The sequence below is a fragment of the Streptomyces sp. NPDC054770 genome, assembly GCF_053611985.1.
The window spans coordinates 57,672-115,342 of record NZ_JBSHBL010000033.1 but is presented as its reverse complement, the minus strand read 5'-3'; the positions used below and the strand labels follow the sequence as shown (position 1 = coordinate 115,342).

Here is a 57,671-nt window from a genome sequence, read left to right as displayed (position 1 = left end):
CCTCCTTGAGGGCGAAGCGGTCATGCACTACCGCGAGACCCTCGACGAGCCCACCCAGCGCATACCGATGACGGCCGGGACGCTTGTCCATGTGCAGGCCGGCAGCGTGCACCGGATCGAGGCGGTCACGGACATCATCCTCGTCGAGGTCTCCACTGCCGACGACGGGTCCGACACCGTCCGGCTGGGGGACGACTACCAGCGCCGTGACGGCCGGGTCGAGGCGGAGCACTGACGGTCCAGGTGTCCAGACCACCGCGTGTGCTGCCGGACACCACAGGGCGCCGCAGAATCGTCGTCGCGTCCGCCGTGGACACCCTTGGTGTCGGGCTCTTCCTGCCGCTGTCCCTGTACTACTTCACGGTCTCGACGCAGCTCTCCCTCACCGGGATAGGCACGACGACGAGCGCGGCGACGCTTGCCGCGCTGTTCACCGCGCCGTACGCGGGGGCGCTGACCGACCGGTTGGGTCCGCGGAACATGGCCGCGCTGAGCAACATCGTCGTGGCGGTCGGATACATGAGCTATCTCGTGGTGCACGACTACGTCGAGTTGTTCGCCGCGGTGTTCGTCGTCATGGCGGGCGATCGCCTGTATTTCGCGGCATGGCCGACCCTGATAGCCGACATCTCCGACGACGACCAGCGTGACGCCTGGTACGCGCTGATCCAGACGGTCGGCGCGGGCAGTCTGGGCACGGGGGCGCTGCTGAGCGGAATCCTGCTGGCCGGCGAGCACGCGCAGCAGATCGACCTGCTGATCGTCTTCAACGCGCTGACCTCCGTCGTGGCCGCGCTGCTCACCCTGTCGCTGCGGGTGCCCCGCCGGCCGGCGGCAGGCGGTCGTGCCGGCGGGAAGAACTACGCGGTGGTCCTGCGGGACCGGACCTTCGTCCGCCTCCTGGTGGGGCAGGCCCTGATGGCGGCCGCATGGATCCTTCCCGGCACCTTCCTCCCGCTCTACCTCGTGCGTTCGCTGGGCCTTCCCGCCTGGTACGCCATGGTGGTATTCAGCTTCAACTACTTCCTGGTCTTCTTGTTCCAGCTCCTGGTGACGAACCTGTTCCACGGCTTCAGAAGGACCCGGACCATAGCGCTCGGCGCGTGCTGCTTCGTCGTGACCACCGCGGTCATGGCGGCTGCCCCGCTGGCCGGCCGTACGGGGGCGTTCGCTCTCCTGCTGGCCGCCATCGCCGTCTACACCGTCGGCGAGATGCTCTGCGTGCCCGCCGGAAATGCCGCCGTCGCCGCACACGCCCCCGCAGAGATGCGCGGAATGTACATGGCCACCTTCCAGCTCACCGGTGCGATCGCGTTCGGAGCCGGGCCGGGGCTTGTCGGCGTGCTGTTCGCGAGGGATCCCGCTTGGGTGCTGGCCGCCGTGGCCCTCGCCGTCACGCTGGGCGGTGTCGCGGTCGTGTCGAGCGACCGTGCGCTGGTGCGCACCTGCGGAGAAACGGCGGGTGGGAGCCATGACGTCTGAGAATGCGGGGCGGCTCGCCTCCGAACTGGCCTCCGCTGCTCTGCTCGTCGTGGACGAGGCGTCTCAGCACGTGTCCCACAAGATGTGGGAGTGGTGCCGGGCACCGTACGAGGACATGCATCGATCACTGCTGGCGAACGGCAGCCCGCGGATCGGCGAACTGGTCGACGTCCTCGGTACCCGTCCGGAGGATCTCGGCGCCTACCGCGCCGTCGCCGACGAGATCGCGCGGGAGCTGCGGCAACGCCCGGACTTCCACGACATCATGGCTGAGCGGGCACGGCTCGTGCGTACGACGGCACGCATCGCCGTGTACGTGGGCGACGCGGTCCCGGACGAGCCGGCGCACCGCGATCCCGCTCTCCCCGACATCCTCGACGCGGTGGACCGCGCCGGGCCCCGCCCTGGCCCGGAAGGCACCCGGGCGACGATCGTCATCCCGTTCCGCGCCGCGGACGCGCTCAGCGGCCGCCCCCGGAACCTCGCGGCGTGCCTGGCGGCGCTGGCGGACCAGACCCACCCGCGGTCCGGCTACCGGATCGTGCTCGTGGAGAGTGACGGCAGACCACGGTGGCAGCACCTGTTCGACGGCCTGGTCGACACCTACCTGTTCGCCCGCAAGACCGGACGCTTCAACAAGTCATGGGCCGTCAACTGCGGTGTCGTACACGGCGGTGGCGCGGACGAACTGGTCTGCATCCTCGACGCCGACATCCTGGTCGACTCGGGTTTCGTCGCCAGGAACATCGCCAGATTCGACGAGGACACCCTGCAGGGGTTCTGGCCGTACCGCAGCGTCCTGTTCGCCGGCGAGGAGGCGAGCCGGTACGCCGTCGCGTCCCGCTGCCTTCACCGGCATCCGGACGTCCGCCATGAGCTGCTGAGGGGAACGTACCTGCGCCGGCCTCCGGGCGGATGCGTGTGGCTGCGCAGGAGCCTTTTCGACCGCATCGCGGGCATGGACGAGCGCTTCGAAGGCTGGGGCGGCGAGGACAACGACTTCGGGTGGCGTGCCGAGGCCTACGGCGGTATGGAGCGGTTCGGCGACCATCTGCTGCACCTGCACCACCGGCGGGGCGACCACGACTTCCATGACGCCGCTCCCTCTTCCGAGGCAGTGCCGTGGTGCACCTGGCCGGCCGACTCGGCCATCGGTGATCTCCGCAAATACACATGAGAAAAGAGGGAGAACGCATGGAGGTCGGTCTTCCGTTCCTGGGAGTGGGACCGGTATCGCGGAACGTGCTCGACGCCGCGCTCACCGCTGCCTATCGCTGGAACACCAAGATCATGCTGATTCCGAGCCGTTCCCAAGTAGACGCCCCGGAGTACGGCAGGGGCTACACGGGCTGGACCACGGAGCAGTTCGCAGAATACGTACGCGCCCGCGACCCGCGGCGTCTGGCGCTGCTGTGCCGCGACCACGGCGGTCCCTGGCAGCATCCGGACGAAGGACTGCTGCCGGACGAGAAGGCGGTGATGGCGTCGTGCGCCGCCTCGTTCGACCACGACATCGCGGCAGGCTTCGACATCCTCCACCTCGACACATCCGTCGAGCCCACCGGCGAGGCCCCTTTCCCCGCGGCGCTGGGGCGGCTGACCGCGTTGTACGCGCACTGCTCGGCGACGGCCGAGGCGACCGGACGGCCGTTGCGCTTCGAGATCGGCTTCGAGGTACAGGGCACCGACGTCAATGATCCCGGACTGTTCGAGGCGCAGCTCGACGAGGTGTGCGACGAAATCACCGGTCGGGGACTCCCCCTCCCGTCCTTTGCCGTCGCGCAGACGGGCACCAAGGTGCAGGAGCTGTCGAACCGCGGTGCTTTCCCCCGGCCGGCCAGCCGGGAACACGTCACCCGGCAGATCACGGCTGTCGCGAGGATCTGCCGGGCCCGCAACCTCAAGCTCAAGGCCCACAACTGCGACTACCTCACGCCATCGGACGTGGCGGCTCTCACCGCAGCAGGCGTCGACGCCGTCAACGTCGCCCCCGAGTTCGGCACGTACGAGACGCGCATCCTGCTGCGTCTGCTCAACGAGATCCAGCTGCCGAAACTGGCGGACCGGTTCCTCGCGCTGTCGTTCGAGTCCGGGAAGTGGTCCAAGTGGATGGCACCCGACACCATGGCAACCGACTACGAGAAGGCGGTCATAGCGGGCCACTACGTGTTCGGTTCGCCGGAGTTCGCCGACATCCGCGCAGAGTTGGAGGAGCAGCTGGCACGCCGTTCGGCCGTGCCGCTGAACGAGGTGCTCCAGTCCGAGATCGCACTCCTGATCGAGCGCTATCTGCTCGCCGGCACCTCCTTGTGGCGTCCTGCCCCGCAGTCGCACCTAGTGGCGAGGTGAGGGAATGTCACACGCCGACCTGCTGACGCGTCATCTCGCGGTCATGCCGTCATGGATGACGCCGTACTACGAGCACCCCATCCAGATCGTGCGGGGTTTCGACCGGCGTCTGGTGGACGGTGAAGGAAAAACCTACCTGGACTTCTTCGGCGGGATCGCGGTCAACTCCCTCGGCTACAGCGTCCCCGAAGTCCGGGACTCGGTGCGGCGCCAGCTGGCCCGAGGTGTGCACCACACCTCCACCTGCTATCTGATCGAGCAGCAGGTCGAGCTGGCCGAACGGATCGCCCGGCTGTCCGAGATCCCCGACGCCAAGGTCTTCTTCGTCAATTCAGGCACCGAGGCCATGGAGGCGGCGCTGCTCTTCGCCACCACCGCTCGCCGAAGCAGTCATGTGCTCACCCTGCGCAACGGATACCACGGCAGGTCGTTCGGCTCCAACGCGGCGACCAGCGTACTGGGGTGGAACGCCTCCCGGCTGTCGCCGCTCCAGGTGTCCCACGTGCACAACGGCCACCAGTTCCGCGGCAGTCTGGCCCAGGTGCCCCAGGACCAGGTCAACGCAGTGTGCCTCGAGGAACTCCGTGAGCTGATCGCGACGATCGGGGGCGCCGATATCGCCGCCTTCGTCGCCGAACCCATGCAGGGCGTGGGCGGGCTCACGATCCCGCCGGACGGGCTGCTCCGCGCCTACCAGGACGAGCTGCGAGAACACGGGATTCCCGTGATTGTCGACGAGGTACAGACCGGGTGGGGCCGACTCGGCTCGCACTTCTGGGGCAGCGGGATGCACGGGATCACGCCGGATGTGATGACCTTTGCCAAGGGCCTGGGCAGCGGATTCACCATCGGCGGCGTGGTGGGCCGCCCCGAGATCATCGACTCGGTGACGGCGAAATCGATGTCCACCTTCGGAGGCAACCCCATCGCCATGGCCGCGGGCCTGGCGACGGTCAACGTCCTGCTCAGCCAGGATCTCCAGGCGAACGCCGAGAAAGTCGGGGAGATCATCCGCTCCGGGCTGGACGAGCTCTCGGCCGGCCATCCGCAGATCGGCGAAGTACGTGGCCGCGGCCTGCTGCTGGCGATCGAGATCGTGGTACCCGGCACCACGGACCCCGACCCCGCGGCGGCGCTGAGGCTGCATGAGCGGGCCAGGGAGCTCGGGCTCCTCGTCGGCCGCGGCGGCCCCTACGGCAACGTCATCCGTATCAGCCCGGCGCTGAACCTGTCCGTCGCCGAGGCACAGGAAGGGCTGCACATCATCGCGGAAGCAGTGCGATCCGACCGGCCGTCCCAGCTGGACGGGGGCGTCCGCCGGTGAACGACGACAAGCGCGCGTACAGGATTCCCAAGTACAACTATGCCGACCAGTTCCCGGACCTGGACGGTGCCACCCTGCCCGCGATCCGGGAGCTGTTGCTGTCCGGCGAGTACATCCTGGGCCCGGAGGTGACGCGGTTCGAGAACGACTTCGCCCGGTTCCTGGACGTCGAACACGCGATCGGCGTCAACTCCGGAACCGACGCGTTGATCCTGGCTCTCGACGCCCTCGGTATCGGCCCGGGCGACGAGGTCGTCACCGTCGCGAACAGCTTCCACGCCACCGCCCAGGCGATCGCGCGGCGCGGCGCCAGACCAGTGCTGGTCGACTGCGGCGACGACGACTTCCTCATCAGCCTCGACCAGGTGGCAGCGGCCGTGAGCAGCCGCACCCGGGCCGTCGTCATCGTCCATCTCTTCGGCCGGGCGGCCGACGTCGAGTCCGCCGCGGCGCTCTGCGGCCAGAAGGGCCTCTTCCTGATCGAGGACTGTGCCCAGGCCGCCGGAGCGCGTTCGCGTGGAAGGCGAATCGGAACGACCTCACACGCCGGATGCTGGAGCTTCGCCCCGGCCAAGAACCTCGCGGCCGCCGGTGACGGCGGCGCCGTCACCACGGCGCACGGGGACACCGCTCGCCAGGTGCGCCTCCTGCGCCACTTCGGCCAGCCGGTCCAGAACCGGCACGACCTCGTCGGCTACAACTCCCGTCTCGATTCCCTCCAGGCCCTCCTGCTGGCGCAGAAGCTGAAACGTCTCGACGCCTGGAACACCGCACGGGCGCGCGTGGCGGACGGCTACCGCCGGCGCCTGTCGGAACTGCCGCTCTCCTTCCAGGAAGTGGGCGGCCCCGGCGAGCACGTCTATCACCTCTTCCAGGCACGCGCGGAGTCCGAGGAGGTACGCGACGCTCTCGTCAACTGCCTGCAGGACGCCGGAGTGGACGCCGTCGTGCGCTACCCCGTTCCGCTCCACCTCCAGGGCGCGTTCTCCTTCCTCGGTCACCGCCGGGGGGCGTTCCCGGTCGCCGAGGCCCTGGCACAGCAGACGCTGTGCCTGCCGATCAGGCCCGACCTCTCGGAGGGAGACCTCGACTACGTCTGTGCCGTGATCGCACAGTTCTTCGGCAACTCATAGAGAACGGTGGGGCAGCACATGAGCACATACGACATTCGGCCGCTGGTCGACGAGCAGCAGATGGAAGCCCTCCTGCCGCACATGACGCGTGCCTTCGGCAAGGCTCCGTACGAGCCGCAGACCCTGCTGCGGGAAGGCTACGGCGCGGTCGCCACCCGCGGTGCGGAGGTCGTGGGCGGAGGCTTCGCGATCTCCTTCGACCAGTACTTCGGCGGGCGGCCCGTGCCCTCCGGGGGGACAGCCTGGCTGACGGTCGTTCCCTGGGCCAGGGGCGGCCGGCTCGGCCGCAGGATCATGCAGAACAAACTGGCGTGGCTGGAGCGTGAGCGGGGCGCGGCCATCGCGTGCATGTGGAGCCCGGCCACCGGCATGTACCGCAACTGGGGCTGGGAGGTGGGTGCCATCGGGTCGAGCTTCTCCCTGCGCCCCACTGATGCGCCGGCCGGCGACAGGTCCTACGAGGCCTTCCTGCCGGAGCGCGAGGAGTGCAACGTCCTTCAGCGGAAACTCGCCCAGCGCTGGGACGGCCCCCTGCTGCGCCCCGCGTGGTGGGACGCGTGGAAACAAAAGTGCACGCCGGCCCTGCACCACCTCGGGGTACGGCGCGACGGTGAGCTCGTCGGTTATGCCTCCTTCGTCGAAGAGCCGGTCACGCCCTGGGGCTTCCGGGTGGTTGTGCACGACTTCTGGACCAGCCGCGCGGACGCGATTCCCGCCGTCCTCGACATGCTCACCACGCGTTCCCTTCAGGCCCGCGAAATCCTCTTCAAGAGATCCGTGCTGCCGCGGGCCCACTACGCCTTGTGGGAACTGCCCAACTACGTGATGACCGAGCAGGGTTGGTATCCCTGGATGGTCAAGCTCATCGACGTCAAGCGGGCCATGGAAGCCCGGGGCTGGTCGAGCGCCGTCGAGGCGTCGGTGTGCGTCGAGGTCAAGTTCGCCGACGACGAGATCGCCAGCTACACCTTCGTGTTCTCGCAGGGCAGCGTCGAGGTCAAGCCCGGAGGAGACGCCACCGTGTGGTGCACGGAGGGCACGCTGGCCTCGTGGTTCACCGGTGCGCTGACCTTTCGGCGAGCCCGTGATTTCGGCCGGGCGTGGGGAGACGACCTGGACATCGACGTCCTGGACGCAGCCCTGGCCGCGCGCGAGCCGTGGGTTCCCGAAAGCTACTGACGCACACCTGGAGGCGTGATGGCTGAGGCAAGACGATGGTGCGCACAGGCGGTGCTCTTCGACCTCGACGGAGTCCTCGTCGATTCCATGCCCGTGATCGTCCGGCTGCTCACCCGCTGGGCCGACCTCCACGGTCTCGACCGCGCTGTGACGCTCAGCAGCGCGCACGGCCGGCGGGAAGCCGATCTGGTCGCGGAGCTGGCGCCCTGGGCCGACACCGCGGAAGAGGTCGCGCGCATGCAGAAGTGGCAGGCCACCGAATTCGACGGGTGCGTGCCGTGCCCGGGTACGCAGCGGCTGCTGACCGCGCTGGGCGACTGCCGCTGGGCGGTGGTCACCTCGGGGTCGCGGTCCGTCGCCCTCGGACGGCTGCGGGCTGCCGGGCTTCCCGTGCCCGCAACCCTGGTGTCGGCCGACGACGTCGTCCACGGCAAGCCCCACCCGGAGCCGTACCTCAAGGCCGCCGCCGCATTGGGGGTGCGCCCCACCGAGTGCGTCGTGGTGGAAGACGCTCCCTCCGGCGTGGCGTCCGGTCTCGGCGCGGGCATGCGGGTGATCGCGGTCGCACCCGGCCCGGAGGAGTTGCGCGGCGCCCACGCGCAGGTGGCCTCGCTCGCGGACATCGACGGGTTCCAGGACGCCGAGCGAGAGATACGGCTGACGCTCGGCGGTGCCCGGGACAGCACAGCCTCCCACCTACTGCCGGAAGGGTGACCACCGTGCACGACGTTGCGGCCTCATCGACTTCACTCGCACCGGAGCGGTTCACGGCTTCCGGCAACCGCACGGCAAGTGAGCTGCGGACGCTGGGCGAGATCGAGCGGCGACTGCTGTGGCTCTCCACCATGACCGTGCACCACTGCAACCATGTTCGTCTCAACGAGAGCGGTATGAAGGTCGGCGGGCACCAGGCCTCGACCGCCTCGCTCGTCACGGTCATGACGGCGCTCTGGTTCGACGCGCTCCAATCCGGCGACCGTGTGTCGGTCAAGCCGACGGCGGCGCCGGCTCTGTACTCCATCGCCTACCTGCTCGGCGCGCTGGAGAAGCACGACATGGAATCGCTGCGTGCCTTCGGCGGCCTCCAGGCCTATCCCAGCCGGACGAAGAACGGCCCGTACATCGACTACTCGACCGGTTCGATGGGCCTGGGCGCCAACGCATCCGTGTGGGATGCGATGACCAGACGCTATCTGGCGGACCACTTCGGGCAGAGCCCCGCAGGACGGCACTACGCGCTGCTCGGTGACGCCGAACTGGACGAGGGCGCCGTATGGGAAGCAGTCCTCGATCCGATGGTCGGACAGCTGGGAGCAGTCACCTGGGTGGTGGATGTCAACCGGCAGGCTCTGGACCGGCCGGTGACCAGGTCCACGACCCGGCGCATACGCAACCTGTTCGACGCGGCCGGATGGCAGGTCATCGATCTCGAATACGGGCAGTTGCTGGAGAGCCTGTTCCACGAACCGGGCGGTGAGGAGTTCCGCCAGCTCCTGAACGCCATGACCAACAGGGAGTTCCACCGCCTCCTGCGTGGTTCGGCGCAGGAGGTGCGGTCCGCGCTGACCACGGGGCGGGCGCCGTGGTCAGCGCTGTCGAAACTCGTCGACTCGCTGGACAGCAGGCATCTGCTTGCGGCGATCCGCAATGTGGGCGGCCATGACCTGCCGACGCTGCTGGATGCCTTCGCCCGCATAGACGACAGCCGCCCGACCGTCATTCTGGCCCATACCGTCAAGGGCTACGGGCTCCCGATCGAGGCACACGCGGACAATCACTCCGCGCTGCTGGGCGTCGAGCAGATCAGGAAACTGGCGGATCTGTCGGGCGTGGACATCGACCAGCCCTGGGAGCGCTTCGACGACCGGTCGCCAGAAGGCCTCCGGTGCAAAGAGGCCGCCCTGCGGCTACGGCGCTGCGAGGACGCGAGCCTGACACCGCCGAGCCCACCCGCGGATCTGCGCCGGACCCCCAAGGGCAGAGCCTCGACGCAACAGGCCTTCGGCAGCCTGCTCCTGGACCTCAAGAGGAGTGCGCCGGACGTCGCGGCGCGGCTGGTCACGGTGAGCCCGGACGTCTCCTCGACCACGAATCTCGGCGGCTGGATCAACAGGGCCGGCGTGTGGGAGCCCGACCCGGGCACGGACCAGGACGGCGACCACGGGCTGCTGAAATGGGACGCGACGGCCAAGGGCCAGCACATCGAACTCGGCATCGCGGAAACCAATCTCGTCGGCCTGCTCACCGAGCTCGGTTCCAGCTGGAGCCGGTGGGGACAACCGCTGTTCCCGGTCGGAACGGTCTACGACGCGTTCGTCACCCGTGCGCTGGAGCCTTGGTCCTTCGGCCTGTACAGCGGCGGTCAGTCGATTCTGGTGGGCACACCCGCCGGTACCGCGCTCGGGCCGGAGGGCGGTGCACACCAGTCGGTGATCACTCCGTCCATCGGCCTGGAACAACCCGGGTGCGTGGCCTACGAGCCGGCCTTCGCCCTGGACTTCGAGTGGTGTTTCCTCGCGGCCCTGGGAAACCTCGGCAAACCGGGCGGCGAGTCCGCGTACTTCCGTCTCTCCACCCGGACCGTCGACCAGACACTCGCGGCAGTACCGCACGATTCCGTCCAGCGGGAGACGCGGCGCAGGCAGGCGGTCGCCGGAGGTTACGTCCTTCACAAGGCCGAGGTCCCTGCCGTGACCATCGTAGCGATGGGCGCTGTACTTCCCGAAGCGCTGACCGCGGTCGAGGAGTTGCAGCGGAACGGATTCGGAGCCGACCTGGTGTGCGTCACCAGCGCCGACCTGCTGTACCGGGCGGCCCGGGCGCGATCCGGACTGGGCGACGCCCCCGAGTGGATCCTGCGCGACCTCTTCCCGGGCCAGCGCGCCCTGCCCATGGTCACCGTTCTCGACGGGCATCCGCACACCCTGGCGTTTCTCGCCGCCCTTCACCAGGTCGAGGTCACGAGTCTCGGGGTGACGGAGTTCGGCCAGTCAGGAGACATCGCAGACGTCTTCCGCCATCACGGTATCGACGCGGCCGGCATCGTCACGGCCGCACTGGACCTCATCGAGTGACGGGAGCCGGCCTTTTCCCTCAGGCCTGTGCTCCCCGTGCCGTCACCGCCCGTGCGTCATCGCCCAAGTCGCGTCACCAACGATCCCAGCAGGGGAGACCATGTCACAGGAAGACCGAGCCGCGATCGGCTTCGAAGAGGGCCGGACCACCACGGCCGCGTGGTTCGACGAACTCACCCGCAGACGCGTCACGGGCCCGGTGTCGACACAGCATCGTGTCCTCGATCGCTCCCTGGCCGCAGAAACGCTGGCCGTGCACGCGGGTACGTACGAAGACCCCGTCACCGGAAGCGTCGGCACACCGATCTTCCAGACGACGACGTTCCTCCTCGACGACGCGAGCTACGGGGCCTTCTCCGACGGATCGCTTCGTGATGTACCGATCTACACCCGCTACGGGAACCCGTCGCAATGGTCGGTCCAGGAGAAGATCGCCGCCCTGGAGGGGGCGGAGAGCGCCGTGGTGACGTCCTCGGGGATGAGCGCCATCGCCAGCACCGTCTACGCCCTCACCAACCGTGGGAGCCATATCGTCTCCGCCTACGACGTGTACGGCGGAACCTACAACCTGCTCCGCGACGACATGCCTTCCGCTGGGCGGGAAGTGACGTTCGTCGACGCCGACGATCCGCAGGCCGTCAAGGCCGCGATCCGTCCGGAAACCCAGCTTCTCCTCTTCGAGACGCTGACCAATCCGCTCCTGAAGGCACCCGCGTTGGGCGCGATCTCGAAGATCGCCCGTGAGGCCGGCGCGCTCCTGGTCGTGGACAACACCTTCCTCACCCCGGTCAACATGCGCCCCTTGGCCATCGGAGCCGACATCGTGGTGCACAGTGCCACGAAGTACCTTGCCGGCCACAGTGACGTGACCGCGGGCGCGGTCGTGGGACGCCGCAAGTTCCTGGACCGCGTCTGGGCGCAGACCCTGCGGTTCGGCGGATCCCTGGACCCGCTGTCGTGCTTCCTGCTGGAGCGCGGGATGAAGACCCTCCCGCTGCGCGTCAAGGCACAGAACGACAACGCACGGCGGATCGCCGAGTACCTGATGACTCATGATGCCGTCACGGCCGTGTACCACCCGGATCTGGGCGGGGCCCGCTATGCGGACCTCGAGAGCGAGAACTACCGCGGGTTCGGAGGAATGGTCAGTTTCGAAGTGAAGGGCGGAGACGCCGCCGCACTCGCCTTCATGAAAAGACTCACGCTCCCTTATGCGGCGACGAGCCTGGGCGGCGTGGAATCTCTCGTCAGCATGCCCGGCAACACCTCCCACAGTTCACTGACGGAGGGGCAGAAGGCCCTGATCGGCATCAACCCGGGACTCGTCCGATTCTCAGCCGGAATTGAGGACGTCGGCGATCTCATCGATGATCTGCGGAACGCACTGCCGTCGCGCGGTGAGGAGAGTGACTGGTGAGGAACAGTTTCAACACAGCCGGATTCAGCGAAGTGGTGCACGAGACCCGCGACGACCCTGCCGAGGCATGGTTCAGCTACATGAGCCGGGCCTCCCACTCCCCCCACCGAGGGCTGTCGGTCCAGAACGGCCCGGCCATGATCGGCAGGGTCAAGTCCGTGCGGGACTTCGCGTTCGCCGTCGCCGAGCAGCCCGCAGCGGACGCCGGCCGCGCAGGGACCGCGCCGCAGACCACACCTCCTGACGAGCCGACACCGATCGACCTGGCGCTCACCGGGGTGGCCGCCTGCTCCCTGGCGACACTGATCGCCGGAGGCAGCGCGACCGGCGTTCTGTTCGACACCGTCGAGATGCTGATCCAGCATGGCGCCATTCCCCCGGAGCGGGAGAACGCGGTCGACTGCCGGTTCGAGATCAGCCGCGGCGAAGACGGCCCGCTGCCGGCCACGCTGCTCGACCGCGCTGTGAGTCTCAGCCCGAACCACCGCACCTTGATCGAGCACATTCCGCTGAACGTCAGCTATGTCCCCTGTCCGGGCCGCGAGGATCACCAGAAGATCACCGAAACGGACATGCGGGTGCCGGCCTGGCCGGCCGCCGAGCGCCGGCTGAGATGGATCAGCGGACCGCAGTTCCTGTCGGTGCCCGCGCAGACCGGGACGGGCCAGGAGCTGAGGGTGGATCAGCCGAAGCAGATAACAGGTGTCGACTGGGGACCCAATCCGCAGGAGTACCTCCTGATGGGACTCTCCTCGGACATCGCCTCGACGCTGGCGCGGCTCTCGGTCGAACAACTGGACAGGCGGATGGCCTGGAACGTCGTGACCCGGGCACGTATCGACATACGCGGCCTGCTGCACGCCGACCCCTCCTCGCTGATCCAACTGCAGGATGTCAGCTGCACTGTCTCCGCACCCGGCACGGACGACGCCGCATCCGGTCTGGCCGAGTTCGTCACCTCCGCCGTGACCCAGTCACGCGTGGCGGACCTGATCTGCCGGCGCCAGGCCGTCGATGTCTGGCTGACTCCGTCCGCACCCACGCTGCTCGCTCCGCAGGGACCGCAGACCCCGCTCTGAGCGAGCGGAGCCACCCACCGCTCCTAGCCGCCCGTACAGCGCGTCTGCGCCACTCCGCTCCAAGGGGGATTTCCTGCCGTGGAATACAAAGGCCCCGTGCGGGTTCTCGGCATCGGCGCCGGGCCGGCCAATCTCAGCCTGGCCGCGCTGGCGGAACCGATCCCCGAGCTGCCCGTGACCGTCCTGGAATCGCGGAACTCCGTGTCGTGGCACCCGGGCCTGCTGTGGTCCGATTCCCGACTACAGGTCAGCGGCGTCAAAGACCTGGTCACACCGGCCGATCCACGAAGCCGCTTCAGTTTTCTCAACTTCCTGCACGAGCACGGACGTCTCTACCGCCACTTGATCGCGAACGCGGATCACGTGTCCCGGAAAGAATTCGATCAGTATTTCACCTGGGCGGCGAAAATGCTGGACGTGCGCCTGGAGGAAACGGTGCAAGAGGTCGATCACGACGGTCGGCGATTCGTCGTGCAGACCACTGCCGGGACATGGAGCGCCGACAACCTGGTGCTGGGCGTCGGGCAGGCACCCTGTATTCCGGATTTCGCCCGCCCCTTCCTCGGCCCGCACCTGTGGCACGCCGCGAACCATCTGGACCACGGGCGTTCCTTCACGGACAAGGACGTGCTTCTCGTCGGCGGCGGACAGAGCGGGGCCGAGATCGCCATGGACCTGATCTCCGGAAGAGCGGGCCTCCCTCGTCAACTCACCTGGGTCACCGGCCAACGGGGATTCACGCCACTCGACGAATCCCCCTTCTCGGGCGAGTGGTTCAACCCGCAGTTCGTCGAATACTTCCACGAGAAGTCCCGGACGCAGCGGTCCATGCTGCTCGCCCAGCAGAGCCCCGCCCACCACGGAACATCCCAGCAACTACTCCAGAAAATATACAAACGTCTGTACGAGATAGACTACTTGACGCCTCACGCGTTCCGGCACTGCCTCATGGGCGGGGTCGAGCTGGCAGACCTCTCACGCCTCCGCGACGGATTCAGCTGCTCCCTGCAGAACGTCGTGACGAGCGAGAAATGGGACACCACAGCAGAGATCGTGGTGCTCGCCACAGGATTTCACCGACAACTGCCCCGCTTCATGGAGCCGCTGCGAGACCGGCTGCCCCTCGCCGGTGACGAGTACATCGTGGAGCGCGACTACCGGATCGCATGGGACGGCCCGGACACCAGCAGGATCTTCGTGCAGAACGCGGCCCGCGGCAGTCACGGCGTGGCGGACCCCAATCTGAGTCTGGCGGCATGGCGAAGCGCCGTCATCATCAACAGCCTTCTCGGCCGCGACCACTACGCGCTCAGACGGCAGGACATCACTTTGAACCTGAGCCGGAACGAGCAGCCCCGCCTTCCCTAGCGGCCGATGCCCCCGCCTCGGCCGGGTGGAGAGTCCCCGGGGCTGCCCTCCCCCTCCGAGGAAACCCTCCCCTTCGAACAGGAGATCTCCATGTCATCAGCCGCTGTAGGCACGGACGTCGGCACCGAGCCCTGGCTCTGTCTGGGAGAGCGTGCCCTGCGCTCCCGGCTGATCCTGGGGATCGAGCAGTACACCGACCCGAAGCTGGTCGCCGACGTCCTGCGCGTCGCGGCATGCGACGTCTTCATCACCACATTCGACCTGGAGCAGACCCGGCCCAGCCTGCTGATGTCCGACCTGGACCAGGCCGTCGGGCTCGACGACTATGTGTGGATCGGGACCACGTCCTTCGCGCGTTCCCGGCGGGACGCACTGCTCACCGCCCGCAGGCTGAGGCAGTCGTACGGCATCGACATCATGAAACTGGATGTCCGCCCCTCGGACAACCTCCCGGACAACGCCCAGACCGTCACGGCCGCCGCGGAGTTGATCGCCGAAGGCTTCGAGGTCCTCCCCTTCATCCTCCCCGACCCGCAGACCGCGGCCGTACTGGAACAGGCCGGCTGCGCGGCGCTGCGCATCATGGCATCACCGGTGGGCAGTGCCCGGGGCATCATCGACGAGCAGGCCGTCCGCGACACCATGGCCGCCGTCTCCGTTCCGGTGATCCTCGAGGGCGGCCTGGGCACACCCGCCCAGGTGGTACGCGCGATGGAGCTCGGCGCGGACGCCGTCCTCGTCAACACCGCGGTGGCGCGGGCCCCGCATCCCACCGTGCTCGCCGAGTCGATGCGCCATGCGGTGTACGCCGGGCGCCTCGCGGCCGGCCAGGGTCTTCCCGCCCCCCTTGCCGGCTGAACGCGCAGGTACTGCCGTGGAACTGACCGCCGTACTCTTCGACATGGACGGCGTCCTGATCGACACGGACCAGGCCATCGCCGACCTGTGGAACGCACTGGCCGCCCAGTCCGGGCTGACGATCACCGCAGCCGACTTCGCTGCCCACATCTACGGGTGCTCGCCCGAGCACACCGTCGAGACGGTGTTCGCGTCCCTCGCCCCGCACGACCGCGTGCAGGTCCTGCGCCGGGTCCGCGAGGCCGAACCCGGCCTCGCCTTCTCACCGGTACCGTACGCCGCCGACCTCGTGCGCCAACTCGCCGCAGCAGGCGTGCCGTTGGCTCTCGTCACGGGCGCGTCGGCGGACCGGGCCGGCCACGCGCTGCACACACTCGGTCTGACCGGCTTGTTCACCACCGCCGTCACCTGGGGCGAGTCCGCACGCGGCAAACCCGCGCCGGACTGCTACCTCCTGGCGGCCGACCGGCTCGGCGTCACACCGCAGACGTGCCTGGTCTTCGAGGACACCACCGCAGGTGTCAGCGCGGCCGTGGCTGCCGAAGCTGCCTGCGTCGCCGTGAGCCGGCTCGACCCACAGCCACTGCGCACGGCCGGGGCACGCCACGTCGTGCCGGACTTCGCCGCGGTAGGACTGCGCCGGGACAAGACCCTGACGTTGCTCGACATAGCCGACCAGGAGACCTTCAAGCTCCGCCCCGCCGTACGGCGATGTCCGGCGCTGTCGGCCACCGGAGAGCAATCGCAGGCGGGTTACGCGTCTGACACGCACCAGCCGGATCTCCGGCCGTCCCCCGCACCGCTGCTGGAGCCGGAGTGGGGCACCCTGCCGGCCTCGCCGCCCGGCCCGCTCGGTCAGCAGACGTGACAGCGCCCCGAGCACGGCTACACCTTCGGCGTGCGGACGCTGCCGACGTCCTGAGCGATCTTCGATACGGTCTCGGCCGGCGTCGGCATGGCCGCCATCTCCGCCTGCACCTGCCGTGCCGACGCGGCGAGCCGCTCGTCGTCGAGCAGTCGGCGCAACACCTCGGCCGCCGGCCGGTCCAACGACGAGGTGACGCCCACCCCACGGCGGATCAGGACGTCGGTGTTGTCGAACTGGTCGGCCCCCTGCGGCAGTACGAGTTGCGGCAGGCCGGCGTCGAGCGAGGCCATGATGCTGCCGGCGCCGCCGTGGTGCACGACGGCGGTACAGGTTCGCACCAGCGCGTCGAGCGGCAACCACGCGACGGCTCGCACATTCGCGGGCAGTGGACCGAGACCGGCTGGATCGGCGCCGCCGAGCGCAAACACGAACTCGGCGTCGACCTGCCCCGCCGAGTCCAGAATCCATTGCAGCGGATGGGTTCCGGTGAAGCGGGGGGCGACCGTTCCCAGTGTCACCGCGATCCGTGGCCGCCGAAGGCGCTGGAACAGCCAGTCCGGGAGTGCCCCGCCGCCGCTGTAGGGGATGTACCGCATCGGCCGGCCGAACGGCTCCACCGCGCTCATGCTCGGCGGCGAGACATTGACGGCGAAGTCGCAGATTCCCCGCCGGCGCGCCGACTTCGCACGCAGCCATGGCGACACCATGTCCGGGTGATGAAGGAATCCGATCCCGTGGAACAGCGTCGGTACACCGAGGTGCCGCGCTACGAGCGCCTGCGAGGTGTGCACGACGAGGTCGGGACGCCACCGCGCGACGAGTTCCCTGCTGCCCGCCAGCATCAGGTCTGCGAACGTCTCGAAGAAGTGCGGCGCCCCGGACCTCTCGGACACGGCATCGGGACGATTGGACGCGAATGCGTGCCGCTCCCGCGGAAGGAGTGCCGCGAAATCACCGTCCGGGGCGACATCCACGACGTTCAGGCCCGCCTGCGCCAGCAGCGGCACGGCCGTCGAGCAGGTGCCGAACAGGACGTCGTGGCCGGCGGCGACCGCGGCTTGCGCGAGGGGCACCATGCCGAACACGGCACCCAGATTCGGTGGTGACATGAACAACATGCGCGTCATCTGTTCACGACCTTCTGCAGTTCCTGTTCGGTCAGCCGGATCCCGAACACATCACGCAACAAGGCCGGCAGCTCCTCGGGATCGAGTTGCCTGCTGACCACGTCACCTGCCGCGGTGGACCGGGTGTAGCGATCGTCGAACAGCACATGCCGCTCCGCGGGGCCGATCTTGTGCGCCACCAGGATGTTCGCGAAGGGGATGCCGGGATACGTCACCGAGTAGTAGTGGGCGACCAGGTAGTCGACGTAGTGCTGCGGCTGGTCGTTGAACGAGTACAGGTCGAACCAGCCGTCACCGTGTTCGACCTGGAGCAGGCTGTCACCGTCCGGCAGCGGAAGCGCCCGCCACCGCCAGGGCCGCGTCCCGACGATGTCGCCGCCGTGCATCGGAACCGGTTCGGTCGGCCCCTCGCCGCCGAGCCCCACGTCCACCAGCCACGGCAGTCCGTCGATCTCCACCAGCAGCGCCATGTGCGTCAGCGGCCTGACGATGTCGGTGCCGTTCCTGATGCGGCCGGAGATCCTCCGCACCGTGAATCCCAGCAGTTCCAGCGCCGCGGCGAGCATCATGTTGTGCTCGGCGCAGGTGCCGCCGCTGTTCGGGGCCAGCAGTTTGCGCTGCACGTCGACGAGTTCGAGACTGATCGGCCGGCTGAGCAGCACATCGATGTTGTGGAAACCTATGGCGGCCATCTGTCGCGCTTGCAGCGTCCGCAGTGTGGCCGGCGTCGGCCCCAGTCCCTGCCGGTCGACGCCGATCCGCCGGAGGTAGCCGTCGAGGTCGAACCGCTCGACCTGCCATTCGCTGGGTGCGGCGTCCGGGGCCACGGCTCGGACGGCGGGGAGGTCCAGCGGAGTGCCGGCCAGTTCGGACCAGATGTGGGCGGCCAGGGCCGCCGGTGTCGGGTGGTCGAACGCGACCGTGGGCGCCAGTCGCACACCGGTCCGGCCGCTGAGCCGGTTCCGCAGCTCGATCGCGATCAGCGAGTCGAACCCGAGGTCGCGGAAACTGCTGTGCTCACCGACCAGGTCCGGCGCGTCGAGTCCCAGCACGGAGGCGCTGTCCCGGCTGACCATGTCGACCAGCAACCGGTGCTGGTCGTGCTTGGCGAGACCGGCCAACTTGCTCGTCAGATCCTGGGCGGCGGGCACTTCACGCGGTATGCGCCGGCCCGGGTCGTAAGCGACGACGGTGGGAAGTCCACTGGCCAGGGCCGCGTCGAACAGTCGCAGACCCTCCTTCGTGGAGAGCTTCGGCGTTCCGATCCGCGCCATGTCGCCGTCGGTCAGCCGCGCGGTCATCCCGGTCGGGCTGTCCCACGGCCCCCAGGCGATCGAGGTCGCAACCAGACCCATGGCGTGGCGGTGTCTGGCGAGTCCGTCGAGAAAACCGTTGGCCGCCGCGTAGTTGGCCTGGCCCGCGTTGCCGAGCGTGGCAGCCGCCGAGGAGAACAGCACGAACATGGACAGGTCGCGGTCCTTGGTCAGCTCGTGCAGGTTCCATGCGCCGGTGGCCTTGGGCGCCAGCACATGGTCGAACCGTTCCCGCGTCAGCCCGGAGAAGACGGAGTCGTCGAGCACGCCGGCGGCGTGCACGACCCCGCCGAGCGGCACCGACTCGATCGCTTCGGCCAGGGCCTCCCGATCGGCGACATCGCAGGCGGCCGTCGTGACATCGGCACCGAGTTCCCGCAGTTGCCCGATCAGCTCGGCGGCACCGGGCGAGGCGTCCCCTCGGCGCCCGACCAGGAGCAGGTCACGTACCGCATGCCGGGTCACCAGGTGCCGGGCGACCGCGGATCCGAGGGCGCCGAAGGCACCCGTCACCAGAACGGTCCCGGTTGCCTGCCGGGTTTCGCCACCGGGAGGCACGCGGACCACGCGTGGTGAAAGGAGCTTCCCGTCACGGATGGCCACCTGAGGCTGACCGGTGCCCACGGCCTCCGCCAGCAGGCTCCCTTCCTGATCGGTGTCGACGAGCACCAGCCGGCCCGGGTGTTCTGCCTGCACCGATCTGATCATCGACCAGACCGACGCCTGCCTCCAGTCCTCGGCCTGGCGGGTGACCACGACCAGCCGCGACCGCTCACCGGCCAGGAATTCCTGGATCTGCGGTACCAGGTGCGGCAGTTCCCCGCTGACAACGGTGATGTCCCGTTCCGGCGGGCCGGCCGGTATCGGCGTCCAGTCCAGGGTGAACAGTGCTGCTCCGCCGGTCTCGCGGAGTGTCACCCGGTCGATCCGGAGCACCGGCCTGCCTTCGGTGTCGGCCACGAGCACCCTGACACCGCCGTCGACCGGACTGAGCTGGAACCGGATGGCGCCGCCGGCCGGCCGGAACATCCGAATCCCGGTGAAGGAGAAGGGGACACCGGGCGGCATGAGAAGCCGGGCGCCGTGCAGCACGGCATCCAGCAGCGCCGGGTGTATGCCGTAGCCGCGCGGGTCGGTGCCGTCCGGCAGACACGCCTCGCCGAAGACGGCGGTACCGCCGCGCCGCAACGCCGTCAGTCCACGCAACGCCGGCCCATAGGCGAACCCTTCCTGGCCCAGGCTTTCGTAGTAGCCGTCGAGTCGGACCTCGCACGCATCCGCGGGCGGCCAGGCTGCCAGGTCGAACCCGGCCGTGCTGTCGGTACCGGCAGCGGTGACGGTACCGAACGTGCCGACGGCGTTGACGGTCCACGGTGCGTCGCGTGAGGCGGCGAACGGTCGCGAACTGATCGTCAGCGACCGGCCGTCGACGACGATCCGCAAGTGCGCCCCGTCTTCCAGGGCGAGCGGCGCGACCATGGTCAGTTCGTCGACCGACCTGTCGATCCAGGTGGCCAGTTCGACGAACGCGGTACCGGGAACCACCGTCGTCCCGTCGATGACGTGGTCGGCGAGCCAGGGCTGCGTCGTGGCACTGGCCTCCCCCTCGAACACCGTGCTGCCGCCGTCGGCGCCCCTGAGCAACGGATGGTCACGCGGTGCCGCGGCGGCATGTCGCGCCAGCCAGTAGCTCCTGCGCTGGAAGGGATACGTCGGCAGATCGACGTGGTGGCGCCCGAGGATCCGTGACCAGTCCACCTTCGCGCCGAGCACGTGTGCCCTGCCGACCGCCGCCACCAGATGGTCCAGGTCCAGCGCACCCGTGATGACTGTCCCGCGCACTTCGGCGACCTGGAGCGCACCGGACGGCCCGACCTCAAGAAACACCCCAACGCCCTTGCCCAGCAGCGACTTCAGGCCGTCGTGGAACCGGACGGCATCGCGTGCCTGCCGTACCCAGTAGTCCGGCGAACACAGTTCGTCCGGGTCGGCGACCGCACCTGTCAGGTTGCTGACGATCGGGATTGTCGGCGGCCGGAGTCCGACCCCGGCCAGCAGGTCACGGTAGCGGTCCAGCATCGGTTCCACACGGTGTGAGTGGAACGCGTGGCTGACCTTGAGTTCCGTCGCGTCGACGCCCAGTTCCGCGATGGCGTCGGCGTCACCGGAGACCACCGTCGACTGTGGGCCGTTCACGGCGGCGATCGACAACCGGCCGCCGAACGGGGCCAGGAGGCCGGCGACCGCGCGCTCCTCCATACCGAGCACGATCATGGCACCGCCGGCCGGCAGATCCTGCATCAGCCGGGCCCGAACGGCGACCACCTCTGCCGCGTCCGCCAGTGACATCACCCCGGCCACGTGGGCGGCGGCCAGTTCGCCGAGCGAGTGCCCGATCAGGAAGTCCGGCCGGACCCCCCAGGACTCCAGCAGCCGGTACATCGCGACTTCGACCGCGAACAGTGCCGGCTGGGCGAACTCCGTCCGGTCGAGTGGGCCGGACATCACCTCGCGCAGCGGCCTGCGCAGATGCCGGTCGAGTTCGGCGCACAACGCGTCGAACGCGGCCGCGTAGACCGGACTCGTGCGATACAGCTCCTCTCCCATACCGGTTCGCTGTGTTCCCTGGCCCGGGAACACGAACGCCGTGGCGCCCCCGGTCACCGGCTCCGAGTCGTCGGCACTGTTGGCGAGCCGGTCCAGGCCGGCGACCAGGTCGGCACGGTCCCGCGCAGTGATCACGGCTCGGCGTGCGAAGTGCGAGCGTGTCGTGGCCAGCGCCGAACCCAGTGCCGTCAAGGCGGTGTCGGGACTCCGTTCGACGTGCTCCCGCAGTTGCCGTGCCTGCTCGCGCAGTGCGCGAGCGGTCCGGGCGGACAGCAGACACGGCACCGGTCCCACGCCGGTGACGGCCTCGGCGGGCTCCTCGGCCCGCTCCACGATCACATGGGCGTTCGTGCCGCTGATCCCGAACGAGGAGATACCGATGTGTGTGGCAGACAGTCGCAAGGGCTCGCGCACCAGTGCCAGACCAGAGTTCTGCCAGTCCACGTGGGGTGTCGGTCGTTCGGCGTGCAGAGTCTTCGGGAGCAGCCCGTGACGGAGCGACATCACCGTCTTGATCAAGCCCGCGACACCCGAGGCGGCCTGGGTGTGTCCGATGTTGGACTTGACCGAACCGAGCCACAGCGGGTTGTCCGGCGACCGACCGCCGCCGTAGACGTCGGCGAGTGCGGACGCCTCGATGGGGTCGCCGAGTTCGGTACCCGTGCCGTGCGCCTCCACCGCGTCCACATCGGACGGTGACAGGCCCGCGCTGTTCAGAGCCGCGCGGATCACCCGCTGCTGCGAAGGCCCGTTCGGGGCGGTCAGGCCGTTGCTGGCACCATCCTGGTTGACCGCGCTGCCCCTGATCAACGCCAGTGGGCGGCGGGCATCGGACGCGCGCTGCAGCACCACGAGTCCTGCGCCCTCGGCCATCGCCATCCCGTTCGCCTCGGCGGAGAACGCCTTGCACCGGCCGTCCACCGACAGCGCCCGCTGCCTGGAGAACTCGATGAGGGGTCCCGGCATCGCCATCACCGTGGCGCCACCCACGATGGCCAGGTCGCACTCGCCTGCCCGCAGTGCCTGCACGGCCAGGTGCAGTGCGACCAAGGACGTCGAGCACGCCGTGTCCACGGTGACGGCAGGGCCCTCCAGCCCCAGCGCATAGGAAATCCGCCCGGAGGCGACGCTGGGCACCACACCGGTCACGAGGTGGCCGGTGACCTCGGCGGGCGCCCGCCACAACGGCGCCCCGTACTCCTGATGGTTCACACCGACGAAGACCGCCGTCCTGCTCTCCCGCAGTGACAACGGGTCGATTCCGGCGCGCTCCACAGCCTCCCAGGCGCACTCCAGCAGCAGGCGCTGTTGCGGGTCCATGGCCAGCGCCTCGCGTGCCGAGATCCCGAAGAACTCCGCGTCGAACTCGGCCGCGCCGTCGAGGAACCCGCCCTGCCGGACCTCTGTCGTCCGGTAGAGCGTGTCCAGGTCCCATCCCCGGTCGGCCGGGAAGTCGCCGATGGCGTCCCGGCCCTGCGCCACCAGTGACCAGAGGTCCTCGGCCGACCTCACGCCGCCCGGGAACCGGCAGGCCATCCCGATGACGGCCACCGGTTCACTGGACTGCTGCCTGAGTTGGCGCAGCTCGGTGGTCGCCTTGCGCAGGTAGGCACGCAGTCGCTGTTCGTCAGCCATCGGCCCGCCCCTCCAAGCCGCTGTCAATCAAATCGAACATGTCCTCGTCGCTGATGTGGTCATCGGGCCCGGGTTCGCCGGCGCGCAGCAGCTGACGCAGCCTCGCCGCGACGTGCCGGGGAAGCTCCCTGCCCGCCAGCAGTTTTTCCAGTCCGTCGAGTTGACTGTCCAGTTCCCGGCCCATCAGGTGGTCGGCCAGCGCGGCGGGCGTGGGGTGGTCGAACACCACTGTCGTCGGCAGATCGACCCCGGTCCGCTCGCTGAGCCTGTTGCGCAGCTGGACCGAGAGCAACGAGTCGAATCCGGCGGACACGAACGGCTTGTGCGGGTCGACGTCCGCCGCCGACCGGTGTCCGAGCAGGGCGGCCGCCTGGGCGAGGATCGTCTCCAACAGATCAGTGCGGCTCTCCGTCGTGGTGGGCACCAACTCGTCGAACAGCGCTCGCCGACGGCTCGCGGAGAACACCGGGGCATAGCGGTCCCAGTCCACGTCCGCCACCACGGCGACCGGGTCGTCACCGGCCAGCACGGCCGCCAACTCGGCCAACGCGGCCTTGGGGGACAGCAGTCCCATGCCCTGCTCCAGGGACTTCGCGACGTCCGGTAGCTCCGCCACGGCGCCCACGTCCCACACTCCCCAAGCGATGGAGACAGCCCGCCGACCGGACCTGCGCAGTCGCTGTGCGAAGGCGTCCAGGTAGGCGTTGGCGGCGGCGTAGGCGGCGTGGTTGACCGCACCCCAGACGCCGGCGATGGACGAGAAGAAGACCAGCTCGGCGTCGAGCAACTCGGCGAGGTTGACGGCACCGGTGACCTTCGCCGCGGTGATCTCGGCGAAGAGTTCGGGAGTGGTGTCCGCGATCGGGGCCAGGTCCATCGCCGCCGCCGCGTGAATCACGGTATCGATCTCGTACCCGGCCAGCGCCCGGCCCAGTGCCGCCCGGTCGGTGACGTCGCAGTCCACGGCGTCGTCGGCCACGGCGCCGGCGTTGCGCCCGAGCAGCACCACCCGCTCGGCACCGTTGTCCGACAGCCACTGGGCGAGGTGGCGGCCGACGGCTCCGGTTCCTCCCGTGACCAGGATCGTTCCGCTGGGCGACCAGGACCCGTCCGTGGCCGCCTGGACAGGGACGATCCGCCTGCCCAGCAGCCCCGATCCCCGAATCGCCACCTGGTCCTCGGCCGTGGAACCGGCGAGCACGCGGGCGAGCAGCTCGCCCGTCGTCGCATCGGGTCGCGCCGGCAGATCGATCAGGCCGCCCCACCGCCCGGGATACTCCAGCGCCGCGACACGCCCCAGGCCCCAGGTCATGGCTCCCACGGGATCCGGGTCCTCGGTGTCGTCGACGGCCACCGCGCCGGCGGTCACCAGCCAGATCGGGGCGTCGATTCCGGCCTGCAACACGGTCAGGGGGTCCTGCACGCAGATGATCCCGTCGAAATCCCGCCGTTCGGGGATGGCACCACCGGCTTCCACCACGGCGCCGGCGTTCTCCAGCGCCGTCACGCAGAAATCGGTGACATGGTCGTCCGGTGCGCCAAGTACCAGCCACTTCCCCGGCAGCCGACCCGGACGGTCCGCGATGGGCCGCCAGACGACGCCGTACCGCTGGTTCCGGGCCGGTTGCCGCGGGCCGTCCGGCAGCAGCCAGTACCGCTGCCACTGGAACGGGTAGGTCGGCAGCAGCACATGCCGTCCGCTCAGGAACGAACGCCAGTCGACCCGGACGCCGTGGACATGGGCCTGCGCAAGCGCCTGCAGGAACCGGTCCCAGCCGCCGTCGTTCCGGCGGAGGGTCGCTACGGTCGTCGCGTCCGCCATGGCCGGAACCAGTACGGCGTGCGGACTGACCTCGATGAAGGCGCCGTCGACACGGCTTGCCGCGTCATGGAACCGCACGGTGCCGCGAAGATTGCGGTACCAGTACCCGGCGTCGAGTTCGGCGGTATCGACCAGGTCACCGGTGACGGTCGAGCAGAACGGGATCGACCCGGTACGCGGCCTGATGTCGGCGAGTGCCCGCACCAGCTCCGACTCGAGCACCTCGACCTGCGCGGAGTGCGAGGCGTAGTCGACCGGAATCCTGGTGGTGCGGATCCCCTTGCCGTCGCAGTACGCGATCAACTCGTCCAACTCCTGCGGGGTTCCCGAGACCACGGTCGAGGAGGGCCCGTTGACCGCGGCCACTGTCCAGTCCGCCAGCTCGTCCGCCGGGGCCGACACCGCCACCATTCCGCCCCGGCCGGACAGCTTGGCCAGCGCCTTGCTGCGCAGCGCGACGATCCGCGCCGCGTCGGCGAGCGTCAGACCGCCCGCCACGAACGCCGCTGCGATCTCCCCCTGGGAGTGTCCGATCACGGCGACGGGTTCCACGCCACACGAACGCCACAGTCCGGCCAGCGACACCATCACCGCGAACAGCACGGGCTGGACGACGTCGACCCGGTCCAAGGGGCCGCCGAGCTCGTCGAGCAGCACCCAGTCGACATGCGGCGCCAGCGCCTCACCGCACCTGGTCATCCACTCGGCGAACACCCTTGACGACTCGACGAGTTCCAGCGCCATGCCGGTCCACTGGGCGCCTTGCCCGGGAAACACGAACACCGCACCGTCCGATCGGGCACCGGCTCGGACGACACCGGCCGCCGGTCGGTCCGCGGCGATGGCGTCCAGCGCGGCGATCAGCTGCGTACGGTCGCCGACCGCAGCGGCACGACGTTCGAACATCTGCCGACCGGCGAGCGTGAACGCGACATCGGCCGGCGACGTGCCGGATTCGCGCAGATGATCACGCAACCGAGCCGCCTGCGCTCTCAGCGCGGCGTCGTCGACAGCCGACAAGAGCAGGGGGACCGTGTCCGACGACGGGCCGGCGTCCGCCTTGTCGGGCGCCATGTGCTCCAGAATGACGTGGGCGTTGGTGCCGCTGATACCGAACGACGACACGCCGGCCCGGCGCGGACCGTCCCAGGTCCGGTGTTCGGTCAGCAGTTCCACGCTGCCGGCCGTCCAGTCGACATGCGGTGACGGCTCCTGCGCGTGCAGCGTCTTCGGCAGCACGCCGTGCCCCATAGCCATGATCATCTTGATGACGCCCGCGATCCCCGCCGCCGCCTGGGTGTGCCCGATGTTGGACTTGATCGACCCCAGCCACAGGGGGCGGTCCCGCCGGCCGTACACGGCAATCAGCGCGTCGGCCTCGATCGGATCACCGAGCACGGTCCCGGTGCCGTGTGCTTCGACAGCCTCGACATCCGTCGCGGACAGCTGGGCATCGGCGAGCGCCTGCCTGATCACCCGCTGCTGCGCAAGGCCGTTGGGGGCGGTCAGACCATTGCTGGCGCCGTCGTGGTTCACAGCACTGCCCTTGACGAGCGCGAGCACGGGATGCCCGTTGCGGCGGGCGTCGGACAGCCGTTCCAGCAGCAGCATTCCCGCCCCTTCGGCCCATCCGGTTCCGTCGGCCGACGCGGCGAAGGCACGGCATCTGCCGTCGGGTGACAGGCCGCGCTGCCGGCCGAACTCGATGAACGCCGTGGGCGTGGCCATCACGGTCGCGCCGCCGACGAGCGCGAGGCCGCATTCGCCATCGCGCAGTGCCCGAGCCGCCATGTGCAAGGCGACCAGCGAGGACGAGCACGCGGTGTCCACGGTGATCGAAGGACCTTCCAGGCCGAATGTGTAGGAGATCCGGCCGGAGGCGACGCTCGGGTGGCTGCCGGTGAGCATGAAGCCCTCGAACCCGTCCGGCGCCGGCCCGAGCCGTGAACCGTAGTCGTCGTACATGACGCCGACGAACACTCCGGTGTCGCTGCCCCGCAAGGTGCTCGGATCGATCCCTGCCCGCTCGAACACCTCCCACCCCGTCTCCAGCAGCAGTCGCTGTTGCGGGTCGGTCGCCAGCGCCTCACGTGGACTCATGCCGAAGAAGTCCGGGTCGAACCGGTCGGCACCGGCGAGGAAGCCGCCGTGGCGGGTGTAGGTGTGGCCGGCCCGGTCCGGGTCGCGATCGTAGAGCGCATGCAGATCCCAGCCCCTGTCGGCGGGGAACTCCGAGATCGCGTCCACACCGTCGGCGACGATCCGCCACAGGTCGTCCGGTGAACCGATGTCGCCGGGGTAGCGGCACGCCATGGCGACGACGGCAACCGGATCATCGACTGCGGAACGCTGCACGGGTGCCGTGGTGACAACGTCGCCGACGAGGTGCTTGGCGAGCCCGCGCACCGTGGGATGGTCGAAGACGATCGTGGCCGGCAGGCGCCTGCCGGCCACGGCCGACAGGCGATTGCGCAGTTCAAGTGCGGTGACGGAGTCGAAGCCCAGTTCACGCAGCGCCCGGTCGGGGTCGACGGCTTCCGGTTCCGCATGCCCCAGGACGGCCGCGGCCGCGGCACGTACGAGATCCAGCATCGCCGGCGGTCCGCCGTGCTGCGCGGCCGGTGCGGTCTCGGCCCGGCGTGCCGCCAGCAGGTGCGGCCGCTCGCTGGTCAGTGCCTTGTCCAGCAGGGCGAGTGCCTGTTCGGTCGGCAGTGGCTCGAGACCGGTGCGGTTGAGACCACCGTCGTACATGCGGCTGGTCATGCCGCTGGGTTCGGCCCAGAGTCCCCAGCCGATGGAGGTCGCCGGCAGACCCTGGCGGGCACGGTGTCCGGCGAGTGCGTCGAGGAAGGCGTTGGCGGCGGAGTAGTTGGCCTGGCCGGGGTTTCCGGTCGTGCCGACCACCGAGGAGAACAGTACGAAGGCGTTCAGGTCGGCGGTGAGTTCGTGCAGGTGCCACGCGGCGTCGGCCTTCGGCCGCAGCACGGTGTCGAGCGCCTGCGGTGTCAGCGATTCGACGGTCGCGTCCGCCAGCAGGCCGGCAGTGTGGATCACAGTCGTCGGCGGATGCCGGGTGAGCAGGTCCGCCACCTGTGCCCGGTCACCGAGATCGGCGGCCACCGCAGTGATCTCGGCCCCCGACGCCGTCAGCTCGGCGACCAGCGCGGGATCGGGCCCGCGACGGCTGGCCAGAACCAGTTTCCGCACCCCGTGTCCGGTCACGAGGTGGCGGGCGACCAGGCCGCCGAGCGTGCCGGTTCCGGCGATCAGCACGCAGCCGCCCGGGTCGAACGGCCGTGGAGTGCCGGTCGGCACCGCGGCGACGGTCGGCCGGTACGCCCTGCCGTCACGCAGTGAGAGCTCCCGCTCGCCGGTCGCGACCGCGGCCGCCAGAATGTGGTCGGACTTCCCGTCGGTATCGATCAGGACCAGGCGTCCGGGGTGCTCGGCCTGCACGGTTCGGAGCATGCCCCAGACAGCCGCCACGGGCGGGTCGGCCACCTGACGGGTCGAGAAGACCAGCAGACCGGGCTTCTCGGTGGCGAGCCAGTCCTGGACGAAACGGAGTGCCGAGCGAACGGCGTCATGGGTCGCCGCCGGCACGTCGCCGGAGGAATCCCATTCGACCGATTCGAGCACGAAGCCCGTCGTCGTGCCGGTCAGCGGGACCTCGGTCCATTCGATGCCGTGCAACTCCCGCGCCGGCGGGCGCAGCACGAGCCGGTCGACCGTCAGAACGGGCATCCCGGTGGGGTCGCTGACCAGCACCTCACCACCGGGGCGCAATCTGACGCGGGTGGCAGAGCCCAGATCACCGTGCAGTTGCACTCCGCTCCAGGAGAACGGCAGGAGGAGCCCTGTCAGCAAAGGATGCAGCGCCGAGTCGAGCGGTACCGCGGCGCCCGCGACCTCGGCGTAGATGTCGTCGCCGAGCCGCCAGGCGGATTGCAGGCCGCGGAAGGCATCGCCGTAGTCGTACCCGAAGGCAGCGAGCCTGTCGTAGGTCACGTCGAGGGACGTCGCCCCCGTCGGCGGCCACACGTCGAGCCGGTCCGATGAGGGCACGGTCGCCCGGCCCAGGGTGCCCGTGGCGTTCTCGGTCCAGGTGTCATCCGGTGACGTTCGTGAGTGGATGGTGAGCTCACGTCGCTCCGACACCCGGATCCGCACTTCGACGGCCCCGTGATCCGGCACGACGACCGGCGTCAGAAGCGTGAGTTCCTCGATTCTGCCGCGCCCGGCACGCCGACCGGCGCGCAGGGCCAGCTCGACGAGGACGGCGCCCGGCAGCAGCACCTCGCCCGTCACGACGTGGTCGGTGAGCCAAGGATGCGTGGCCTGCGAATAGGTCTCGGTGACCAGCACTCCGTCCGACTCGGCGGGTGCCGGGGTCTCGCCGCGCTCGGGGCTCGCTTCGAGCCAGAACGGCTTGTGCTGGAAAGCGCAGGTCGGCAGGTCGACGCGGCGCCCTGCGGTGAGCAAGGGGGCCCAGTCCACGTCCGCTCCGTACACATGGGCCTGGGCGACCGAGTCGAGCAGCTGCGTCCAACTGCCGTCGTCCCGCAGCAGCGTTCCCACCGTGGCGCAGTCGTCCAGGGTCTGCTCGACCGCGACGGTGAGCACCGGATGGGGGCTGGGCTCGATGAACAGCTGGTAGCCGTGTTCGGCGAGCTTGCGGACCGCGCGTTCGAAGTGGACCGTGCTGCGGAGGTTGCGATACCAGTAGTCGCCGTCGAGCCCGGTGGTGTCCAGCAGATCCCCGGTGACCGTGGAATAGAACGGGATTCGGCTGGACCGCGGCGAGACGTCCGACAGCAGGTCGTGCAGTTCTTCGCGCAGTCGTTCGACGTGTGGCGTGTGGGATGCGTAGTCGACCGGGATCGTGCGCCCCTCCACCTCTGCCAACGCAGCGAGGTCGCCCGCGACCACCGTGCCGGACGGGCTGTTCACGGCGGCGATGTGGACCCGCGGGTACCGCTCGGCGACGGCATCGGCCGGCAGCGGTACGGAGACCATGCCGCCCGTTCCGGACAACGGCCGCAGCGCGAGGCTGCGCAGCGCGACGATCTTGGCGGCGTCGTCGAGCGACAGGGCACCGGCGACATGGGCCGCCGCGATCTCGCCCTGTGAATGTCCGACGACGGCAGCGGGTTCGACGCCCAGCGACCGCCACACGGCGGTCAACGACACCAGGATCGCGAACAGGACGGGCTGGACCACGTCGACCCGGTCCAGCGGCCCCTCCAGAGCCTCGGTCAGCGACCAGTCGACGTACGGTGCGAGCGCTTGCTCGCACGCCAGCATCTGCTCGCGGAACACCTCGCTGGTGGCCAGCAGCTCGCGCCCCATCCCGACCCACTGGGATCCCTGGCCGGGGAACACGAACACCGGCCGGCCGTCGACCGGCGCCGAGAACGGCAGCCGGGTGTCGTCGCCGACCAGCACGGCGCGATACGGCAACGAGGCCCGTGTGTGCACCAGTGACCAGGCCACGTCCACCGGGCGGAACCGGCCCTGCGAGAGGTGCTGTCGCAGGTGCCCCACCTGATCTGTGAGCGCCCGCGCGCTGTGCGCGGAGACCACCATCGGCACGACGGCCGGAGGATCCTGCTCGTCCGCTTCCGTCTCGGCGGGCCCCTGCTCCAGCACGACATGGGCGTTGGTGCCGCTGATCCCGAACGACGACACACCCGCCCGGCGGGGCCGACCGGTGTCCGGCCAGGGCTGCGCCTGCGTCAGCAGCCGCAGCGAGCCGGCCTCCCAGTCCACATGTGGCGTGGCCGCGTCCACGTGCAGGGTTCTCGGCAGGACACCGTGCCACATCGCCATCACGGTCTTGATCACTCCGCCGACCCCGGCCGCCGCCTGCGCGTGCCCGACGTTCGACTTGAGCGACCCCAGCCAGAGCGGCCGGTCACGCCGTCCGTACACGCCGATCAGCGCCGCGGCCTCGATCGGGTCGCCCAGCGCGGTACCGGTTCCATGTGCTTCGATGGCGTCGACGTCGGAGGTGGACAGGCCGGCCTCGGTCAGCGCCTGCTCGATGACCCGCTGCTGTGCCGGACCGTTCGGCGCGGTGAGACCGTTGCTCGCTCCGTCCTGCCCCACGGCGGATCCTCGTAGCACGGCGAGCACCCGGTGGCCGTTGCGGCGGGCATCGGACAACCGTTCCAGCACGACCATTCCGGCGCCCTCGGCCCAGGTCGTGCCGTCGGCGGACGCGGCGAACGCCTTGCAGCGTCCGTCGGGTGCCAGGCCGCCCTGCTTGGAGAACTCGACGAACATGCCAGGGGTCGCCATCACTGTGGCACCGCCGGCCAGAGCCAGTCGGCATTCGCCGTCCCGCAGTGACCTGGCGGCCAGATGCAGCGCGACCAACGAGGACGAGCACGCCGTGTCCACGCTGAGCGCGGGACCTTCCAGGCCGAGGGTGTACGCGATCCGGCCGGAGGCGACGCTCGGCGCGGCCCCGGTGAGCAGGTAGCCCCGGTGGCCCGGGGCTGACTCGTGCATGCGGGGGCCGTAGTCGGACGGCATCAGCCCGACGAAGACTCCGGTGTCACTGCCACGCAACGAGGTCGGGTCGATGCCCGTCCGCTCCAGAGCCTCCCACGAGATCTCCAGCAACAGCCGCTGCTGAGGATCCATGGCGGCCGCCTCCCGCGGCGAGATACCGAAGAAGTCGGCGTCGAATCCCGTGACGTCGTCGAGGAAACCTCCCAGCCAGCTGCCGGCGGCCGGGCCTCGGTCGGAGGGGTAGGGGCCTATGGCATCGACCTCCTCCGTCACCAGCGACCAGAGGTCCTCCGGGGAGCGCACGCCGCCGGGATAGCGGCAGCTCATGCCGACGATGACGACCGGGTCACCCGGGACGACCGGGTCGCTCGGGACGACCCTCGTATCGCTCCCGGCCGGCAGTGCCCGGATCCGATCGGTGAGTTCGTCGACGGTCGGGTGGTCGAACACCATGGTCGCGGGCAGCCGCAGGCCAGTGGCCGCGGCGAGGCGGTTGCGCAGGCCGATCGCCATCCCGGAGTCGAAGCCCAACTCCTTGAACGTCATGGCGCCGGTGACCGGCACCGGCCCCACCATCGCCGCGATCTCGGCGCGAACCAAGCCCGCGACATCCGTGGTGACCGATACGTCCGGGACCGGCTGGTCGACGCCCAGCCAGTACCGACGTCGTTGGAACGGATAGGTCGGCAGCTCCACCCAGCGTCCGCTCACCACGGTCGTCCAGTCCACCGGCACGCCCCGCACATACGCCTCGGCCAGCGCGGTCAGGAACTGTCGTGGGCCGTCGCAGTCCCGGCGCAAGGTGCACAGCATCTCGTCGACCGCGACCGTCAGCACCGGGTGCGGGCTCACCTCGACGAAGGTGGCGTTCGGCAGCCGGCGAACGGCCTGCTCGAACAGCACCGGCTCACGGAGATTGCGGTACCAGTACGCGCCGTCCAGTTCGCGGGTGTCGATCCGGTTGCCGGTCACGGTCGAGTAGAACGGGACCGAGGACTCACGCGGCCGGATCCCGGACAGGACCGTGAGCAGCTCGTCGCGGACGCCGTCGACGTGTTTCGAGTGGGAACCGTAGTCCACCGGCAGACGACGGGCCCGCGGCTCGTCGGCGAGAAGCCGTTCCAGCGCCTGGTGTTCGCCGGACACCACCGTGGAGTGCGGGCCGTTGACCACGGCGATCGACACGTCATGGCCGAGTGCGGTGACTTCGTCGGCCGACATCGGCAGCGACACCATGCCGCTGGTGCCGGCGACACGGCGCAGCGCCTTGGCACGCAGGGCGACCACGCGTGCGGCGTCCGGGAGCGACAGCGCGCCGGCGACGTACGCGGCGGCGATCTCCCCCTGGCTGTGCCCCATCACCGCCGCGGGCTCGACGCCGTGCGAACGCCACAGTCGGGCCAACGACACCATGACCGCGAACAGCAGTGGCTGGACGATGTCGACCCGGTCCAGCGCGGCCGGATCACCGAGCAGGTCGACGAGGTCACCGTCGAGGTAGGGCCTCAGCGCATCGGCGCAGGCGGTCATCTGCGACGCGAAAGCCGGAAATCCCATGAGGTCCGATGCCATGCCGAGCCACTGTGTGCCCTGGCCGGGGAACACGAACACCGGCGGGCCCGAGGTGCCGGCCTCGCCGCGCACCACGTGGCCGCCGTCCGCGAGCTCGTCCGGGGAACCCGCGAGGACCACCGCCCGGCAGTCGAACGCGGTGCGGGTGGTGACCAGCGAATACGCGACATCGTCCAGGGAGTCACCGGGATGCCGCCTGAGCTGGTCGATCCGGTCGCTCAGCGCCTGCGGAGAGCCGGCCGACAGGACGAAGGGAATCGGGTGCGGGACTTCCGGCACTTCCGGTACTTCCGGGACGCCGCGGTCGCCCGCCGCCTCGGTGACCACGACGTGGCAGTTCGTGCCGCCCATGCCGAACGAGCTGACACCGGCGACCAACGGCCGGTCCGGGCGCGGCCATGCCCCCGACTCGGTGTGTACCCGCAGGTTGCCGCCGGCGAAGTCGATGGCCGGGTTGGGTGTGTCGAAGTTCAGACTGGGCACGAGCCTGCGTCTGCCGACACACAGGGCGACCTTGAGCAGCCCGGCTATTCCGGCGGCCCCTTCGAGATGTCCGATGTTGGTCTTCACCGACCCCACGTGCAGCGGGTCAGGGCTCGGATGGAACGCCGCCAGCGCGTTGCCCTCGGCGACGTCACCGCTGGGTGTGGCCGATCCGTGCAGCTCGACGTACTGGACATCAGCGGGATCGATGCCCGCCTGCTCGTAGGCGGTCCGGAGAAGTTCCTGCTGTGCCGACCGGTCCGGGCGCGCGATGTTGTCGGTGGGACCGTTGTTGTTGACCGCGGAGGCCCGCAGTACGCACAGGCCGCCCGCCGACTCCGGTTTCAGGACAAGGGCAACGCCTCCTTCCCCCGGTACGTAGCCGTCGGCACGCGCGTCGAACGTACGGCAGCGGCCCTCGGCGGAGAGCGTGCCCATCCTGTCCGCCACCAGCAGGCTGTGCCTGCTCAGCCGCAGGTTCACCCCGGCGACGACAGCGATCTCGCATTCCCCCGACCGCAGGCTCTCGCAGGCGAGGTGCACTGCGACCAGCGACGAGGACTGTGCGGTGTCCACCGTGAGGCTCGGTCCGGTCAGGCCGAACCAGGAGGAGATCCGGTTGGCGAGCAGTCCCCGGCCGAGTCCCGTCGCCGAATGCCGGGACGCGTCGAACGCGGTGGCGACCTTCGCGTAGTCGTCGGACATCGCACCGACGAACACGCCGATCCGCCTGCCCCGCAGCGTTTCCGGCACGATGCCGGCCGACTCCAGCGCCTCCCATGCCAGTTCCAGCAGCAGCCGCTGCTGCGGATCCGTCGCGGCGGCCTGCTCGCCGGACATGCCGAAGAAGTCGGCGTCGAACTCGTCGACTGCGGGCAGGAACCCACCGACGGCCCCGCTGTGTTCGGGGCGCACGCCGGGGCCGACCGCGTCACGGCCGCTGTCCAGCAACTCCCACAGTGCCGACGGATTCGGGGCGCCGGGCAGCCGGCAGGCAACGCCGACGATCGCGGCGCCGCTCACCTGGCGCACGCTTCTATCGCCGGTGTGGCCGACGCGACGGTCCGGGTGACGGTGAACCCCGAGGTCTCCAGCAGCTCGCCCAACCGGCGTTCCGAGCGGACTCTGCCGCCCGGGCAGGCCAGCATCTGCAGGTCCACCCGGTGCGTGAAGTACGGCTCGTCGGCGGTATCGGAGCTGAACGGCTCGACCACGAGCACTTTCGCGCCCGTGCGCGCCGCCGCCCTGACGTTGGCAAGCAGCCGAAGCACCTGGTCGTCCGCGAATCCGTAGACGATCCGTTTGAGCACGTACAGGTCGCCTGTGCCGGGCAGGTCCATCTCGAAGAAGTCGCCGGCCACCGTGTCGAACGGTCCGACCGCGTTGCCCACGACCTGTGGCAGGTCGACCAGGACCCCCTTGAGACCGGTGTGTTCGCGCAGCACCGCGTCGAGCAGCAAGCCGTCTCCACCGCCGACGTCCACCACGGTTCCGGCCGATGGCCAGTCGTAGGACCGGAGCAGCGATGTGGCCTCGAAGCCGGAGATCGACCGCATCTGCCGGTCGAACAAGGCGCTGTCTTCGGGATGAGTGGCCAGGTACTCCCACACGGTCACCCCGTGCACGTGCTCGAACGCCGACTTACCTGTGCGGATGCTGTACGCGAGGCTGTTCAGTGCCTGGATTCTCGGCAGCCACGGCAGGTTGGCCGCATGCAAGGACGCCGGGTGCTCGGTGCGCAGCAGGTGCCCGAGTGTCCCGAGTCCGAAACTGCCTGGCTCGACCTCGACGAAGATCTCCTTGCGAGACAGGGTGCGCAGCAGTCTGCGCAACGGCTCGGGTTGGCAGCACACACGCTCTGCGAGTTCTTCGACCGGCACGGGAACGTCGCCGATCGCGTCCGGTATCCCGAGTTCACAGGCCGCCTGGACCGCGAACGGCGTGACGAAGTCGGTGATCGCGGTCAGTCGGGCCACGAGGTCGTTGGTGTTCACCTGGTACGTCCTTCAGCGGAAGATGGGCCTGCGGATGACGCCGCGCAACTGCCATCCGCGCTCGAACCTGCGGAAGTCGCCACCGTGGTTGACGTTCGGAAACGGCCCGTCGGGTGGTTCGACGCCCAGGTGGGCGCAGAGTGCCGGCCAGCCGTCGGCGACGTTGTGGACCAGCAGTCGATCGGCCGGTACGTAACTCCTGACGGCCTCGATGTGCGCGGTGAACACGTCGATCGCGTGCTCCCGGTCGGCGAATCGCCCGCCGAAGACGCCGTCGAGGATGAGTTCCCGTTCCAGTGCCTCGTAGCCGCGCAGCCAGGGATTGGCCATACGCAGCAGTCTGTGGCCGATGCCGGTGCCGTTGATGTCACGGTCCAACGCCGCGCGGAAGATCGTCGAGGACGCGCTGTCGTACCACCGCTGCGGGTCCCGGACGGTGAGGACCACCTTGGCCTGCGGGAAGGCGTCGACCAGCTCCCGCCAGAACGCGGCCCCCGGCCAGTCCACGGTCGAGCGGTACCCGGACAGCAGCGAAGCCGGATCCGCAGTGTCCCGGTCACGCCACGCGGTCAGCCAGCGCCGCGCCCGGTCGGGCCGTTCCAGCACCTGTGTCATGTGGTAGCACGGCCCCAGCCCGAGCTGGTCGAGTGCGATGGCCAGGGACGCGGTGCCGGTGCGTCCGAATCCAACTCCGATGACGTCGACCATGCTCGAAGACTGCCGTGCCTCAACTTCCTTGGGTAGTACGAACTTCGAAGTACGTTATTGCTGGCAGGCGCATTGCTGTGGACATACTCGGGCCGTGGACAAGGGAACAGCGGTCTGGCTTGGTTCGGACACTCTGCTCGTCAGGGAGGTCACCGGCATCGCGCGGCACAGCACCGGCGCGCTTCCGGCGATCGACCCGGACGCCGCTTCGCGGATGGATGCCTCGCTGGCTCTGCGTGAGGAGCTGACCGCCACCGGGACACCGCTCTACGGTGTCACGACCGGGTTCGGCGACAGCAATACCGAGCACATCGCGGCGGAGAAAGCCGTCGCGCTACAACGCAACCTGGTGCACTACCACTTGGTCGGCAGCGGCCCGGAGGCACCCGACGACGTGGTGCGGGCGACCATGCTGATCAGGGCGAACTGCCTGGCCCGCGGCTATTCGGGGATCCGGCGTGAGGTGGTCGAGCTGCTGCTGGCCTGTCTGCGCAACGACATCCTCCCGGTGATCCCCGAACGCGGTTCGGTCGGCGCCAGCGGGGACCTGGTGCCGCTGTGCTACCTGGCCAACGTGCTCACCGGGCAGGGCACGGTCCGCCATCGGGGCGTAAAGCGCCCGGCCCGCGAGGCGCTGCACTCATGCGGGCTGAACCCGTTGGAGCTGCAGCCCAAGGAGGGGCTGGCGCTGATCAACGGAACGTCGTTCATGTCGGCGTTCGCCGTGCTGGCACTGTTCGACTCGGCCGAGATCGCCTTCTCCGCCGACGTGTGCACGGCGCTGGCCAGCGAGGTGCTGCTGGGCAATCGCGGCCACTTCGACCCCGTCATCCACCGGCAGAAACCTCATCCCGGCCAACAGCGCAGCGCCGACACGGTGCTGACACTGCTCGCCGGCTCCAAGCTCTCCCGCGACCACAACCAGGTCGTACGCGCCAATCCGGAACTGGGCGACAGCGGCTACCAGCGGCTCGTGCAGCCGATCCAGGACCGCTACTCGATCCGCTGCGCACCACACGTGATCGGCGTTCTGCACGACACGTCGGACTGGGCGCGCCGCTGGATCGAGACCGAGATCAACTCCACCAACGACAATCCGCTGTTCGACCCGGTCGGGCGCGTGGTGCTCAACGGCGGCAACTTCTACGGCGGCCATGTCGGGCAGGCGATGGACGCGCTGAAGGTGGCCGTGGCCAACACCGGCGACCTGCTGGACCGGCAGCTCGCCATGGTCGTGGACGAGAAGTTCAACCGTGGCCTCACACCCAACCTGATCCCCCGGCTGACCGCCGACTCGCCCGACGCCGGTCTGCACCACGGTTTCAAGGGCGGTCAGATCGCGTGTTCCGCGCTGGCCGCCGAGGCGTTGAAGACCAGCGCACCGGCCACGGTGTTCTCCCGCTCCACCGAGGCACACAACCAGGACAAGGTCAGCATGGGGACGATCGCCGCCCGCGATGCGCGGACCGTCGTCGAGCTGGTCGAGAACATCGTCGGCCTGCACCTCTCCGCGCTCTGCCAGGCCGCCGACCTGCGCGGGGCGGACAACCTCGGGCACGGCACCAGGGCCGCCTACGACCTGGTCCGCGAGCACGTCCCCTTCGTCGACCGGGACCGCCGGCTGGACGTCGAGATAGCCGGCCTGGTAGAGGCGATCCGCGGCGGCGCGCTGCGGGCGGCCGTCCACTCCTCCATCCCCCTCCTGGAGGTCGCAGATGCTGTCAAGTGAACGCAATCAGACACTGACCCGGATGGGCGCGGGCACACCGATGGGCGAGCTGCTCCGCCGGTACTGGTGGCCGGTCGCGTTCTCGGCCGGGCTGTCCGCACCCGACATACGCAAGGTGCGGCTGCTCGGCGAGGACCTTGCGCTCTACCGGCTGTCCGACGGCTCGGTGCACCTGCTGGAGGACCGCTGCCCGCACCGGGGCGCCGCGCTGTCGTACGGCATCGTCGAGTCCGACGGTGTGCGCTGTCCTTACCACGGCTGGCTCTTCGACGGTTCGGGCGCGTGCCGTGAGCAGCCGGGCGAGCCGCCGGAGTCGACGTTCACCGAGCGGGTGCGGGCCCGGTCGTATCGGGTACAGGAGCTGGGCGGTCTGGTCTTCGCCTACATCGGGCCGGATCCGGCTCCGGTACTGCCGCGCTACGACCTGTTCTGCTGGGACGACGCCGTCCGGGACGTCGGGCACGCCATGATCCCCTGCAACTTCGTACAGATCCAGGAGAACGCGGTCGACCTGGACCATGTGGCGTGGCTGCACGGCCGGTACAGCCAGTGGCTGGCCGGCCGCGGTGTCGCCGACGAGATCCCAGCGATGTTCAGCCGGCTCAACCAGGCCACGGCGTTCGAGCGGACCGACTACGGGATCCTGATGCGCCGTCAGCTGGAAGGCCAGGACGAGACGGCCGACGACTGGTCCATCGGGCACCCCCTCGTCTTCCCGAACCTGCTGCGGCTGGGCGGCGGTGGCAGCTACGGCTTCCACATCAGGGTTCCCGTCGATGACGAGAACACCTGGGCACTCTGGTACACCGCCTACCGGCCAGGCGACCGGCCGGTCGCCGATCCCGGCCCGGTCAGCTCGTACGAGATCCCGTGGCGCACCGCGGACGGTGAGTTCCTGATGAACAACGTGGAAGGCCAGGACATCATGGCCTGGGTGACACAGGGGCGCATAGCCGACCGCACCCGGGAGCACCTGGGCACGGTCGACCGGGGTGTGATCCTCTTGCGGCAGCTGTTCTTCGAGCAGATGGACCGGGTCGCCGCCGGCGAGGACCCGATGGGGGTGTACCGGGAGCAGAACGAGGTGATCGATCTGCCCCAGGAGCGGGAGAAGTTCGGTGGTGGGGCCGCGTACCTGGGCGACGTACTGGCGGCGACGCAGGCCAGGTTCAGCCCACGCCGCGACGAGATCGTACGCCGGTTCGCCGAGGCGACCGCCGCGGTGGGTGCCTGATGTGCGGCATCGCGGGGTGGGTGGACTTCTCCCAGGATCTGACCGCGCGGCGCCCGGTCGTGGCGGCGATGACCGACGCCCTGGCCTCTCGCGGGCCGGACGGCGAGGGCTTCTGGCTGGCACCGCATGTCGCGCTGGGCCACCGCAGGCTGTCGGTGATCGACCGGGCCGGCGGCCACCAGCCGATGGTCGCCGAGCAGGACGGCCGCACACTGGCGGTGATCACGTACTGCAGCGAGGTCTACAACTTCCGTGAGTTGCGGGCGGAGTTGGAGGCCAAGGGCCACCGGTTCCGTACGACCGGGGACACCGAGGTGGTGCTGCGCTCCTATCTGGAGTGGGGTGACGGACTGGCCGAACGGCTCAACGGCATCTTCGCGTTCGGTGTCTGGGACGTGGCCCGCGAGGAACTGGTACTGGTACGGGACCGACTCGGCGTCAAACCCCTTTACTACTACCGCACGCGGACGGGCCTGGTGTTCGCCTCCGAACCCAAGGCGATCCTGACCCACCCGGAGGTGTCGGCCAGCGTCGACACCGATGGCCTGCGGGAACTGCTGTCCCTGGCCAAGACACCGGGCGCGGCAATCTGGCGTGGCATCCACGAGGTGCGCCCGGGTGAGGTGCTGCGGATCAGCCACGCCGGTGTGACGAGCCGACGGTACTGGGCGCTGGAGGCCGTCGAGCACCGCGACGACCTGCCCACGACCATCCGCAACGTCCGGCATCTGCTCGCGGACGCGGTCGCCCGGCAGACCGTCGCCGATGTGCCGCTGGGAATCCTGCTGTCCGGTGGACTGGACTCGTCGGTCGTCACCGCGTTGGCGGATCGGACGCTGCGCGAGAAGAACGCAGGACCTGTTCGCACGTTCGCGGTGGACTTCGCCGGCTACGTCGAAGGATTCCGCACCGACTACATGCGCGAGACGCCGGATGCTCCGTACGTCAAGGAGATGGCGGAGTTCATCGGCAGCCGGCATACCGACATCGTGCTGTCGACGTCGGACCTTGCGGGGTCCGCGGCTCGTGCGGGCGCGTTGCGGGCCAGCGACTTCCCGTTCGGCCGGGGTGACCGTGACACGTCGCTGTACCTGCTGTGCAAGGCCGTTTCGCAGCACTGCACGGCGGCACTGACCGGCGAGAGCTCGGACGAGGTGTTCGGCGGCTACTGGTGGTTCCACGATCCGGAGATCGTCGCACGAGCGGACTTCCCGTGGCTGGCGATGTTCGGTCACGTCACCGACGACGGCCCGGACTCGGCGACCAGCCTGCTCGACGTCGGCCTGCTGAAGACCCTTGACCTACCTGGATACCGTCACACCCGCTACCACGAGGCACTCGCCGAAGTGCCGCACCTGGACGGGGTGAGCGCGACCGAGCGCCGGATGCGTGAGATCTGCTACCTCACGCTGACCCGGTTGATGCAGTTGCTGCTGGACCGGATGGACCGGATGAGCATGTCGGCGCCGATCGAGGTCCGCGTACCGTTCTGCGACCACCGGCTGGTGGAGTACGTGTTCAACACACCGTGGTCGATGAAGAGTTTCGACGGCCGGGAGAAGAGTCTGCTGCGGGCAGCCACCGCGGACCTGGTGCCACCGTCCGTTCTGGAGCGCCGCAAGGCTCCGTTCCCGGCGACACAGGACGTCGGCTACGAGAAGTGGCTGCGGTCGGAGCTCGCCGTCCGCACGGCCGAGGACAGTCCCGTCACCCCGCTGTTGAACCTGAACCGGGCGCGTCGGCTCGCGGCCGAGCCGGCCGGACCGGTCAGCTCCAACGAGACGCGGAGCACGATCGAGCTGGTGCTGCGGCTGGACGACTGGCTGCGCGACTACGACGTCCGGCTGGACATCGACGGCTGATGGCGGACCACCGTTCCCGGTTCGAACACTGGGACGCCGCGGCCTGGGTGCGCTCGAAACCGCGCCGCACCGACGCCTTCGTCCCGGGTGTGCACTACTTCTCCCCCGACCTGTGTCCGGCGCTGCGCCACCCGGCGGTGCCGTCGTACAGCCGGGAGCGGCTGCTGATCCACCATCTCTACCTGTACCTGGAGTTCACCGTCCGGCTGGAGACCGGTCCGGTCAACGAGGTGTGCTTGCTGCTGCGGTCGCCGGATTTCCTGCCGTGGCTGGATTCCCGAATGAAGGATGACGCCTTGCGCATCTACACCGACGAAGCCGGCCACGCCGAGATGTCCCACACCCTGCTGGCGTCGGTGCGGGATCGCACCGGTGTGCGGCCAGTGCCGCACGAGCCGCACTTCCTGCGCGAACTGGCCGCGTTGTGCTCAGGGACCGGCCTCGATCCGTCGCTGGTCAAGCTGTTCTTCGTGATCGTGTCCGAGACCCTGATCACCGCGTCGCTGAACAGGTTGCCGGGGGATTCCCGTGTGCAGGAACAGGTTCGCGGGCTGGCCATCGACCATGCCGCGGACGAGGGTCGGCACTACGCGTACTTCCGGGAGCTGTTCGAGCATCTGTGGCCACGCCTGGATCCCCTCGTACGTCAGCGGATCGGTGTGCTGTTACCGCGAATGATGTCGGCTTTCCTCGGTACGGACGAACCGGCGCTGACAGCCGTACTCGCCGACTGCGACGTTGCCGATCCTGCGTCGGTGGCCGCCGAAGTGGCTTCCGCACGGGAGACGCTGGACTCCATTCGCGAAGGTGCCCGACCCACTCTGCGCATGTTCAGGCGGGTCGGCATGTTCGACGATGCCGTGATTGCAGACGCGTTCAAGGAGTTGCAATGAGGATCCTGTTCTCCATGATGCCGGCGGGCGGGCACTTCCGGCCGCTGGTACCGATCGCCGAGGCGGCGCTGCGGGCGGGTCACCAGGTGGCGGTCTGCACGCCGGCGTCCGCGAAGGCGCAGGTCGACGCGTACCGGCTCGAGCACTTGCCGGCCGGCCACGACTGGGTCAGCGATGAGATCGCGTCCGTCGCACATGAGACGTCGGTGCCGTCCGATCACGGCGAGCGGCTCACCCTGCACCTGGCCGCCGAGGGATATCCGGGGCCGGAGGCGGTCCGCACGGCCCGGGACATCCTCGCCCACGACTGGCGGCCGGACGTGATCGTACGGGAGAACACCGAGTTCGGTGGCTACCTCGCGGCGGAAGTCCTCGGTGTGCCCCATGTGTCGGTCGGGGCAGTCGGCGCGTCCACGACCTACCTGGACGTGGCGCTGTCCGCCCCCGCGCTCGATCGCGGGCGGGCAGAGCTCGGACTGCCGTCCGATCCGGACGGTCGGCGCGTCTACGCCTATCTGCACGCCTACCTGATGCCCGCGTCGTTCGACCCGGATGAGCTGTCCATCCCCAATGCCCGCTGCTACCAGCAGACAAGTCCACGGTTGCCGGGCGAACGGCTGCCCGACTGGGTGGCCGAACTACCCGCACCGCCGGTCTTCGCGGCGTTCGGCACCATGCATCCCCGCACGGCGGCATGGCATCCGGCCACAGCGGCCGTGGCGGCGGGCCTCGGTATGCTGGACCGCCCAGGTGTGGTCGCCTCCGGCGGTGCGTCGGTGGGCACGCCGCCACCGTCGGTGCGGGTGGTCGACTGGATCTCACAGCCGCTGATGCTGGAGTGCGCCTCCGTCTTCGTCCACCACGGTGGGTTCAACAGCGTGCGCGAGGGCCTCCGGGCCGGTGTGCCGATGGTGGTCATCCCTTGGTTCACCGACTCGGTGGCCAACGCGGAGCGCTGCGTCGAGGCAGGTGTTGCCGTGTCGGTGCCCTACGAACAGGTCACCCCCGAGGCGATCCGGTCCGCATGCGCCGAGGTGCTGGACAATCCGTCGTACAAGCAGGCGGCTGAGGCCATGCGCCGGCGCATCCTGTGTCTGCCCTCGGTGGACGACTTGGTGGCCGACATCGCGGCCATCTCACGGTGACCAGTGGGTTTCCGCCCAGTCAGCAAAGACAGTCAGGTTCGATACCCGTTTGGTGAATCGACGTCACTTCACGGTCGAAGGGCGCCCACCATAGGATTCGACGATCCTCGGGGAACTGGCCACAGACGGTTCGGCCGGAGGCCGGCTCCGGACCGTCAGCACTTGTTTCGCCCTCCTCATCAGCCTTGCGCAAGCGCCGATCCGATGGCAAGCGACGCGAATGCCGACCACTGATCGGGGCCAAGGACGAGGGAGAGACCGGACAGGGCAACAGGCAGTCAGCAGTCCAGCGGAAGGGACGTAGCGTGGAAGTCGCTCGTGCAATATCGGCAGGCGTTTTAGTTCAGGTGTCGGCCACCCGCGGGGGCGATATCTGGGCTGTCGAGGAAAGCGCTACCGCTGTGTTCCCGCTGAGCCAGGGACCGGGATACGGGTCAGAGTTTCCCAGGGAGCGGCCCAACCTGGATGTGTTGCCCGTCTACAGCCTCAGGCTCACCGACGTGACCATGGCGCTCTCGGTGTCACCGCGCTCACAAGGGGTGGACTTGGAGCATGCCCGAGGGCTGGCGGAGGCCGGGGCGGGGGCGCCGCCGATCCTGGTGCACCGGCCGACCATGCAGGTGATTGACGGCAGACACCGGCTGCACGCAGCCGAACTGCGCGGGGACGAGTACATCGAGGCGCGTTTCTTCGACGGCAGTGAGGCCGATGCGTTCGTGCTGGCCGTGCGACTCAACGTGGAGCATGGCCTGCCCCTGCAGCGCAGTGACCGGATGGCCGCGGCCCGACGCATCGTGCGCAGCCATCCGCAGTGGTCCGATCGTCGCATCGCACACGCCAGTGCGCTGGCGGCGCGGACCATCGCGGCGCTTCGGCGCTCCTTGGACAACGTCCCCGCGCTGCCCGCCCGCGTGGGCAGCGACGGCCGAGTCCGACCGATGAGTACTGCAGACGGGCGTTCAAGGGCCGCCGAGTTGATACGCAGTGGCCGACAGCTCTCCCTGCGGGAGATTGCCCAGGAGGCGGGAATCTCGCTGGGAACAGCCCGGGACGTCAGGCAGCGGGTCCTGTCCGGTCGGGACGTGATCCCCGAGGGGCAGCGGGAGAGACGGCGCGGGGTGTCCGTACCCAGCGGGTCGGCGCAGGCCGAAACCCGCAGAGCCGTGCCCGGGGGACGCAAACAGCTACTTGCCCGGCTGACCCGCGACCCGTCGTTGCGGCTCACGGAAAAGGGACGGACACTGCTGCGGATGCTCGCCGCGCACCCTTCGAAGCCGGAGGAATGGCAGCAGATCGTCGACAGCATCCCCCGGCACAGCGTTGACGCACTGCTGAGCCTGGCGCGGAGCTGCGCCGAGGACTGGCAGACCTTCGCCCGGCAGCTCGAGGAGTGCAGCCGTCAGCCGGCGGACACGCAACGAGTGCCCGCCGACGAGAACCAGTGAGCCTTCGCCATCACCGTGGTGAACTCGGAGCGGCCGAGCCGGTTCTTGCTCAGAGTCGCTGAGCCTCCAGCCGAGCCAGGTTCTCGACCCCCTCATGGACGCGCAGCACGGAGGTGTGACTCGCCGTCAATACGTCTTCGAGACGCGGCCGGTAAAGCGGGTGAAGCCTTTCCAGGGCCACCTCAGCGGACTCCCAAACAGCTGTACTCGCCTCCGAAGTCGGCTGCGGCTCACCGGAGATGAACTGCGCGACGAACACGCCGACGAGGAGCTTCCGGCTGGGGTGCTGGTAGATCCCGACCAGCCCGCCGACCCGCACCCACACGCCGGTTTCCTCCAGCGTCTCGCGTTCTGCGGCCGCGTGCAGGCCCTCGCCCGGCTCGACCAACCCGCCCGGAAGTTCCCACCGCTGCGGGGACCTGCGGCGTAGGATCAGTACCCGTCCCAGCGGGTCGAACGCGACGCACGTCGCCCCCAGCCGGTAGTCACCCTGCATCACCGTGGTGTCTCTGCCTTCTCACGCTCGCCGGGAACCCGACTTCGTGAATTCACTTGAATTAACCAATACGGGGCCAAAATTGAAGAAGGGTGCGTCCGACCTGCGCGAGTGTCCAGTGCTGTGAGCGGAAGAATTCACCGGCTCGCGGCGCTCTGGGCGGCTCCCCCACGTTCGGCTTCGCTCTTTCCGGTCACGGCACTGGATCAAATCCGTGAGCAGGGCAGGTACACCATTTCGTCGATGGATCATACAGGGTGGGACCGACGGCTGTCTCGCGCAGGTGAGTCCGCCGTATGATTGCGCCCCGTCCGCAGTTGAACACCGGCAAGCCGACGAGCACCGGTGGGTGCCATGCTCCCGCAGCTCGCGTACCGGTGCCGAACCGGGCCCATCGGTAGGTGTGTTGACTGTACGGCTCGCGAGGCGCTTTGATACCGGATCACTGAGCATCTTTCATCCTGCGCTCAAGGGTGAAAGGTATTCACCGCGCTGCTGGACCGCCAGACATTCGAAGGCTTCGAAGTCCGATAGCCGCGTCAACAGCCTCCACGTACATCCGGCTCCCGGTACGGAGGCTATGTCGCCGATGACAAAACGAAGCGGGGTTGTTTTGACAGGCACGATGAAAAAGATGTCTTCTGCCCTGATCACCGGCGGGGCAGGTTTTGTGGGCGGCCATCTTGCAACAGCCCTGCGCGGGGCGGGGATCGAGGTGCGCAACATAGACGATCTGCGCGTGACGCCGCTGATCGCGCCGCCCGAGGACCTGCTGCGCAAGAGCGTGCTGGAGATGGGCCCGGATGACGTCGCCGACGTGGATGTGGTGTACCACCTCGCCTCCGAGAAGAGCGTCCCGCTGTCCTTCGAGCGCCCGCTCCAGTACCTGGAGAACCTGGAGTCAACCACCCACCTGCTCAAGCTGTGTGCGGGTGCCGGCGTCCGCCGAGTGATCATCGCCAGTACCTGCGAGGTCTACGGGCAGGCCGAGAAGCTCCCCACGGACGAAGCGCAGCCCTTCGCTCCGAGGTCGCCGTACGCCGCGTCCAAGGTGGCCATGGAGATGGTCACCAAGACCTTCCAGCAGGCAGCCGCCACCGACACTGCGGCCACCATCGTGCGGTTCTTCAACGTCTACGGGCCGGGAGAGCGTCCGGACGCGGTGATCCCGCGTTTCTGCGTGGGCGCACTCACGGACCGGTCGCTGCCGATCGAAGGCACCGGTGTCCAGCGCAGGGACTTCTCCTACATAGGCGACATCGTCCAGCGCTTGGTCGCCCTGCCCTCCGTCGAGCCGGTGCCGGTGGTCAACCTCGGGTCCGGCACCGCCACCTCGATCCTGGAGGTCGGTTCGATCATCAGATCGCTGTGCCCGGACAGCACTGTGGACTGGACGCAGCCACGGACCAATGAAATCCAGGAGTTTCGTGCGGACGTCTCGCTCCAGCAGTGCCTGCTGCCGGTCGGTACCCCGACCACCGGGCTGCGCGAGGGCGTGAGCCGGACACTGCGGTGGTGGCAGGAGTTGGGTCGGCTCGACTCCGTCGAGGCGCACCTCGCCGAGGCGTCGCGCACCCTCCCGGCGACTGCCTGACGCGCGCCGCCCGCGACTCGCGGTCCGCGCAGGGCCGGTTGATCACCCCGGTCGGCTCAGCCCCCTCCGGCACCACGCCGTGCAGCTCAGTAGTTGTACCTACCCTCGACGGCGCTCACACTCGGCGTTCCAGGAGAACCTAGTGCTGATCCTCACCGAGCCCATATCGGCTTCCGCGTCAGGCGGGGCGGCCAAGCCCCTGAGGATCATGGCCCGCGTCCATGTGATGCCGCCGGAGCACAACGCCGGGGCCGAGCACATGCTCGTCTCCATGCTTCGGCCTCTGGTGGAGCGCGGGCACGACGTGTCGGTGTGGCTGTCCCGCTCCGGCAGCGCCCACCGGGAGTACGACTACCGCGGCATCAAGGTGGTTCCGCTGGAGTCCCGTCCCGATTTCTCGCTGGCCGCGCGGCAGGCGGACGTGCTGCTCGCACACCTGGAGACGGTTCCCTCGACGGCAGCCTCGGCGCGCGAACACGGCAAGCCGCTGGTGGTGGTCTGCCACAACACGCAGCAGTCCACCTTCCATGACATGGCAGCGGGGGGCACCGCGCTGGCGGTGTACAACTCGCTGTGGATGCGGGTGGAAGCGGAGCGGTTCTTCGCCGAGTATCCGGAGGCGGTGCCCCCGGACAACACGCTGATCGTGCGTCCGCCGGTGTTCGTCGACGAGTACGCGACGAAGCCGGGAGAGGCGATCACACTGATCAACTGCAATGTGTGGAAGGGCGGCCAGGTACTCGACGCCTTGGCGCGGCGGATGCCGGATCAGCAGTTCCTTGCGGTGCGGGGCGCCTACGGCGAGCAGATCCTCCCCGACCTTCCGAACGTCGAGGTTGTGGAGCATGTGCGCGGCGAGGACATGCGGGACAAGGTGTACGCGCGCACGAAGGTGCTGCTGATGCCGTCTGTCTACGAGTCATGGGGCCGGGTCGGCTGTGAGGCGTTCGCGAGCGGCATTCCCGTGGTTGCGCATCCAACGCCGGGGTTGTGCGAGTCGCTGGGCGAGGCCGGGATCTTCGTCGACCGGAACGACGTCGAAGGCTACGAGGCGGCGCTCCGGAAGCTGGGCACGGCTGCCGAGTACCGACTGGCGAGCAAGCGGGCAAAGGCCCGGTCTGCCGAGCTTGATCCGACGAAGGATCTGACCGCCTGGCGTGACGCCGTGGAGGCACTGTCCTAGCCACGCTGCCGCTGTTTTGAGCCTTGCCCTTCGGTCTTCGCTCGCCAGACGGTCCGCCCGGTCGCCTTGCACAGGAAGCGAAGCTGCCTCCAGCCCAGCCTCACGGACACTGGCAACGCCCTCATCCGACCCCACCCGAGCTGACCTGGTTCGGTCCCGTGGCCCGACGCCACGGTTGACCACAGCCCTGGGCGGGGAGGAACCGCACCGCTACCTCACGCGTAGGCCGGGTGCGTAGGGTACGAGCGGCCCGGGAGCGCCGGGGGCGCCGTGCGGCCGAGGGGCCGCGGAGCGGGGGTGGCCGGGATGGCGGACGTGGGGCGGCGGGCGGTGGAGGCCGGGGAGGCCGGCGGGCGGATCGCACCGCTGGACCGGCGGGTGTTCGCCGTCGCGGGAGTGGTCCTGGCCGTGCTGATGGCGCTGTCTCCGCGGTACGGCTTCCACATCGACGAGCTGTACTTCCTCGACTGCGCCCGGCACCTCCAGGCGAGCTATGTGGACCAGCCGGCGCTGGCGCCGTTGCTGGCCCGGGTCTCGCTGTCGCTGTTCGGGGTCTCGGAGGCGGGCCTGCGGCTGTGGCCCGCGCTGGCCGCCGCGGGCACGGTGGTCGTGGGCGGGCTGACCGCGCGGGAGTTGGGCGGCGCGCGGCGGACGCACCTGCTCGCGGCGATCGCGACCGGCACCATGCCCGTGCTGCTGGGCGGCGCGCACGTCGCCAACACGACGTCGTACGAACTGCTCGCGTGGGCGGCGATCGCGCTCGTGGTCGTACGGATCGGCCGCACCGGCGACACGCGGTGGTGGCTCGCGGCGGGAGCGCTGGTCGGCATCGGCGCGGAATTCAACCACCTCGCGGCGATCTTCGGGGCCGTGCTGCTGGCCGCCACGCTGCTCGGCCCGGCCCGCCGGACCGCGGCCGACCGCCGACTGCTCGCGGGCGCGGTGATCGCCGTGCTGCTCATGCTGCCCGATCTGTGGTGGCAGGCACGGCACGGCTGGGCCATGTTCGCGATGACGCGGGCGCTGAACGGGGAGAACGGCGGCCCGCAGCACATCCCCACCTGGATCGTGGGGCAGCTCGGCATGTCCTGCCTGGCGATGACGGTGCTGTGGGTGGCGGGCCTGCGGTTCCTGTGGCGGTCCGGCCGGCCGCTGTGGCGGTGCCTGGTGACCGCGTACGCCGTGCTGTTCGTGCTGTTCGCCGTGACGACCGGAGCGCAGGTGTACTACCTGGGCGGTCTTTACGTGTGCCTGCTGGCGGCCGGGGCCGTGGGACTCGACGGGTGGCTGCACTCCCGCCCGCGCCGGTTGCGCGGCCTGATGGCCGCAGCCGCCGCCTCGGCCGCGCTGCTCGCCGTGATCGTGCTGCCGGTACTGCCGCCCTCCGACGTGGCCTGGACGTACGGCGTCAGTTCGAATTCGGGGCAGTCCCTGGGCTGGCCCCAACTGGTGGGCACCGTGCGGCAGGTGTGGACCGGGCTCCCGCCCGGGCAGCGCGCGAACGCGGTGATCTTCACGGCGGACTACGGCGAGGCCGGCGCCATCAACGAACTCGGCCGCGGTACCGGGTTGCCCACCGCCGTGAGCGCCCACAACACCGACTGGTGGTGGGGTCCCGGCAACCCGCACGCCACGACCGTGGTGGCCGTCGCCCCCGGCCCCGACCACGCCCCCGGGTACACCGCCCGTCTGCGCCGGTACTTCCGGCACGTCCGTGTGGCCGCCGCCCTCTCCAACCCCGACGGCGTGCACAACCTCGAATGGGGCGGCCATGTCTATGTGTGTACAGGCCCCCGCCGCCCGTGGGGCGAAACGTGGCCCGAACTGCGCGACTACGCGTGACGCCGCCGCTCCGACGGGAGGAATCGCCTTTCCCGGGCGGCAGGCCGTCAACCGGTCCCGCGCGAGGGCGTCAGGTGTGGATCGCGTACAGGAAGTCGTCCAGGCTGCCCACGTAGACGGTCCCGTCCGCCACCACGGGCGTCGAATGCACCTTCCCGCCGGTCTCCAGACGCCAGCGTTCCTCACCCGTGGCCGCGTCGACCGCCCAGAGCGACTTGTCCTCGCTGCCGATGTACACGGTGCCTTCCGCCACCGCCGGCGACGACTGGTATGCGGCTCCGGTCTCCTGCTTCCAGCGCTCCTCCCCTGTGGCGGCGTCGACGGCCCACAGGTGCCAGCCGTTGCTGCCCATGTACACGGTCCCGCCGACGACCGCGGGCGTGGACCACGTCGACTCGCCGAAGGGCCGCTCCCAGCGCTTCTCGCCGCCGGCGGCGTCCAGCGCGATCAGGCCACTGTCACCGCCGATGTAGACGGTGCCGTCGGCCACCACCGGTGAGGCGTGCGGTGAGGAGCGGGTTTTCACCTGCCAGAGCCTGCTTCCCGTGGCGGCGTCCACCGCCCACAAGGAGTCGCGAGGGAAGGAGACGTAGACCCGGCCCTCGGCCACCGCGGGGGAACTGAAGTCCTCGTAGGAGCGTGGACGGCGCGGCCTGAGCCGCTGCTTCCACCGCTTGCGGCCGGTGGCCGCGTCCACCGCCCAGAGGACTCCGCCGCCGGCCGTGTACACCGTGCCGTCGGCCACCGCCGGTCGCGGATCTCGCGCGTAGCCGGTTGCACACTTCCACAGCCTGCGGCCGGTGGCCGCGTCCACGGCCCACAGATGCCTCCCGTCGGCGATGTACAGGGTGCCGTCGGCGACCACCGGTGACGTGTCGAGCAGGTGAGCGGATTCCATGCGCCACTGTTCGCGGCCCGTGGCGGCGTCCAGCGCCAGCAGGGCATGGGCGGTGGTCTGGTACACGACGCCGTGCGCCACGGCAGGGGTGCGGTAACCGGCGCCCGGGGCCCGTACCCGCCAGCGTACGGTGCCGCCGATCGGGCCGGAGCCTGCCGGAGCGGATCCCGGGCGGGGGCTTGTCCGCATCGGCCGGGGGGATGTGGCGCGGTGGTCCTCGGCGGGCGCTTCGCCGGGCCGGTGAGCCCGTACGGCGTAGAGGTGCTCGTCGAGGCTGTCGACGTACACCGTGCCGCCGCTCACCAGCGGCGTGGAGTGCACCGGCTTGGTGGTCCTGACCTTCCACCGTGCCTCGCCCGTGGCGGCGTCCACCGCCCACAGGCGCCCGTCGTGGCTGCCCGCGTACACCGTGCCGTCGGCGACAGCCGGCGTCGCGTGGATCTCGCCGCGGGTCTTCAGCCGCCACCTTTCCCGTCCGGTTTCGGTGTCCACCGCGATCAGGTACCAGCCGCGGACACCGGCGACGGCGATGCCCTCGGCCACCGCGGGGCTCGCCCACACCACCCCTGCGGTGGACAGCCGCCAGCGCTCCTGGCCCGTCGCCGCGTCCATCGCGACGAGGCCTTCGTCATTGCCGACGTACACGCCTGCGCCGGCCACCGTCGGCGTCTGTCGGACGCCCCCGTGCGGAAAGACGTCCCACCGCCTGCTTCCGGTGGCCGCGTCCAGGGCCAGCACATGCCCGCCCACGGCCGCGTACAGGACGCCTTGGGCCACTGCCGGCGGTGGATTGTGGGACGTGCGATAGTCCGCCACCTTGACTTTCCACACCGGCCGGCCGGTGAGCCCGTCCACCGCCCACATCCTGCCGTCGTGCGAAGCGGCGTACACGAAGTGGTCCGCCACCGCCGGCATCGACATCTTCGACCGGCGTGATCTCCACTTCCACCGCACGTCGCCGGTCGCGGCGTCCACCGCCGTCAGAGACCCGGCACTGTCGGCGAAGTACACAACGCCGGTGTCGGCCACCGGCGATGCCTCGATCGGGGAGTCGTTGCCCAGGGTCCAGCGTCGCTGTCCGGTGTTCGCGTCGATCGCCACCAGATCGAAGTAGTCCTCAAGGACATAGACGGTGCCGTCGGCCATCGCCGGCATCCGGTAGAGCAGGCCCCCGCCGGGTACCCTCCACAGCGTTCTGTCTCCGACGTCGACACCAGCCATCGCTTTCCCCCTCCCCGCACAGCACCGTTCGCCTTGTGGCGTTCGCCTGACGCCCTGTGGGCGGCCATACGGCGGAAGCCGACAACGCACCGAACCCTGACATGTCGCGTTTGCGGAGCGCAACCGTGAATTGCCCTGGTCCCGCGGCCCGTTGGCCACGCCCGGCCGGGTCGCGGCCGAACGCGTTCACTGCCTGGTGACCGGGAGGCCGAGGACCCCGCGGTCGTGTCCGACGATCAGGTCCGCACCCGCGGTGGCCAGACAGGTGAGCGTCACATCCAGGGCGATGTGCCGCACCGTGCCGGTGTCCGGTTCCCATACCCGCAGTCGGTGACCGTGCCGAGTGCCGGTGACCAGGACCGTGCGGCCGTCGTGCAGGGTGGTGGCCGTGATGACCGGCAGGCCGGCGGTGCCTGTGGAGACGGGCAGAGCATCGCCGATCGGGGCACCGGTGGCGAGATCCCACAGCATGACCACGCCGTGGTTGTCCGCCGTGGCCAGGACGGCTCGGTCGGGTGTGGGCACAGCCGCCGCGACCGCCACCCGGTGGTCGGCGTCGGCGAGCGCACGTGCGCTCAGCTGCACGGCCGCGCCCGGTTCCCAGGGGTCGTCGACGGCCGGATCCCACACGTGCAGGCGGCCCGCGGTGTCCGAGGCCGCGATCAGCGTGTGGCCGGCGGAGATCGGGACGGCGGCGATCGACTGGATCGGACTGCCATAGGGGTTGAGGCGCCCGACGCACTCACCGGTGTCCGGGTCCCACAGCCGGACCGCGCCGCGGGGGGTGGCGGTGACGAGCAGGGTGCGGCCGTCGGGGACGGTCGCGGCACACATTCCGGTCACCCCGCCGGGCCAGTCGCCGGCCGGTTCGCGCACCGGCTGCCCGGTGACGGGGTTCCACACGGCGATCGTCCCGCAGTCGCCTCCGCTCGCCAGAAGGACGCGGCCGTCGGGCATGGGCAGGGCCGTCATCGAGCGGATACGGTCACGGTGTCCTGGCAGCGGGGCATGGACGAGTCGGCCGTCGGCCACGTCCCACAGGCACACCACGCCCTTGTCCCCGGCGCCGGCCACGAGCGTCGGCCGACCGGGGCCGGACACCACCGTCAGTGAGTCGACACCCCAGTCGACGCCCCCGAGTGAACCGGGCGCGGAATCGGAGAACACCGATATACGGCCCCAGGGCGTGCCGTCGGCCGCGAGCACCACGTTCTCGTCCTGCCGGAACCGAGTCGCCGCTTCACCCGTTCGTCCGGCCGCCGCCGGCTCCACCAGGGCGGCCGGCCCGTCGGAGTCCGTCCACGCCCGGGTCGGACGGTGCCGGGGGCGCGCACCGTCCGGGTCGTCCGCCAGTCCGTCGGCGATTGTCCACGTCTGCTCGCAGTCCCAGCAGCGGAAGTGTCCGGTGAGCGACATCAGTTGGCGGGCCTCATCCCTTGCGGCCCGTTGCGGGGTGCCCCTGACCGCGGCCAGGCCGGCGACCAGGCACAGGACGGCCTCCCCCGGCGTTTCGGGGGGTATCCCTGCCAGCGCGACTTCGCGTGCCACCCGCAGGAAGGGCTCCCACTCCTCCCCCAGTGCCTCCTCCCGCAACGCCGCGGAGACCTCGCCCCAGGGATGCCCTTCCTGCCGGGCCCGGGCGGGATCAGGCAGCCCCGGAGCCTCGAAAGGCGGACGTGCCGGAGCCGCGAAGAACTCGGGGATCTCGGTGTCGCTCCCGCACCCGGGGCACACCAGCAGGAGACCGCTCTCCCGGAGATCGAGGAGCCGCGTCAGCGCCTCGCCCGTGTGGTGGCCGGCGAAGGCCGCACAGGAGAGCACGAGGAGGGCGCAGACCTCTGCGGAGGTGTCGGCGGCAAGGAGGCTTCGGACAGCCGCCCGCTCGGCCAGACGCAGCGCGGCGGCGAACCCCGCCGCGAGATCGGCCGGGACGGGGGGCCGGTGATCGGCGGTCACGATGAATCCGATGTCCACCCAGAAGTCCACGGTCTGTCCCGGAGGCAGGGCCGCTGCCGCCTCGACCAGATGCGGCAGCGCCGCATAGGCCCCGTCGGCGACGATTCCGTCGTCCATCAGGCCGCCGGTCAGGTCCGTCCAGGTCTGCCGCCATTCTTCGCCGAAGCCGCTCTCGGTGGCGGCCGCGGCGGCCAACTGCTCCAGGAGTGCTTCCACCTCCCCGGCTTTCACACCGTCGAGGCCGCTCCAACGAGGGCTGTGCAAGGGCAGCTTCGGAATCATGGAACGAGTCTCGCAGTCAGCACTGACAGTCGGGGTCCTGGTGTCCGGCAGCCCTTTCCCTCGCCTCGGATCAGCTCGTCATCCGGTCGGCGACCACGGCCACCGAACGGGGCACGATCCGCTCCAGGTCCGGCAGCACAGGGGCCCAGCCGCCGAGAACCACGGCCTGCGCGGCGAGCCTGCGGGCGTCGGACGGCTCCGACAGCTCCATGAGCGCGGTCAGTGCGCGGGCTCGTGTCGCGCGGTAGGCGATCGAGCGGACGAGGGTCCCGGCCCGGCCCGGATCGCCGTGCCGGGCCGTCTCCCGGACGACCGCGACCAGTGCCTCGCCCTGTGCCCAGCGGTCGTCGATCGAGTGGACGAGGGCCTCGGCCCGGCCCGGATCGCCGCGCCGGGCCAGCTCCCGGACCACTTCGATCAGCGCCCTGTCTTGTGCCCGGCGGTCGGTGATCGCGTGGGCGAGAGCCTCGGCCCCGCCGGTGTCGCCGGAGCGGGCCAGTTCCCCGGCGACCTCTGCCTGCCGCGCCACGGACAGGTCGGGGTCGAGCCGGTCGGCGAGGGCCAGGGCCCGCTCGACCTGCCCGTGCCGGGCCAGCAGGAGTGTCACGGACCTCAGCAGAATGTCGTGATCGCGGCCGTCGCCGGTCTCAAGCAGTGTCTCGGCCCGGTCGGCCAGAGCCAGGGCCACGTCCCGGTCGGCGGTTTCGGCGACCGCGTCCAGCACACAGGCCAGGTCCCAGGCGTCGAGCGGGGATCCGGGGGAGAACGGGCGAGCGGCGGTGAACGGTCCGGGGTCCGGGTCTCCGTCCGGGAGCATGTCCTGGTCGGCGGCTTCGCCGAGGGCCCACCCGCATGCCGTGCCCCCGGCCCCGACGGCGGGTCCGGGCGGGCGCAGGAGAGCGTCGAGCCGGTCAAGGTCTCCGTTGAGCGCCTCGCGGGCCAGCACCACCGCCAGGGGCCGCGGCCTGGACCACCCTGTGGAGTTCCGGGTGCCGTCCGCCAGGCGGTCGGCGAGCGCGGCCGCCCGGTCATGGTCGCCGGTGGCGACGGCCACCTCCGCGAGGAGGGCGAGCACCTGTTCCGTCCCGTCTACGGGGTACGAACTCACCTCGTCGTCGGCGCGAGCGGCGAACCGGCGCGCCTCGCCGATGTCGCCGCTGTCCGCCACCGCCTTGGCCAGCAGGGCCCAGGCCCGCCCCCAGTTGTGCGGGTAGCGGATGCCTTCCGCCAGAGCGACAGCCCGGGCGCGTTCACCGGCACGGGCCCACGCCGGCACGAGGGCGACCAGTGCCTGGTCCCGCAGCTGCCGCAGGGGAATCGACTCGGCCAGCGCCTGAGCGCCGCACAGGTCTCCGGCACCCGCCGCGGCCTGCACCAGCTCCACCAGCTCCGTACCCTGCTGGAGCTCGTCACTGATCGTGTGCGCCAGTTCGGCCGCGCGGACGAGGTGGCCGGTGCGGGCGAGCGCCCTCGGGAACCACCCGCCGGTGAGAACGGTGCCCGGGTCCCTGCCCGCCGACAGCCGCAGAAGGGCCAGCAGGCAGGGCTCGTACCCCCCTTGCGCGATGTCGCTTCGCGCGTCGTTCTCCGGTGCCGGGCCGCGGCGTCGCTCCCGTTCCCGCGTCATGAAAAGCTCCGGCCCCCACTGGGCCAGCCCCTCCGGCATGCCTGGTGCCCCCTTGGTGAAGCTCCCCCGGCCGCGCACCCGCGCAGGCGGCCCAACAATACGGGCGGCCAACTGGCAGTGGTTGCCGACGAGTCGGTGACCGGCATACGGACCGGGGCGGGAGAGGGCTCAGGGGCGTGGCACGAAGTGGACCAGGATGCGGCCCGTGTTGGCCGTGTCGATCTCCACGTGGTCGTACAGCTTCCTGATGTGCTTCTGGCCGAGGAACGCGAGGACGCGCCCCTTGAGCTGTCCGGTGCCCTTGCCGTGAATGATCTGCACGACGGGCTCCCCCGTGCGTTTCGCCTGGAAGACGATCTGCCGCAGCGAGAGTTCGATGTCGCGGTTGTTCCGGAAGATCGGGTGCAGGTCCAATGTCAGCAAGGTGCCACCTCCGGCTGCCGCCCCCTGTGGCGACCCGGTCCGAGTGTGCCACGTGACGGGCCTCGGCGTGCGGGTCGTCATGGCCGCCGGTCGCCTCAGCTCTGCGGGCGGACGAGCCGCTCGTCCGGGATCACGGCGACGCCGAGGATCTCGATCATCGCCTCGGGCTGCCAGAGGGCGGTCGTGCCGATGCCCGCCATCGCCGGGTAGACCGGGCCGGCGAGTTCGCGCCAGACCTTGCCGATCTCCTTGCCGTGCGCCTGGTAGTCGGGGATGTCGGTGAGGAAGAGCGTGATGCTCACCAGGTCCTCGGGGATCCCGCCGGCGGCGCGCAGTGTGGCGAGCACGTTGCCGAAGGCCTGCCGGAACTGCTCGACGATGCCACCGGGGACGATCCGCATCTGCTCGTCGAGCGCCGTCTGTCCGCCGAGATGGAGCGTGTTGCCGCTCAGGGTGCCGTGCGAGTAGCCGCTCGGCGCGGGGAGCGAGGGCGGGTTCACCGGGGTCGGAGTCATGGCGCGTACCTCCTGGGACTGGGTGGATGCAGGCAGCGTAACCCATCTATTGACGTTTTTCGACGGTCGTGAAAATCTCGCTATATCGCCGCCCCGAGGTCCCAGGGAGAACTCCGATGAAGCTCGCCACCGTGGCCCACGACGGCCGTACGTCGGCCGCCGTCCTCGATGACGGCGGCTGGCGGGCGCTGCCGGCCGACGACCTCTCCGCACTGCTGGCCTCCACGGCGCCCGACCGCCTCGCGGAGCTGGCCGGGGCACGGCTGCCCGGCGCGGTCCCGGTGCTGCCGCTGCCGTCGCCCCGCAAGGTCGTCTGCTGCGGACTGAACTACGCCGACCACATCACCGAGATGGGCCGCGAGCTGCCGGCCCACCCCACGCTCTTCGCCAAGTACGCCGACACGCTGACCGGCCCCGAGGACGACCTGGTCCTGCCCAAGGGCCTCGACGTGGACTGGGAGGCCGAGCTCGCGGTCGTCGTCGGCGCCGAGCTCTCCGGCGCGGACCGGGAGACGGCCGGACGGTCCGTCGCGGGTTACACGGTGGCCAACGACGTCAGCGTGCGGGACTGGCAGCGGCGCACCCTGCAGTGGTTCCAGGGCAAGGCCTGGGACCGGACCACACCGCTCGGCCCGGTGGTCGTCACCCCCGACGAGCTCGACCCGGTCCGGGGTGTCGAGGTGATCTGCCGCGTCAACGGCACCGAACGCCAGCGCGGCAACACCCGCACCCTCGTGTTCGACGCGGCCACGCTGCTGGCCTACGTCTCCGCGTTCACGGTCCTGCGTCCGGGCGACATCGTCCTGACCGGCACCCCCGGCGGTGTCGGGATGGGTATGACTCCGCCGGTCTTCCTCGCCGACGGCGATCTCCTGGAGACCGAGATCCCCGGCATCGGCACCCTCCGCAACCGTCTCCGCCTCACCGACACCAGGAGCTGAGCATGGAACCCGATTTCTCCAAGTACGTCCTGGAAGGCGACAACTCCGGGTACGCCGACGCGTCCGGCCTGGTCGTCCCGGTCGTGACCCGTGGCGGCCTGGAGGCCGGCGCCACCGGCCAGTCGGCCGGCGCGACCCGGATCTCCGGTGTCTCCATCCAGCACACCCCGGCCACCAGGCTCTGGTTCGGCAAGGTCAGCAACGAGCCCGGCTACCGCTCGGTGACCCACCACCACGGCGAGGCCGAGACCGGCGGCTACGTGCTGTCGGGCCGGGCCCGGATCTACTTCGGCGCGAAGTTCGAGGACTACGTGGACATGGAGGAGGGCGACTGGGTCTTCGTCCCGCCGTTCATGCCGCACATCGAGTGCAACCTCTCCCGGTCCAAGCCGCTGACGTGGATGACCACCCGGACGCCGGAGAACATCGTCGTCAACCTGCCCGACGTCCCGGACGCCGAGCTGCGCGACTGGCTGA

Annotated in this window: 35 protein-coding genes and 1 pseudogene (2 of these 36 cut by a window edge); 25 read left to right on the top strand and 11 right to left on the bottom strand. The window is 69.7% G+C overall.

The features are described 5' to 3' along the window. From ACWGKQ_RS26920 to ACWGKQ_RS26855, 14 genes are all read left to right on the top strand, one after another. Positions 1 to 235: the end of a cupin domain-containing protein gene (locus ACWGKQ_RS26920; RefSeq protein WP_453294524.1), read on the top strand. Its footprint begins 266 nt before the window's first position; the window shows 235 of its 501 coding nt (coding positions 267–501); its start codon lies beyond the left edge, outside the window; its stop codon occupies positions 233 to 235. 8 nt (positions 236 to 243) lie between these two features. Next, positions 244 to 1,482, top strand: a complete 1,239-nt coding sequence (locus tag ACWGKQ_RS26915) for an MFS transporter (RefSeq protein WP_453294523.1) — start codon at positions 244 to 246, stop codon at positions 1,480 to 1,482. Then, entirely contained in the window at positions 1,472 to 2,659 is a 1,188-nt protein-coding gene (locus tag ACWGKQ_RS26910; RefSeq protein ID WP_453294522.1) for a galactosyltransferase-related protein, read from the top strand. The genes ACWGKQ_RS26915 and ACWGKQ_RS26910 overlap by 11 nt, the downstream gene beginning before the upstream one ends. 17 nt (positions 2,660 to 2,676) lie before the next feature. Further along, positions 2,677 to 3,831, top strand: a complete 1,155-nt coding sequence (locus ACWGKQ_RS26905; RefSeq protein ID WP_453294521.1) for a class II D-tagatose-bisphosphate aldolase non-catalytic subunit — start codon at positions 2,677 to 2,679, stop codon at positions 3,829 to 3,831. 4 nt (positions 3,832 to 3,835) lie between these two features. Continuing rightward, a complete protein-coding gene (locus ACWGKQ_RS26900; RefSeq protein ID WP_453294520.1) occupies positions 3,836 to 5,155 on the top strand; it encodes an aspartate aminotransferase family protein in 1,320 nt (439 codons plus the stop codon). After that, positions 5,152 to 6,288: a DegT/DnrJ/EryC1/StrS family aminotransferase gene (locus ACWGKQ_RS26895; RefSeq protein WP_453294519.1), complete on the top strand. Its 1,137-nt coding sequence runs from the start codon at positions 5,152 to 5,154 to the stop codon at positions 6,286 to 6,288. Before ACWGKQ_RS26900 ends, ACWGKQ_RS26895 begins: the two co-directional genes overlap by 4 nt. Before the next feature lie 18 nt (positions 6,289 to 6,306). Beyond that, positions 6,307 to 7,467, top strand: a complete 1,161-nt coding sequence (locus tag ACWGKQ_RS26890) for a GNAT family N-acetyltransferase (protein WP_453294518.1) — start codon at positions 6,307 to 6,309, stop codon at positions 7,465 to 7,467. 18 nt (positions 7,468 to 7,485) lie between these two features. Continuing rightward, complete coding sequence (locus ACWGKQ_RS26885) at positions 7,486 to 8,181, top strand: HAD-IA family hydrolase (protein ID WP_453294517.1); 696 nt, start codon at positions 7,486 to 7,488, stop codon at positions 8,179 to 8,181. 5 nt (positions 8,182 to 8,186) lie between these two features. Continuing rightward, entirely contained in the window at positions 8,187 to 10,541 is a 2,355-nt protein-coding gene (locus ACWGKQ_RS26880; RefSeq protein WP_453294516.1) for a transketolase-like TK C-terminal-containing protein, read from the top strand. 253 nt (positions 10,542 to 10,794) lie between these two features. After that, a complete protein-coding gene (locus ACWGKQ_RS26875; protein WP_453294515.1) occupies positions 10,795 to 11,958 on the top strand; it encodes a trans-sulfuration enzyme family protein in 1,164 nt (387 codons plus the stop codon). Further along, the gene (locus ACWGKQ_RS26870; protein ID WP_453294514.1) at positions 11,955 to 13,037 is read left to right on the top strand and encodes an OsmC family protein; all 1,083 of its coding nucleotides are present in this window, start codon (positions 11,955 to 11,957) and stop codon (positions 13,035 to 13,037) included. The genes ACWGKQ_RS26875 and ACWGKQ_RS26870 overlap by 4 nt, the downstream gene beginning before the upstream one ends. Positions 13,038 to 13,115: 78 nt before the next feature. Then, positions 13,116 to 14,405, top strand: a complete 1,290-nt coding sequence (locus tag ACWGKQ_RS26865; RefSeq protein WP_453294513.1) for a lysine N(6)-hydroxylase/L-ornithine N(5)-oxygenase family protein — start codon at positions 13,116 to 13,118, stop codon at positions 14,403 to 14,405. A gap of 90 nt (positions 14,406 to 14,495) precedes the next feature. Continuing rightward, positions 14,496 to 15,263: a thiamine biosynthesis protein ThiG gene (locus ACWGKQ_RS26860; RefSeq protein ID WP_453294512.1), complete on the top strand. Its 768-nt coding sequence runs from the start codon at positions 14,496 to 14,498 to the stop codon at positions 15,261 to 15,263. A gap of 16 nt (positions 15,264 to 15,279) precedes the next feature. Beyond that, the gene (locus ACWGKQ_RS26855) at positions 15,280 to 16,131 is read left to right on the top strand and encodes an HAD family hydrolase (protein ID WP_453294511.1); all 852 of its coding nucleotides are present in this window, start codon (positions 15,280 to 15,282) and stop codon (positions 16,129 to 16,131) included. A gap of 17 nt (positions 16,132 to 16,148) precedes the next feature. Here ACWGKQ_RS26855 and ACWGKQ_RS26850 read toward each other — a convergent pair whose 3' ends face one another. The 5 genes and pseudogenes from ACWGKQ_RS26850 to ACWGKQ_RS26830 form a co-directional block, all read right to left on the bottom strand. Then, a complete protein-coding gene (locus tag ACWGKQ_RS26850; protein WP_453294510.1) occupies positions 16,149 to 17,258 on the bottom strand; it encodes a glycosyltransferase in 1,110 nt (369 codons plus the stop codon). Next, positions 17,255 to 22,783 (bottom strand): annotated as a pseudogene (locus tag ACWGKQ_RS26845) (SDR family NAD(P)-dependent oxidoreductase); the annotation flags it as partial. The gene ACWGKQ_RS26850 and the pseudogene ACWGKQ_RS26845, both read right to left, overlap by 4 nt. A 22-nt stretch (positions 22,784 to 22,805) precedes the next feature. After that, positions 22,806 to 34,238 (bottom strand): SDR family NAD(P)-dependent oxidoreductase, encoded by an 11,433-nt coding sequence (locus ACWGKQ_RS26840; protein ID WP_453294509.1) that lies wholly within the window; start codon positions 34,236 to 34,238, stop codon positions 22,806 to 22,808. Beyond that, complete coding sequence (locus tag ACWGKQ_RS26835) at positions 34,226 to 35,200, bottom strand: methyltransferase (protein WP_453294508.1); 975 nt, start codon at positions 35,198 to 35,200, stop codon at positions 34,226 to 34,228. The genes ACWGKQ_RS26840 and ACWGKQ_RS26835 overlap by 13 nt, the downstream gene beginning before the upstream one ends. A gap of 12 nt (positions 35,201 to 35,212) precedes the next feature. Then, a complete protein-coding gene (locus tag ACWGKQ_RS26830; RefSeq protein WP_453294507.1) occupies positions 35,213 to 35,908 on the bottom strand; it encodes a sulfotransferase family protein in 696 nt (231 codons plus the stop codon). A gap of 94 nt (positions 35,909 to 36,002) precedes the next feature. Here ACWGKQ_RS26830 and ACWGKQ_RS26825 point away from each other — a divergent pair, with 94 nt between their 5' ends. From ACWGKQ_RS26825 to ACWGKQ_RS26800, 6 genes are all read left to right on the top strand, one after another. Then, positions 36,003 to 37,637 (top strand): HAL/PAL/TAL family ammonia-lyase, encoded by a 1,635-nt coding sequence (locus tag ACWGKQ_RS26825; RefSeq protein WP_453294506.1) that lies wholly within the window; start codon positions 36,003 to 36,005, stop codon positions 37,635 to 37,637. A gap of 22 nt (positions 37,638 to 37,659) precedes the next feature. After that, complete coding sequence (locus tag ACWGKQ_RS26820; RefSeq protein ID WP_453294505.1) at positions 37,660 to 38,871, top strand: Rieske 2Fe-2S domain-containing protein; 1,212 nt, start codon at positions 37,660 to 37,662, stop codon at positions 38,869 to 38,871. Next, entirely contained in the window at positions 38,871 to 40,733 is a 1,863-nt protein-coding gene (gene asnB, locus ACWGKQ_RS26815) for an asparagine synthase (glutamine-hydrolyzing) (RefSeq protein WP_453294504.1), read from the top strand. Before ACWGKQ_RS26820 ends, asnB begins: the two co-directional genes overlap by 1 nt. Then, complete coding sequence (locus ACWGKQ_RS26810; RefSeq protein ID WP_453294503.1) at positions 40,733 to 41,626, top strand: diiron oxygenase; 894 nt, start codon at positions 40,733 to 40,735, stop codon at positions 41,624 to 41,626. Before asnB ends, ACWGKQ_RS26810 begins: the two co-directional genes overlap by 1 nt. Beyond that, positions 41,623 to 42,771, top strand: coding sequence for a glycosyltransferase (locus ACWGKQ_RS26805; protein WP_453294502.1), 1,149 nt, complete (start codon positions 41,623 to 41,625; stop codon positions 42,769 to 42,771). The genes ACWGKQ_RS26810 and ACWGKQ_RS26805 overlap by 4 nt, the downstream gene beginning before the upstream one ends. Before the next feature lie 467 nt (positions 42,772 to 43,238). After that, positions 43,239 to 44,216 carry a streptomycin biosynthesis protein gene (locus ACWGKQ_RS26800; protein ID WP_453294530.1) on the top strand — a complete coding sequence of 326 codons (978 nt, stop codon included), beginning with the start codon at positions 43,239 to 43,241 and terminating at the stop codon, positions 44,214 to 44,216. A gap of 49 nt (positions 44,217 to 44,265) precedes the next feature. On the opposite strand, the gene ACWGKQ_RS26795 is transcribed toward ACWGKQ_RS26800, so the two are convergent. Further along, positions 44,266 to 44,712 (bottom strand): NUDIX hydrolase, encoded by a 447-nt coding sequence (locus ACWGKQ_RS26795; RefSeq protein ID WP_453294501.1) that lies wholly within the window; start codon positions 44,710 to 44,712, stop codon positions 44,266 to 44,268. Between the two features lie 634 nt (positions 44,713 to 45,346). Here ACWGKQ_RS26795 and ACWGKQ_RS26790 point away from each other — a divergent pair. The 3 genes from ACWGKQ_RS26790 (at position 45,347) to ACWGKQ_RS26780 (ending at position 49,331) form a co-directional block, all read left to right on the top strand. Next, positions 45,347 to 46,306, top strand: coding sequence for an NAD-dependent epimerase/dehydratase family protein (locus ACWGKQ_RS26790; RefSeq protein ID WP_453294500.1), 960 nt, complete (start codon positions 45,347 to 45,349; stop codon positions 46,304 to 46,306). Positions 46,307 to 46,448: 142 nt separating this feature from the next. Further along, positions 46,449 to 47,489 carry a glycosyltransferase family 4 protein gene (locus ACWGKQ_RS26785; protein WP_453294499.1) on the top strand — a complete coding sequence of 347 codons (1,041 nt, stop codon included), beginning with the start codon at positions 46,449 to 46,451 and terminating at the stop codon, positions 47,487 to 47,489. Between the two features lie 306 nt (positions 47,490 to 47,795). Continuing rightward, positions 47,796 to 49,331, top strand: a complete 1,536-nt coding sequence (locus tag ACWGKQ_RS26780) for an ArnT family glycosyltransferase (protein ID WP_453294498.1) — start codon at positions 47,796 to 47,798, stop codon at positions 49,329 to 49,331. Between the two features lie 70 nt (positions 49,332 to 49,401). Here ACWGKQ_RS26780 and ACWGKQ_RS26775 read toward each other — a convergent pair whose 3' ends face one another. The 5 genes from ACWGKQ_RS26775 to ACWGKQ_RS26755 form a co-directional block, all read right to left on the bottom strand. Continuing rightward, complete coding sequence (locus ACWGKQ_RS26775; protein ID WP_453294497.1) at positions 49,402 to 51,450, bottom strand: outer membrane protein assembly factor BamB family protein; 2,049 nt, start codon at positions 51,448 to 51,450, stop codon at positions 49,402 to 49,404. A 186-nt stretch (positions 51,451 to 51,636) separates the two neighbouring features. Further along, positions 51,637 to 53,688 carry a WD40 repeat domain-containing protein gene (locus ACWGKQ_RS26770; protein ID WP_453294496.1) on the bottom strand — a complete coding sequence of 684 codons (2,052 nt, stop codon included), beginning with the start codon at positions 53,686 to 53,688 and terminating at the stop codon, positions 51,637 to 51,639. A 70-nt stretch (positions 53,689 to 53,758) separates the two neighbouring features. Then, on the bottom strand, positions 53,759 to 55,354 hold the full coding sequence (locus ACWGKQ_RS26765; protein ID WP_453294495.1) for a hypothetical protein: 1,596 nt from the start codon (positions 55,352 to 55,354) through the stop codon (positions 53,759 to 53,761). A gap of 129 nt (positions 55,355 to 55,483) precedes the next feature. After that, positions 55,484 to 55,738, bottom strand: a complete 255-nt coding sequence (locus ACWGKQ_RS26760; protein ID WP_453294494.1) for a Smr/MutS family protein — start codon at positions 55,736 to 55,738, stop codon at positions 55,484 to 55,486. A 95-nt stretch (positions 55,739 to 55,833) separates the two neighbouring features. Continuing rightward, positions 55,834 to 56,253, bottom strand: coding sequence for a RidA family protein (locus ACWGKQ_RS26755; protein WP_453294493.1), 420 nt, complete (start codon positions 56,251 to 56,253; stop codon positions 55,834 to 55,836). 116 nt (positions 56,254 to 56,369) lie between these two features. On the opposite strand from ACWGKQ_RS26755, the gene ACWGKQ_RS26750 reads away from it, so the two are divergent. Continuing rightward, entirely contained in the window at positions 56,370 to 57,194 is an 825-nt protein-coding gene (locus tag ACWGKQ_RS26750; RefSeq protein ID WP_453294492.1) for a fumarylacetoacetate hydrolase family protein, read from the top strand. A gap of 2 nt (positions 57,195 to 57,196) precedes the next feature. After that, positions 57,197 to 57,671 carry the 5' portion of a cupin domain-containing protein gene (locus tag ACWGKQ_RS26745; RefSeq protein WP_453294491.1) on the top strand. Its footprint extends 8 nt past the window's final position, so only the first 475 of its 483 coding nucleotides appear in the window; it begins with the start codon at positions 57,197 to 57,199; its stop codon lies off the right edge, out of view.

What these genes read in the sequence shown, in the direction of transcription:
- ACWGKQ_RS26910 (WP_453294522.1), top strand. Translation starts at nt 1,472, where the DNA reads ATGACGTCTGAGAATGCGGGGCGGCTCGCCTCCGAACTGGCCTCCGCT.
- ACWGKQ_RS26905 (WP_453294521.1), top strand. Translation starts at nt 2,677, where the DNA reads ATGGAGGTCGGTCTTCCGTTCCTGGGAGTGGGACCGGTATCGCGGAAC.
- ACWGKQ_RS26900 (WP_453294520.1), top strand. Translation starts at nt 3,836, where the DNA reads ATGTCACACGCCGACCTGCTGACGCGTCATCTCGCGGTCATGCCGTCA.
- ACWGKQ_RS26890 (WP_453294518.1), top strand. Translation starts at nt 6,307, where the DNA reads ATGAGCACATACGACATTCGGCCGCTGGTCGACGAGCAGCAGATGGAA.
- ACWGKQ_RS26885 (WP_453294517.1), top strand. Translation starts at nt 7,486, where the DNA reads ATGGCTGAGGCAAGACGATGGTGCGCACAGGCGGTGCTCTTCGACCTC.
- ACWGKQ_RS26860 (WP_453294512.1), top strand. Translation starts at nt 14,496, where the DNA reads ATGTCATCAGCCGCTGTAGGCACGGACGTCGGCACCGAGCCCTGGCTC.
- ACWGKQ_RS26850 (WP_453294510.1), bottom strand. Translation starts at nt 17,258, where the DNA reads ATGACGCGCATGTTGTTCATGTCACCACCGAATCTGGGTGCCGTGTTC.
- ACWGKQ_RS26830 (WP_453294507.1), bottom strand. Translation starts at nt 35,908, where the DNA reads ATGGTCGACGTCATCGGAGTTGGATTCGGACGCACCGGCACCGCGTCC.
- ACWGKQ_RS26820 (WP_453294505.1), top strand. Translation starts at nt 37,660, where the DNA reads ATGGGCGCGGGCACACCGATGGGCGAGCTGCTCCGCCGGTACTGGTGG.
- asnB (WP_453294504.1), top strand. Translation starts at nt 38,871, where the DNA reads ATGTGCGGCATCGCGGGGTGGGTGGACTTCTCCCAGGATCTGACCGCG.
- ACWGKQ_RS26810 (WP_453294503.1), top strand. Translation starts at nt 40,733, where the DNA reads ATGGCGGACCACCGTTCCCGGTTCGAACACTGGGACGCCGCGGCCTGG.
- ACWGKQ_RS26805 (WP_453294502.1), top strand. Translation starts at nt 41,623, where the DNA reads ATGAGGATCCTGTTCTCCATGATGCCGGCGGGCGGGCACTTCCGGCCG.
- ACWGKQ_RS26795 (WP_453294501.1), bottom strand. Translation starts at nt 44,712, where the DNA reads ATGCAGGGTGACTACCGGCTGGGGGCGACGTGCGTCGCGTTCGACCCG.
- ACWGKQ_RS26790 (WP_453294500.1), top strand. Translation starts at nt 45,347, where the DNA reads ATGTCTTCTGCCCTGATCACCGGCGGGGCAGGTTTTGTGGGCGGCCAT.
- ACWGKQ_RS26780 (WP_453294498.1), top strand. Translation starts at nt 47,796, where the DNA reads ATGGCGGACGTGGGGCGGCGGGCGGTGGAGGCCGGGGAGGCCGGCGGG.
- ACWGKQ_RS26775 (WP_453294497.1), bottom strand. Translation starts at nt 51,450, where the DNA reads ATGGCTGGTGTCGACGTCGGAGACAGAACGCTGTGGAGGGTACCCGGC.
- ACWGKQ_RS26770 (WP_453294496.1), bottom strand. Translation starts at nt 53,688, where the DNA reads ATGATTCCGAAGCTGCCCTTGCACAGCCCTCGTTGGAGCGGCCTCGAC.
- ACWGKQ_RS26765 (WP_453294495.1), bottom strand. Translation starts at nt 55,354, where the DNA reads ATGCCGGAGGGGCTGGCCCAGTGGGGGCCGGAGCTTTTCATGACGCGG.
- ACWGKQ_RS26755 (WP_453294493.1), bottom strand. Translation starts at nt 56,253, where the DNA reads ATGACTCCGACCCCGGTGAACCCGCCCTCGCTCCCCGCGCCGAGCGGC.
- ACWGKQ_RS26750 (WP_453294492.1), top strand. Translation starts at nt 56,370, where the DNA reads ATGAAGCTCGCCACCGTGGCCCACGACGGCCGTACGTCGGCCGCCGTC.